Below are 41,077 nucleotides of genomic sequence, written 5' to 3'. Positions count from 1 at the left end.
TGCCGCCCCATTTGGGGCGGCACGTTTTGTTTGAGGCGGCACGTTTTTGTTTGGGCGGGCGTCTGCCGTGTGCGTTACTCAAAGTATTGGAACTTGTTCGTTGAAAAAGCGAATGTTACGACGAAGCCTTCGCCCGGCTCCGATGCCGCGGTGACGTCGATGCCCATCTTGGAGCACAGGCGCGCCACCAGGTAGAGGCCGATGCCCGTTGCACGCTTGGTGGTGCGGCCGTTGTCGCCGGTAAAACCCTTCTCGAACACACGCGGCAGGTCGGCCGCGCTCACGCCGCAGCCGTTGTCCGCAACGGTAAGCTCGATGCGCTCGCTTGCCAGGCCCTCGTCCAGCAACGCGCCCGAAAACACGATCTTCGCGCCGTCCTCGCACGCATATTTAATGCTGTTCTGAATGAGCTGGCCCAGAATAAACTCGAGCCACTTCTCGTCGGTAAAGACCTCGAAGTCGAGGTTCTCGCACACCGGGGCCACATGCGCCGCAATGAGCTCGCGCGCGTTGGCTTTAATCGCGCCCGTCACCAAGGTCTTAAGGTCCCAGCGGCGAATCAGGTAGTCGCGTTCCACGACTTCCGAGCGCGCGTAGTACAGCGCTTGATCGATATAGCGCTCCACGCGGGCAAGCTCGCGACCGAGGTCATCTACGCGCGACAGATCATCTTCGCTGCCGTCCAGGTTTTCCAAAATCAGATGGGCTGCCGCCAGAGGCAGCTTGGCCTCGTGGACCCAGCTCTCGATATAGTCGCGATAGTCATCGGTCTGGCGCCTGCCTTCGGCAACCTCGTCACAAGCGGCTTTGCCCACCCGGCGCAAGACCTCGTACTCGAGCTCGCCCTCGGCATAAGTCGGGCACTGCACCATCTCCTGCACCCATGCGGGGCTTTCCAGCTCCTCGGCCGCGCGCTCCAGCTGGTGCAAAAATCGACGACGGCGCGCGTACTCGATCACGATGCCGAGCATGCCAAAGATGAAGGACACGCCAACCGCCACGACCACGATGGAAACGGGTGCGCCGGCGACCGTCAGCACAAAGCAGCTCAGCAGCACGCCGCACGTCCACACGGCGACGGGAAGCAGCGCATCTTTAAAGAACTTGCCAAACGACATAGCCGGCCCCTAGACCGAATAGCCCTGGCCGCGATGCGTGGTCAAATACCCCTTGATGCCGATTTTTTCGAGCGTGGTACGCAGGCGGTTGATGTTGACGGTGAGCGTATTGTCGTCCACAAAGGCGTCGGAGTCCCACAGGTCCTGCATGATGGCCGAGCGCGAAACGATCTTGCCCGCGCGGCTCAGAAGCAGCGAGAGGATACGCAGCTCGTTTTTGGTGAGCTCGGTGCTGGTGCCCGTTTGCGTGTTGGTGACCATGGAGCGTGCGAGGTCAATCTCCAGTCCCTTGTGGACGAGCGTGCTGCGCTCGCCCGCCGCCGCGGTGCGACGCAGCAAGGCATTGATGCGCGCCACGAGCACACGGGCGCTATAGGGCTTGGGAACAAAGTCGTCCGCGCCGAGCGTCATGGCCATGACCTCGTCGATCTCGGTCGTGCGCGACGTGAGGACGATGATGGGGACCTCGGATTCGCGACGGACCTCATGGCAGATGTGCTGGCCGTCTTTGACAGGGAGCGTGAGGTCGAGCAGCACCAAGTCGGGCGCGGCGGCGAGAATATCGCGCGAGACATGCTCAAACGATTCGCAGGCCTCGATTTCAAACCCGGCGCGGGCAAGGATGTCGACAAGCTCACGACGAATGGGCTCGTCGTCCTCAACGACATAAATCAGCGCCATGTGTCCTCCCATTTCGCGTAACTTGCACCTTCCACACCATTATGCCCACGGCGTCGCAGCGATGCGACCCCGTGGGCACCTAATATGACAAAAGTGTTCGGTAGCCTTGAGAAAAAATAGGGGGCCTCGGTCCTAAACCGATCGACCCCATCACTTCGCCCTCGAGCCTCTACTCGAGCGTACGCATGTACGCAGAGATGGCATCCAGACCCTTCTGCAGGTCGTCGGTGTTATCGGAATATGCATAGCCGATGCGCATGCTCTTGGGCTCCTCGAAGCAATCGCCCGGGGTGACGAGCGCGCCGGACTTCTTAATCATGTCGATGCAGAACGTCCTGGAGTCGATGTCGTAATCGTAATACACGAGCGCGGTGGTACCCGCCTCGGGCTTGACAAACGACAGGTGCGGCTCGCTCTCGACCCACTTCTCCAGAACAGCAAGGTTCTGACGGACGATGCGACGGCTGCGCTCAAGGATCACGGAAGCGTTGCCCAGAATCAGCTCCGCCACCGTCTCGCTGAATATGCCGGCGGAAATCAGGTTGTAGTCGCGATGCGAGAGCAGCGCGCGACGAAGTTCCGGGCTCTTGGTGACCGCCCAGCCCAGACGCAGGCCGGCGAACGACCAGACCTTGGACATGGATGCGGTGACGACGGCCTTGTCGTACAGGTCGATCACGGACTCGCAGTACTCATCCGTCTGAGTAAGCAGACGGTAGACCTCGTCGCAGAGCACCCACGCGTCGTGTTTGCGCGCAACCTCGACAATCGCCTTGAGCGTATCGATGTCGAGCAGGGCGCCCGTGGGGTTGTCCGGGTTATTGATGCAGATGAGCTTGGTATCGTCGGTCACCAGGGCATCGAGCGCGTCGACGTCGACGTGGTAGCCGTTCTTGCGATCGAGCTGAAGGATATCGACCTTCGCACCGCACATCTCGGGAATCGAGTAAAGCTGCTGGTAGGTGGGCTTGACGGAGACTACATGATCGCCCGGTTCGACGAGCGTGGAAATAACCAGGGAGTTGGCACCGGTCGCGCCGTGCGTGGGCACGATATGCCCGGGCTCGACCGTCTTATAGAGACGCGCGACCCCCTCGAGGAAGCCGGGCTGCCCCTCGATGTCTCCGTAGGTGAATCGGCGCGAGCACAGGCTGTCGAGCCACGCCTTCTTGTCGGTGTTCGTAAGCTCGAACAGCTGGTCGAGCGTGAGGGAGTAGACGCACGTCTCCGCAACGTTGTGGGTGCACTTGGTCTCCCACTCGTTCATCCACTGCTCGACGGCGAAATCCTTAATCTGCATTGTCGTTTCCTTTCCTTGGCTTTCTTACAGTTCCACCACGGTGCCCAGCCCCGCCTCGACGGCGCGGCCGTAGGCAATTTTCGATGCCGAAAGGTCCTGAACGGCAATGCCCGACGTATCGAACACCGTCACCTGCTCGCCATCCGAACGCCCCGTGGCCGTGCCGGCGATGACTTCGCCGAGCTCCGCTTTGATGTTCTCGGGCGCGATGGCACCCTCGGCAACCGGAATCTCCAGCTCACCGGACGCGACCGATTGCTCGCGGTCGTCGACGTAAACAGCGGCGCGGGCGACAAGCGCCGAGGCGAGCTCCTGCTTGCCGGGCATGTCGGCACCGACGCAGGAGATATGCGTACCGGGGCGCACCCATGCATCGGGGATGATGGGCTTGGTCGCCGGCGTGATTGTCACGATGATGTCGGCCTCTGCCGCGGCATCTTGGCCGTCGGCCGTCGCCTCGATGGAATAGGTGGATGCCTCGCGAGCATGCTCGCAGGCGCCCAAGATATGGGCGACCTCGTCACGCATGCGCTCGACGCGGGCCTCGGGCGCGGCATCGGAAACCGGCTCCCACACCTTGACCTCGCTCACTTTGGGACAGGCGGCGAGCACGCCCGCCACCATATAGGTGCTCATATGGCCGGCACCCGCAACAAGCAGTTTGGACGCATCCTCCCGAGCCAGCCACTTGGCACCGAGCGCAGCGGCGGCACCGGTGCGAAGCCCAGTGACGGCGGAGGCATTAAGCAGCGCCAGTGGCTCGCCCGTCGCGTTGTCGCACAGCAGCGTGGTGCCAAAGATCTCGGGCAGCCCCTTTTTGGGATTCTGAGAGAACCAAGCAGTGAGTTTGAGGCCGAAGAGACCGCTTCCCGCCAACTCGCCCGAGCGGATATCCATATCGGCCACGCCGGGTTCGAACTGCTCATATACCATCGGCCACGCAACACCCTTGCCCGTTGCCTTCTGGCGATATGCATCCTCCACGGCAGCGATTGCATCCTCGATCGTCAGCACCTTGAAAACTTCCTCGGCCGAAAGCACCACCATCTGCCCCATCATCGCTCCTTTCAGCGAAAGCTTTACGTTGCTTCACTGTACGGTTTAGCAATGATGCCGCCAAGGATCATTTCTTGTTGGAATCTACAACGATTCTCAATCTGATTTTTCGTTCTATCAGCAGGTATTTGAATTATTTCTTGCATCAACGGCATACGGATGTGCGATTATCCTATTTATACCTGTACTAATTGTAGTGATTTACAAGGTGATGTTGATGCTATACACCATCTCGGACTTCTCACGGGAATATGAGGGGTCGGTTCGTCTAATCGCCGGCAGCGATGGCGTCTCGCGTGCCGTCTCCGGCGTCGGGATCCTCGATTATGAACTCATGCCCGGCCTCAAGAACAAGTACCAGCGCGTCAACTTCAGCTCAGACGAGATCGTCCTCAGCACCTTTCTCTATGCGAAGGACGACCCGTACCTCATCACTGAAGCCGTGAAATACCTCGTCGCCAAGGGAACGAGCGGTCTTATCATCAAAAACGTCCTGCACATCCCGATTCCCGACCAAGCCATCCGCTACGCCAACGCGCGGCACTACCCGGTCTTTCTCACGACCGACGACTCACTGTTCTTTGACGGCGTCATCTATGAGGTCAAACGGCATATCGAGCAGCTCGCGTCCATCGACTTCGCGCAGCGCGAGATCGATGCCCTAAGGACAGATGTATCGCCTGAGTCCATCTGCCGACGCATCCGAGGCCTCAACCCGTCATTTCTGGACGAAGCGGTCGCCCTGTTCGCATCGTTTGCAGAGCCCCTCGACCCGCGTACGTTTTTGCAAATCGAACGTCTCTGTGCAAAATCGACCCTCGCCGGATGCCACAACATGCTGGCACCCTATGACGGAGGTTTGTTATTCGTAGCGACAAGTGACTCGGAGCAGACGCTCGATGTGGAGCGAATCGTGCAGGCGCTCACGGAGCTCATCGAGACTAGCGGTATCGACGGCGGAGCGGAAGGGCTCGGCATCAGCGATATTCTGTTTGGAGACGAGGCTGTGGCGCAGGCGATCTCGCAGGCGATTTACGCACAGCGCCTATCTTGTCAACGAGCCGAGAGTCCCGTCCGCTATACGCAGCTCGGCATCCTGAGAACCGTGATGCCTTTTGCGGAAACCCCGGAGATGCGATCGTTCTCGGAGGCGATTCTCTCGCCGATACGCGAGCACGACAGTGAGCATGGCAGCGAACTGGAATCCACACTCGCCGCATTCATCGAGAACGACCGACGTATCGAGCAAACCGCCAAGCAGACTGGCCAGCACCCGAACACGATTCGATATCGCCTCGATAAGGTGACGGCTCTCACCGGACTGAGCTACAAATGCGCCCCGGAGATGGAGCAGCTGTCGCTCGCCTACGCCATCGAACGCGCTCGCTCGCTTCAGTAAGCCCACCCCACCTTGAGGTTAGGAGCGGCGGGCGCGGAGCTTTTCGTAGCCTTCGGCGAAGAAGGCGACCGTGGCGGCGTCGGCCTCGGCGGCGTCCGTCTCGGCGGCAGGGACCACGCCGTGTTCGTCGCTCACTAGGAACAGCGCGCCCTTAAGCTGAGCGGGAATATCTACGCGCGTGACCGGGATGCCCTTGGTCTGGGCCAGCTGTTCGATGAGCGTCGCCGTGCCGCACAGGCACTCGTCCGCCGGCGCCACAAAGGCAAGCTCGCCGTTGTTGACGGCGGCGAGCAGCTCGGGCGCCACGCCGGTCTCGTCGGCCTCGGAGCGGGCCTCGGCGGAGCGGGCACGCAGTACCTTGGCCGACGTATCGGCGAGCGGCTCGTACTCCCCCACCGTCATGGCGGCGTTGCCGTTGATGTCGATCACCAGCATGAGCACGCCGTCGCGTGCGGTGTAATCGCCCTCGGCAAGCGACCACTCAACGTGCTGTTTGGCCCAGCTGAGCATGTTATGGGTAAGCGGCTCGCCCCGCACCAGGCGCTCGGACAGCGCGCGGATGTGGCGGTTGAGCATGGGCACCTTTTTGTTGGACATGCGCCAACGGCAGACAAGCGCGGGCTTGTCGAGCGTAAACTTCTCGACCGCCTCCTGATTGGCGCAAAAGTCCTCGTACGCACGCTGATCCTCGGCATTGCCAAACAGCTCGGCATCATCCACAACGGCCATATCCAACCTTTCTCAAAAACATACACCGCACCGTTATACCCAAAAAAGCCGCCCGCACCAACCGGCACGGACGGCAATAGATAGCTTTAGTTCGGGGCGAGCCAATACCGCTGGTGGAGCATAAGCCAGCGAGCCGGACCCAAGTGCCTCAGGTCGCTGCGAAAGAGGAGCGACGCGTACTTCTGTACGCGAGCGACGGTTTGAGCGGCGAGATGAGGTGCTTGGGGCCGGCGCAGCGTCGAGCAGTTACGCGGTTTGGTAAAACCGCGTAACGATATTAGTGCCTAAAATGCCTGGCCCCCGTGAAGACCATCGCAATGCCATGCTCGTTGCAGGCCTGGACGCTCTCGTCGTCGCGCTTGGAGCCGCCGGGCTGAATGATGCAGGTCACGCCGTGCGCGGCAAGCACGTCGACGTTGTCGCGGAACGGGAAGAACGCATCGCTTGCACAGGCAAAGCCGCCCTTCTCCACGCCCTCGCGCTCGCAGAAGTCCTCGGCGCGCTCGCAGGCAAGCAGCGCAGAGTCAACGCGGTTGGGCTGACCCGGGCCCATGCCAATGCCGGCCTTACCCTTGGAGACCAGGATGGCGTTGGACTTGACGCCCTTGCAGACCTTCCAGGCAAACTCGAGCTCGGCCATCTCGGCGTCGGTGGGCTTGCGGTCGGTGGGGAACGTGAAGGTCGCGGGGTCCTCGGTCACGTGGTCGACTTCCTGCACCAGCATGCCGCCGTCGACGGAGCGCAGCTCCACCTGGGCACCGTGGTCCACGCCGCCGGTAGCCAGCACACGCAGGTTGGGGCGCTTGGCCATGCGCTCGAGCGCCTCGGCAGTGTAGCTCGGAGCAATGATAACCTCGACGAACTGCTTGTTCTGATCGGCAAAGTGCTCAACCAGCTCATAGGGAACCTCGCGGTTGCAGGCGATGATGCCGCCGAAGGCGCTCTTGGGATCGCAGGCGAAGGCGCGGTCGTAGGCGGCCGTGATGTCCTCGGCCACGGCGGAGCCGCAGGGGTTCTGATGCTTGAGGATCACGCAGGCCGGCTCGTCGAACTCGCGGACCAGGTTCCAAGCGGCGTCGGCATCCAGATAGTTGTTGTAGCTGAGCGGCTTGCCCTGGATCTGCTCGGAGCCCACGAGCGGGAACTGCGAGCTCGCGGTATTCTCGCAGCCCTCGGCAAAGCGATAGACCGTGGCCTTTTGCTGCGGGTTCTCGCCATAGCGCAGGTCGTCGACCTTCTCCAGCGAGATCTCGAGCTTGGCAGAGGTGTCCGCCACGTCGCTTGCCTGGGCGGCAAGCCAACGGGAGATAGCCGTGTCGTAGGCGGCGGTGGTCTGGTAGACCTTCACCTGCAGGCGACGACGGGTGGAAAGCGTGGTGCAGCCACCGGTCTCGCGCATCTCAGCCAGGACGGCATCATAGTCGGCCGGGTCGGAGATGACGGTAACGCTCGCGGCGTTCTTGGCGGCAGAGCGCAGCATGGAGGGACCGCCGATGTCGATGTGCTCGATGGCATCCGCGAAGGTGACCTCGGGGTTGGCGACGGTCTTCTCGAACTCGTACAGGTTGACGACGACCAGGTCGATCAGCTTAATGCCGTGCTGTGCCGCCTCCTGCATGTGCTGCTCGGAATCGCGGCGGGCCAGCAGCGCGCCGTGAACCTTGGGGTGCAGGGTCTTAACGCGGCCGTCCATCATCTCGGGATAGCCCGTGAACTCCTCGATGGGGGTTACGGGGACGCCCGCGTCCTCGATGGCACGAGCCGTGCCGCCCGTAGAGATGATCTCGACGCCAAAGTCATCGACCAGCGTCCGTGCGAAATCGACGACGCCCGTCTTATCGGTAACCGAGATCAACGCGCGTGCGATCTTCACATCAGATCCCATGCAGTCCTCCTGTCTGGTACGCCGCCGTGCTCTGTGAGCCGGTGATACGTCGATCTGCAGCGCTCGCGCAGCGGCATTGAAAATACTGATTCAATGTAGCGCATCGAGCGCATCGATGCACCCCGCAACGGGCGCATATGCAGAAAAAGTTTGCGAGCGGAGGGGATGGGCACGGCACCGGGCACGGTGAGTTCATGGAACACAGGGGCACCATAATTAGATGCCAATAGCGTGGTAGAACTGTGCTCGATATGCATCCGCAAAAGAAAGAGGCACCATGGTCTCGCGGGTTCTCTACCGACCGTTTGATACCGAAGACTTCGACGCCATCGCGCTGATTCTACAGCAGCTTTGGCATGACAATTCGGATAACGATGAGTACAACCGCCTCGAGGCCGCGTGCGACCTTGCCTACTGCCTTTCGTCTTCGACGTTTTCGCAAGTTGCCGTAATCGACGGTCAGGCGCGCGGCATTGCGCTCGCGCGTGCGGGACAGAGCTCCGGCGCCACCGTTAAGGAACATTGGCTGGATACCGAACGCGCACTGCTATCGCAAATGCGCGAGCTGGAGCCCGATGCCTGCGCCGAGTATCTCTCGTTTGTGCGCGCAACCATCCGAACCAACAACCGCCTGCTCGAAAGCAGCCCGTTGCCACACGACAACGAGGTCACGCTGCTTGCCGTAGATCGCGACGTCCATGGCCTGGGCGTTGGCTCGGTGTTGCTCGACGCCGCAGTCTCGTACCTATCCTCGCGCGGGGCGACGAGGGCGCACCTGTACACCGACTCCAACTGCTCGTGGAAGTTCTACGAGCTGCATGGCTTTAAGCGCACGGCCACGCACCGCGCCAACCGCGAAGAGCGCCGTCACGACATGCCGCGCGAAAGCTTCCTCTACGAACTCGACCTAACAGCCTAGGCCCAGCAGCCATACCTAGTCATTTAGGAACGTCCCCAGTGACTAGTCGTTGGGGACAGTCTTCGTAGGTAGCGCATAAAAAGGGATGGGCTTCCCCCGACGGCTGTCGAGAAAAGCCCATCCCATAATTTACGACCGTTAGAACGTTCCGCCGCCGCCTCCGCCGACGCCGCCACCGCCGCCACCGGAAAAGCCGCCGCCGCTGCCGCCGCTCGAGCTATCGGAACTCGAAGCCAGCTCACGGATGCTCTCGTGATACACGTCATCGAACGAATCGAGCGGAGACTCGTTGCCGTAATGATGGTAGTACCACCAGTAGCAGGGATAATTGTCATAGAAGCCGTCGGCCTCGCGCACCTCGGGCGGCACGGCCTCGGCAAGCTGACGCAGCACTTCCTTGGAAACACCCAGCGCCACGCCCATCACCAGCAGCTTGTTCCACAGCACCAGATCGCCGGGGACGGCTTCCTTTAGACGCGTGAAGTCCTCGAGCCAATGCTTAAGTGCCTTGCAGCGAGCCGCCACCTCGGCGCCCTCCGGCGTAAAGCGGCGGAACGTAAGGCCCACGCCGATACCCACCAGCACAATCGGCACCGAGATAACCGCGGCGGTAATGTTCGCCTGCGCGCCATCGGTAAAGAAGATGGATCCCACGGGAACAAAGGCAATCAGGATACCAAGAACCAGGCAAAACACCATTGCAACAATGCCGTCCGAGGCAACGTACTCGCTATCGGCCAGCTTGCCCTTAACGGTGTTCTGATAGTCCTCGAGCTTGTCGCCCACGGGTGTAGCGTGCTGCTTGACGTAGTGCTGCAGCTCGTCGAACGTGCGCGAGCGATCGCCGTTCTCGTCAGGCTTAGCACCGGCAAAGAAGACCTTGAGCACCATGTGGTCAATGCCCTTGGCCGACTTCCAGCCCGCATCACTCACCGTCACGCGATACGTCTGCTCTTCTTTTTCACGCCCCAACAGACCCTTCTTGGCCTTGGTCACGGTCGCCTGCTCCAGCTTGATCACACGGTCGTCAGTGAGCTTCATGAGCGTGGCGATATATGCCTGATCGGGCACCTCGTTCCAGCTCATGAGGGCCGAAAGCACGGCGGGATGGTCGGCCGAAGGCACATCGCGGAAATATTCGTCCTGGAAAAGCGGCTTGGGCTTGCGCTTGCGCAGCTTGAGCATAACGATTGTGCCGGTAAAGGCCACCGCCGCAACAACACTTAGCACGGCAAGTGCATTGGCAATCATGCGAGCGTGAGCGCGGCGGGCGTTAGCTTCGTCGGCCCATTCCTTCTCTTCGCTCAGGATCGTTGACATGCGCTCTTCGCCCGAAGCGGCAAGCTGCGGCACCCAGTCGCTAGGGAAGGCGATGCGTGCCTCGGCGAATTCGCCCTGATGCACGCAGGGAATGGTATAGGTGACCATGGGTTCGTCCGCATCGAGCGATACATCGCCCGTCAGCGGGCCGTGGCCCCATGCGCGGAAGTTATCGCCCTTGACGGCCGCCGTCCCGGCAGCGGCATTTGCGAAGTACACTTCCATCTCAACGTCATCGGAGTCCGCGGACCAGCCGTCGCCCACAAACTTCCAGTAGAGCTCGGCGGTATCGGCCCAGTTCATGACCGCACCGGTCATGGTGTAGCTCACGTAATAGATCGCGCTGTCGCCGCTCTCGTGGGGGCTGAACACCTTAATCCTTACGCCGTCACCGGTCTGCTCGACCGTGTAGACGCCAGAGTCGCCCTTGTTCGCGCTATCGACTTTGTTAAACGCGGTGTCCTCTTCCTCGACACTCAGCACGTCGACGCCCGCCGTGCCGCCCTGCTGGTTGGAGCCCGTATTGATCTCCCAAAACACGCCGTTGATGTCGTCGTCGAAATCAAACTGGCGTCCCTCGACAACGGTCAGCGATCCATCGGCCTCGACCGTGGCACTGATATAGGTCTGGGTCATGGAGTAGCCGTCGGCGTGCGCGGCGACAGGCAGCAGCAACAACGCAAGCGTGACGAGCACGCAGACGGAAGCGAATCGCGCAAACAGGTGGCGCTGCCGGCTGACTTTGGCGGCGAGGGTGTTCATAGGCACATCCTTTGTCTGTAAAACCAACAGCGCCATTGTCCCACGTTTGCGGGTACGCATGGCGAACATCTAGGCGACCGGAGCGCCAAACGGGATGAAAGTCACACCAGCACCCCGGCAGCTAGTCATTGGGGACGTTCTTAAATGACTAGTCATTAGGGACACCCTTGGCATAGCCCGCCCCGGCAATAGATACCACTTCACAGCTCCGTCACAGGTGTAGCGGCTTTGTGTGGGCGCGGCACGCGCTGATTGAGCCGCCAGCCGAGGGGCATAAAGCAGTTGAGCGAAAACGGTTTGCCCCTTTGCCGTTCGCTCGAGGATCATGTCCCCCTTTTCCGCGGAAACCCCGGCAGTTGCGAAGAGCTGCCGGGGTTTCTGTCGTTTGTGAGGCTAAGTCGGTACGCAGCGATCGAGACCTTGAGCCGCAAACCCACCGTGCGCAATGCGTACCGCCGCCAACTTGTGAGCGCAGCAACGCCTTCCCTGCCAAGCCCCGCGCTATACTCGTCCGCATGGATATCAACGCACGCAACATAGCAACACACGCCGCGGACGCACCAGCAACGGCAGCGCCCACCCCCGTCGTGGGCCGCTTTGCCCCGTCGCCCTCGGGCCGCATGCACTTGGGCAACGTGTTCAGCTGCCTGTGCTCGTGGCTTTCGGCCCGCAGCCAAGGCGGCAGCATCGTGCTGCGCATCGAGGACCTGGACGATCGCTGCAAGCGCCCGGAACTTGCCACTCAATTGATTGACGACCTGGCCTGGCTGGGACTGGAGTGGGACGAAGGCCCCTACTACCAGCACGATCGCCTGGATCTGTACGAGGACGCCCTGCGTCAGCTGCAAGACGCCGGCCTCACCTATCCCTGTTTTTGCACGCGTGCCGAACTCCACGCCGCGAGCGCGCCGCACGCGAGCGACGGCACGCCCATCTACCGCGCCGCCTGCCGAGACCTTTCTGCCGAGGAGGTTGCCCGCCGCAGCGCCCTGCGCGCTCCGGCCACGCGCCTGCGCGTACCCGCCGTCGACGACCTCGCAAACGATGTGATCGAATTCGTGGACCGCACGTATGGAGCCCAATGCGAAGCACTCGCCACCGAATGCGGCGACTTTTTGGTGCGCCGCAGCGACGGCGTTTTTGCCTACCAGCTAGCCGTGGTGGTCGACGACGCTGCCATGGGCGTCACCGAGGTCGTGCGCGGATGCGATCTGCTGGGCTCCACGCCGCGCCAAATCTACCTGCAGCATTTGCTGGAACTTCCCACGCCGCACTACGCGCACATTCCGCTGCTCATGTCGCCGGATGGCCGCCGCCTTTCCAAGCGCGACCGCGACCTGGACCTGGGCGAGCTCCGCACCCGCTTTGGCGCGCCCGAGGCACTACTGGGCTGGCTCGCCGGGCAAACAGGCATCGCGCCGGACGCCACACCGCGCTCTGCCGAGCAGCTGGTCGAGCACTTTAGCTGGGATGTTATCCGCACGCATCGGGAAAACATCACTGTAACGGTCGAGTAGCCAGCCACCCCGCCCCTACGCGACATCCCAGGGCTGGAGTTCGTCGCCCAGGCGGACAATACAGTCGTAGAGCACGGTGTGGCACTCGGCTGGGTTGGCGTCACGATGAAAATGCCCGTAGTACCAGCGCTTGTAGTCCAGGTGGTCCTCCAGCTCGTCGAAAAACGTGGTGAGTCGATCGACATCGGGATAATTCCAGCCAGGTGCCGGGTAAAGCGTGGGCGAAAGCATGCGCGTGGAGCAGGTATGGGTGATCGCATAGTCGACCTTCCAACCCACGCTGTCGAGCTTTGCCCGCGCCTCCTCAAAGTTGCGCTCGTCCGGCAGCTCCTGCGGCCACCAGCTGGAATACGGAATGCGGTATTCCTTATCCACGCTCGTGGCGCCGCCCATGGTAAAGATCGTTGAGCCGTCGAGCTCAAAAACCTCACCGCGCGTCAGGCGTCGGATGGGCGAGGTGTCCGACAGACGCTGCGTCAGGCCGCCGTGCCACAGCTCCATGGGGCGCTCCGACCAGTGATCGAAACGCTCGTGGTTGCCGTCGACAAACAGCACGGTATAGGGGCGCGACTCCAGCCAGGCGATGTCGGCACATTCCTCGGCAGAGAAATCCCACGGAAAGCCAAAGTCGCCCGCGATGATGAGATAGTCGTCACTTGTCAGACCATCCCCAAGATCCCAGTCGCGAAGCTTTTGCATGTCGACGCCGCCGTGAATATCGCCCGTCACATAGACCGTCATCGGATCACCACTTCCCTGTAAGTCGCTAGCCCACATTCTGCACGATCACTAAGTCAACCGTTCCAGCCCTTCCATCCTTTGGGACCTACCCCTCGCTCTTCCATCCAAACGGGTCAAACACCCAAAAGATCAGATCGAGCACGCCGCCGGTCATCGTGGCGCCGGCAAGAGCCATGCAAACATGCAGAAAGCTGGCACTTCGGAGCACGTCGAACGGCCCCAGAACAGCCAGCAGCGCGACCGCTGCGCCGGCTACGCACAGCGCGAGGCACGGCCCCGCGTCCTTTACGCACTTCTTTGCGAGATGCTTTGCGTTGTCACTCATCGGTATCGAACTCCTTAGAGGGTCGTTGTTCAGACGCATGCCGCCGCGGCAGAGCGGGGCGGCAGGGTAAGTGTCACATGCTGTGCGGACATCAATGGAGAAACCGCCTGCTCGACCAACCTTTGACGCCGTTTTGCACCGGCACCACATCCCCCGCTATCGAGGTCTAATACTTTTCCCACCGCTACCCAAAAACTCATCCAACGTTAATCTTGGCTCAAGAATCGCTTAATCTATAACCTGCACTATAGAGTTCGACCAAGGGCGGGGCGGCGCCGCGCAACGCAGGCCGCCGAACGCAACGCTCGCGCCCGGGCAGATCGCCCGGCGTCGCGCCCATCGAACGAAAGGACAGGTCATGGACGACCTCGAAAAAGTTGAAACCATCCGCACCAAGTGCAACGTGAGCTACACCGATGCCAAAGCCGCGCTCGACGCCGCCGACGGCAACGTTTTGGACGCCATCATTTGGCTCGAGTCGCAAGGCAAGACCCAGACCACGTCGGCGCACGCCGCCACCGAGTCCGCGCCAGTCGATGAGCCCTCAGCCGAGATGGTCGCCGCGCAGGCCGCCTACGAGAAGTCGAGCGAAAAGACCGACTTCTCCAAGAAGATGGACAGCGTATGGGAGTACCTCAAAAAGCTCTTCCGCCTGAGCCTGGACACCAAGTTTATCGCCACGCGCCGCGATGCGATCATCCTCAACATCCCCATCCTGATCCCCATCATCGCCCTGTTTGCCTGGGGCGCTACGATTTGGCTGATGCTGATTGGCCTGTTCTTTGGCATGCGCTACCGCATCGACAGCGACGGCGACGTGCCCGGCAGCATCAACAACCTTATGAATCACGCCGCCGATGCCGCGGACGACATCAAGCAAAATCTGAACGACGACAAGTAATCGCAGACGGGGGCACGCATGGCACGGATCCTGATCGTAGAGGACGAGGAGAAAATCGCCCGCTTTGTGACGCTCGAGCTGGAGCACGAGGGCTACCAGGTGGAACACGCCGCCGATGGCCGCACCGCCGTGGACCTGGCGCTGGAGCGCAACTACGATCTTATTCTGCTCGATGTGTTGTTGCCGCAGCTCAACGGCATGGAGGTCCTGCGGCGCGTCCGCAAGCACAAGGATGTGCCGGTGATAATGGTCACCGCGCGCGATGCCGTGATGGACAAGGTGGCCGGGCTCGATGCCGGCGCCGACGATTACCTGACCAAGCCGTTTGCGATTGAGGAGCTGTTCGCACGGATCCGCGTGGCGTTGAAGCGCTCGGAGGCCGTGCGGGCGGCTTCGGGCGTTGGCGGCATCGGGACGGGCGCGGCAGGCGGCACGGGTGTCGGCGCCACCGCGATACCCCCGGTCAGTGACTCGACCCAGGTTTCCGCCTCGCTCTCCCCCGCCACGCTCGCCGTGGGCTCGGTTGCGCTCGACCCCGACCGCCGCGAAGTCACGGTCGGCGGCTCGCCCATTGCGCTCACGGCCCGCGAGTTCGATGTCCTCGCCCTGCTTATGGCGCATGCCGAGACCGTGCTCACGCGCGAACGCATCGCGCACGAAGCGCTGGGCTACGAATACATGGGTGACACCAACAACGTCGACGTGCACATCGCGCATCTACGCGCCAAGATCGAGGACGCCGGCGGCGTCCGCATCATCCAGACCGTGCGCGGGGTGGGCTATGTCTGCCGCGCGTAACGCCGAGGCCAAGCGCGTCACCTCCATCGCCCGCGCCATCAACTGGAGCTATATGTGGCGCCGCCTGATGAGCTACGTTTGGCTCGACCTGCTGCTAGTAGTGATTGTGGCGGCGATCCTTGTCTATGGATACAACCAGACGCTGCCCAACGGCGCGTTTACCGCAGGATGGATCCCCAGCGCCACCGTTCGCGGCATGACGCTGACGCCCGCGCGCGGCTGGGACCTGACAACGCTCACCTATACCGTCGAGCTTGCGCGTACCACCAAGACTTTCCCCCTCGCGCAGGACCTCGTCACGCTATGGCCTCTCTACCTTGTCGTTGTGGGTTGGCAGGTCATCAGCGTGCTCAACATGCTCGGCGGCGCCCGCCGCGTGCGCCGCACCATGGCGCCGCTCAACGATCTGGCCCTGCGCGTGGACGAACTCGGCCGCATGCAACTCGCCGGCGGCAAAATGGAAACACTGGAGCAGGCCATCGAGCGCGCAAGCGTCGACTCGCCGAGCGTCACCACCGGCGACGCCGACCTGGCAAGCATCGAGGTCGCACTCAACCGCCTGCTGCGCCAGATGCAAGAGGCCAAGCTGCAGCAGATGCGCTTTGTCAACGACGCGAGCCACGAGCTGCGCACGCCCATCGCGGTGATTCAGGGCTACGTGAACATGCTCGACCGCTGGGGTAAGGACGACCCGGACGTGCTGGCGGAATCCATCGCGTCCCTTAAAGCCGAAAGCGAGCACATGCAAGAGCTTGTGGAGCAGCTGCTGTTTTTGGCACGCGGCGATGCCGGGCGCACGGTCCTGCGGCGTGCGCATACCAACTTGGCTGCACTGGTCAGCGAGGTATGCGAAGAATCGCAGATGATCGATACCGAGCACACGTATCGGCTGGCTTCTGACGCTGCGCTTGCCAGCGACCCGCGCTGCGACGCGCCCGTCGACGTGGCGCTCGTGAAGCAGGCTCTGCGCGTGATCGTGCAAAACGCCGCCAAGTACTCGGATGCGGGAACGACCGTCACATTTGGCATAACGCCAGATGCGGGCGCGGGCACGATCGACATAAGTGTTGAGGACGAGGGCATCGGCATGAACCAGGAATCCGCAGCTCACGCGTTCGAGCGGTTCTACCGTGCCGACAACGCGCGCGATGCCGGCGCACAGGGTTCGGGTCTGGGGCTTGCGATCGCCAAGTGGATCGTCGACAGCCACGGCGGCGTCATCGGTGTGACCTCGGTCGAAGGGGTCGGCAGCCGCTTTACGATTCGCCTGCCACGATAGGAAGCCCCTCGGCATAAATAAAGGGATAGGGCCACGCGACCCTATCCCTTTTTGCCAGCTATGGCAGCTTGTGCGCTACTCGCGGCACAGGTGCACGGCGAAACCGGCGAACTCGCGCTTAAAGTACACGAGCTTGGTACCACCGTCGGGCAGCAGCGCGCGCGACTCTTCGTTGACCTCGAGCCCGCGCTCGGCAAACCACTTCTCAGCTGCATCGATGTCGTTAACGGCAAAGCCGATGTGGCCCTTGGTGCCACGACCGTTCTGCTTCATGATCTCGACCAGCGAATCGTTGAAGTACGAAACCGGGGTCTCGATGACGGGCAGGCCCATCATCGTCGAGAACAGCTCCGCGATCTCCAGGGCGTCTGCCGGGTCGGTGGCGTTAATGCCCACATGGGCAACGCGCATGCCAAAGAGCTCGACCGGATTGGCGTTCTGCTCATTCATACAGTCAGCGCCTACTGAGCCATGACGTCGAGAACGGCCTTCTCGGCAGCGACGCGGTTCATGCCAGTCATGAAGGGCACGCCGCTCACGTACGGGCAGGTGAGGCCCTCGGGGGCAACGGTGGTGGCGATCAGCAGGTCGGCGCCCTCGTCGCAGTAATCCTTGGCCTCGGAGATGGCGCACTGCACGATCTCGTACTTGTCGGCATAACCGTTGGCGTCGAGCAGAGTAGCGACCTTCTGGGCAACGAGCGTGGAAGTAGCAGCGCCAGCACCGCAAGCCAAAACGATCTTCTTCATAGGTAATGTCTCCCTTCATGGTTTACTTTAGGTAAGTGTACCGCAGCGAGCGATGGCACTCGGCCTCGATGAGCTTTTATGCCAGTTTGCTTGCGCGCTGCGTATAATACATCTAGTACGTGTTGTCATACCGCTCGCTTTATGAGCGACTAAGGACCCTAATATGCCCGATTCCCGCACCCTCTGGACCGCCGTCGTTATCATCTGCATCGCCGTGTCGGTGTTCTTTAGCGTCAAAAAACGCACCACGTTTAAGCGCCTGCAGCAGCTTATGGCTGCCAAGCAGTGGGACGAGTTCGATCGTTTGCTCGACGGCAAACTCACCAGCATGCTGTACCCGCGCTACAACCGCGACTACCTGCGTCTGAACTCCTATCTGCTGCGCGAGGACCACGAGCGCGCCAGCGAGATGTTCGACCTACTGCTGGGACTCAACCTCCCCAAGATGCAGCGCGTCGACTTGGTGATTAAGGCCTTTAACTACTATGTTGGCCAGGAGGACCGCAAAAAGTCCAAAGAGCTGTTGCACGAGATCAAGGGCTTTGAGGGCGGTCAGGCCGAGGCAGTTGCGCACGAGTGTCAGCTGATGTACGACACGATGATCCTCAAGCGCCACAACGACATTCCCGAGCTGGAGCGCATGCTCGAGGATGTCGGCGACGACCCGGTCAAGCGCTGCCGCTTGGAGTACCTGCTAGCCCTGCAGTACCAGAACAAGGGCGACGAAGCCAAGTTCCAGGAGTTCCTGGGGAAGTCGGGCCAACACTCGATGGCCGTCAACGCGTAACGGACGGCTTGTGCTAGACTTCTAGTCTCACGGGGGCGTGGCGGAATTGGCATACGCAGGAGACTTAAAATCTCTCGCCGCAAGGATTGTGGGTTCGAGTCCCACCGCCCCTACCATATGACGAAATGGCAGCTCAGAGCATCTAATCACTCTGGGCTGCTTTTTGTTTCAGTTTCGTTCTCGGTACCATTGGTACCGAATCTGGTACCGAATCAGCTCAGGAATCACCTTCACGCCCCAAATCGAGTGAAAGGACTGGGCATGAGCAAGAGACACAACAAGAGGACCCCACTGACTGAGGACGAACGCAAGCTGTTGGCTAGCTACCGCGAGCTAAGCCCCGAGGACAGGCGGGACCTCGTTGGATGGGCCGAGCATCTGGCGCTCAACACGGTGCGGCTCAACGGCATCCGCGACGCCTACCGCAGGTGCAACTCACACCGCCGCGAACTCATAGCCGTGTACGCAAATGAGCAGATGGAGCTGAGCGGCATGGAGAGGCGGGGCGAACACGTCCCGTTCACGTCCAGTGAGGACTAGAATCGAGTCAACCGCTATCGCAACAGGAAAGGAAGGTCGATAGCCATGAAGGGCACGCTTTGGATTTACCTGCTCGGGATTGTCCTCGCCCCGGTCATTCTCCCGATTGTCGTCCTCAGGTTCCTGCTCGCAAAGTAGGCGGGCAGCGCCCGACCCCACCGGACAGGTGCCAGCGCCCCGGCATGGGCGCTACTAAGCCCCTCGGGGACGCGCGAAAACAAAAAGGCTTATCGGACGCATTGGGCACAGTGGCAGCGCGTTGAAGTGCCCAATGGCGACCAAATCCGTTACCGGATCGATTGCGAACAGGAGTTCAGCATGATGGATAAGATTAGACCGATTCTCTGGGTGCTGGTTTTCCCAGCTTGCTGGTACATCTTTGCACACCACGTAACGGTACTCACTATGTTGAACGACCCAGTTGGGCTTGTCAGCTCTTTGTTCATAGTTGTTGTAGCCGTCGACTTCTTCACGTTGCCATTCCAAAATAAAAGGACAACGGATAACACTTCGGAGACGAAGCCGAAGCAGACAACCGACCCTGCTCCGTATCGGATGCCCCGTAGCAAGGAGCTAAACGACCTGCTTCTCGTCTACAACGCCAAAAGGCCTAACGGCATGACGGTGACAGAGCTTAACAGCCTGTACGCGCTCACCGCACAATCCGGTGAGAAGGTAGACGAGACAATCAGTAAGATTCACAGAGAAGTGAAATACGAACGAGACCGCCGTAAGAACGTAACGCCCCAGCCCCTTGGGTCAAGCGCCGAAAAGGGCTACGCCCCTGCACACTCGAACGCAGAACTCAACCGTGCAGCGCTCGACACGACCCCCGAGAAGGTGAAGAAGGCCCAGCGCAAGGCCGGACTCCGCTGCCCCAAGTGCGACTCAACCGACGTAACGTTCCTGAACAACACGTCGAAGTCCACGAGCGCTGGAAAGGCGCTCATTGGCGCCGAACTGTTCCGCCTTGAGGGCATGGTGGTCGGTGCCGCGATGGGCAGGAAGGGAAAGCGCGAGTACCTTTGCAACCACTGCGGCAAGCGGTACTCGGTGAGGAACTAGAGGGCAGGGCGCAGGCTATAAACCGCGCCCGGAGAACGAAAACAAAAAGGCCGCAAGGGTTCGCTCCCCTGCGGCCTTCTCTATGTCGCGGCGTCGTATTCCCTGAACGCCCTGTACGCTATCTTCTTGCACTTGTCGTAGGCTATGCCGATCCTCGCGCTCAGGTCATGCCAGTCCTCGCCCTCTAGGTAGTGGGCAGTTATGACCTCGACCGCCCTCTCGCCGACTGTCGGGGCCATCTCGCGCATGTCGGCGTAGGCGCGGTCCAGTACCTCCTCCTGCCTCCCCATGCAGTAGAGCGCCCTCTCCCTCCTCGGGTCTCCCTCGGGGCGCATGAGGTCTATCTTTCGCCGCGTTTTCTGCCGCTCCATGTCGAGCGCCACGAACCAGTAGAGCCTGAACTGCGCCAGCGTCGGGCTAATCTCTCCCCGCCTCAGTATCGGAACCACCCCAAGAGCGAATCGGTCGGCTATTCGGAAATGCCCCTGAGAGCCGCGGGGACAGCCGATAAGGGCCGTCTGGCATCTGGCGTGAGTAACTTAGGCACCGTGTCCGTTCTAAAGCTTAAAAAGAGCATCTGAGAGCCTTAGACGGCATATCCGCAGGTCATCGCATATGCGTCAGTCACGGCAGGCGCGTCACGCTGGGCAGTTATATACTAACCCCCTCAGCGGCAGCGGTACTTAAAAATATGCTACGATTCAAGCAGCAATTTCTGTCCCGAGCAGCGGGGCGCTGTCGGCGCGGCCCTACCTCCCGCGCCGCGCCTTTCTAGAGGGTCGCGCCCCGCCCTTCCATCCAGTCCGCGAGCCGTTCGGAGAACATGCCAACGACCGAATCGAACCACGGCTCGCCGTCCTCGATAACGGTCCTCGTCACGCCCTCGGGGGCGTTGGCCTTCCATGCCCTCCTGCCGCTCTCGGTCGTCAGGTCGTAGACCCCCGAGTCTCCGGGTTCGTAGACGAGAGCGCCGTCCCCGGCGTAGGCCACGGTCCCCGCCTCAAGCGCCTCCCTGCCGTACTCCTCGACCGTGAGGGCGGCGTTGACGGCAAGCGTCATCTGGTCAGTCTTTCTCATTGCTTATTTTCCTCTTTGCACTTCAGGATCGAAGGTTCGGGGAAACAACGCTCGACCTCATATTCCTCGGGCGGTTTTCCGTATGTTTGTACTCCGCAGTTCGGACATTTAACGAGAATTTGGCCCATGCCATCGATGAACCCGACAGGCTCCTTTGCCACTTCCCCGCACTTCGGGCAAGGGACGTGGAACCAAGCAACGCCCGTCTCGAAAAGCGATTCGCTGCCGTTCGTTCCGTAGCCCGTAGTCCTCTTGCCATTAGCCAATGGCCTTGTAGGGCCATGGCTAATGGCTTGTGGCTCATGGCTAGTAGTTGGTAGCTTATAGCTATGTAAGGGCTGAACCCCATCTGGTACGGGGTTGGGTACGGGGCTGGGAACGGGGTCTGGTACGGGGTTGGGTACCCCCTCGCCATCAGCGGGAATGGTGCCGTTGCGACCGTCAACCCATGCCTCTAGGCTTGAGTCCTCTCCGGTATCGCTCTTTGCGAAGGACTGCCTTCTGGCATCGCTGAGCCTCTCGAAGTTCGCGTTGAAATACGCTTTCGGAATGTCATCGAGATAGTCCGGGGTGACGCCCGTGAACCAATAGTCAACCATTGCCGTGACGTATGCGCAGCGCCATTCCTCGTTCGCGATTTGAAGGGACGTATACCAGTCTTTGAGCTGAACCTTGTCGAACGCGCAAGGCCCTTTATCAGAGCGGACCCCGCGGGCCTCGCGCATCGCCTTCAGCGCCCTGCCCTTGCGCTCCACCTCGGCGCGATACCCGGCCCTCAGCTCACTATTCATGGGCATCAGCTGCCACAAGCCTCATGGGGTCTGCCGCCTTCCTCGCGAGCCTTCCGCGCCGCTTGAGTTCGGCATTCATGAGTTCGACCCTGTCGGCAAGCCAGTCAGAGCAGCGGACCTCAAGCTCACGTCCGCTGTCGGGCGCGGCAATGCGCAGGATGCAGTCCCCGTCAACGTCCTCAGCGGACAGGAGCGCCTGTTCGCGCTCCATGCCAAGCCCGAACGTCCCCATGCCGTAAATGTCGGCGTTGCATAGGGTCGCGCCGTTGAGACAGCCGACTTTCGCGGCCTCTAGCGGGTCGGCTCCCAGCGACAGCTCAACGACCGCCTTAGTGTTGTTTGCCATGAGGGCCACCTTAGTATCCGAGCATCTTTAGCGACTCGGGGACGTTGATACGCCACTGCTCGCGGATACGAACTGCCCTGAGCTGCCCATCGCGCACCATGCGATAGACAGTGCTGTAGCTCAACCGCAGATATGCGGCGAACTCCTCGATGGTCGCGGGGTCGTTGATGTTCTCCTCAGTGATGGGACGAATGGGTTTCCTCGTTTTCTGCTTAGCCATTGGGCCACCTTTCGGTCATGGGCGCTCAGCCCGTTTGTATGCGGTTGTGAAGCTTCACGTGAGGAAAGACTAACACCAGTGAGGAAACTAGCAGCACGTATCGTTTCCGCAGTTAAACGCCATAAAACGTATTTCACACCCAGCAAAACCGCCCTAAAAAAATAAGGCCGCGAGAAGCAATCGGCTCCTCACGACCTTCACATTTACTCTGTTGGCTTGAGAGCAATAACGCCCTTAGTTGTCCGTGCCCGTCAGCTCTAGGATGCTGCTCTTGGGCGCAACTTGACCGCCCGCAATCGCCTCCGTAAGAAGCGCGCTACGGCGCTTTGCATCGGGGTCAGCGCTCGCGTACGTGTTGAGCGTGATAGCGGCGTTTGCGTGCCCTAGGACGCTTGAGGCGGTCTTGACGTCCCCGCCTTCGGCAAGGTAGCGCGTTGCCCACGTATGGCGCAGGTCGTGGAACGTAGGTATGCGACTCTCTGTTCCCTTCACACCAACTGCCTTGGCAATAGCGCTCCAACCCTTACTCAAGGTATCAGGACTCAGGTATCCGTCCAAATCTCCGAGAACGTAGTCGCCAGCGCCGACAGTGCGCCCGAACTCATGGAACTCCGTCTGTTGAACCTCAAGCCATTTTCTAAGAATGTCAATGAGACTATCGGACAAGCATATATCCCTGACCCTATCCGTCTTGGCGTTCTTCTCATAAGTGCCGCCGATAGCTCGACCAATTGCGCCCCTAACCCATAGAGTTTTGTTCTCAAGGTCGACGTCTTTCCACTTGAGTCCGCAAATCTCGCCCTCTCGCATGCCAGTGAACAGTGCAATGCGAGCACCGACTGTTACGGGAGTCTGCTCTAGCGATGCAAGGATGCTGAGCGTATCGCGGAGTCCTTTGGCGGTCAGGGCGTTGATGCCCTCGTTCTTCTTGGACTTCTTGGGAGGCTTGACCCCGTTGCAGGGATTGACGACTATCACCTCGTTATAGACGGCTTGGGTCATAACCTGCTTGAGCAGCCCAAGGGCTTTCTTGACGGGCGAATAGGTTAGGCCGCTTGCGGTAAGGCCTGCGCTCCACTCCTCAACCTGCTTTTTCTTGAGGTCTTTAACCTTGACCTTTGCGAAGCCCTTCACATTGCCCTTGGGGTAGCCGTAACGGATGTACTTAGCCGTGGATCGATAGCCCTTCACGGTTGACGGTTCAATCGACTTTCCCTGTTCCCAAATATCGATGAAGGATTCAACATAATCCGGAACAAGCATGTTGGCAGCTTTGACGGCCTCTGGGGTTTCATCGCTTTCCAACTCTTGACGCTCAAGCTCCCTGAGCCAGTCCTCGGCCTCTCGGTTCGCCTCACGCTTGGTCTTGGCCTTGAGCGTCTTGGACTTCTTGTGCCTCTTGCCGTCCTCCTCATAGAAGTCAACAAACGCGCGAAATGCATCGCTGTCCTTGCGCTTCTGCACATATGCAGCCGTGTACGTCCTCATGAGAAGCCTCCACCTCGGTACCATTGGTACCTCACTCGGTACCGAATCTCATTGAAACAATGACAAACCATGACTATTATAGCCATAAGGTGATAGAGCGATAAGCGATGTACCTGCTATTTTAAAGGGATGTTGGCGAACGGTAGCAAACAGCTATATGAGCGGTAAAGAGACTTAAAATCTCTCGCCGCAAGGATTGTGGGTTCGAGTCCCACCGCCCCTACCATATGGAGCTTTCGAGCCCGTGTTCCTCAGGGATGCGGGCTCGCTTCTTTTAGATGCCGGTGGGACTCGAACCCGCGAGGGGGCGAGCGTTAAGCGGACGCGCAGCGTCCGAAGCCGGTGCGTATTTGCGCAGCAAATGCGCGGACGTCCCACCGCCCCTACCATATGGAGCTTTCGAGCCCGTGTCCCCAAGGGATGCGGGCTCGTTTCTTTTACACGCCGGCGGGGCTCTAAGTTGCGGTGGAATAGTTCCTGTTTTGGCAGTTTATCAGCCCATTTAGGAACTATTCCACCGCAACTTAGGTTGGTATTTACACATTTTCCGATGGAAAAACGTGGCTGTCTCGCACATTTTCCGATGGAAAAACGTGGTTGTCTCGCACATTTTCCGATGGAAACGACCAAATGGCCTTATACTAGCCGAGAGGGTTGGGAGGCAATATGCAGCGACAGCTTATGAGTGAACTTATCGCTTGGAAATCAAGGGCGAATCGCAAACCTCTCTTGCTTAGGGGAGCCCGCCAGACAGGAAAGACTTGGCTTCTTAACGAATTCGCAAGCCAGCAGTATCGAAATGTCATTCGTTTTGACTTTATGCTCGAGCCGAGCACACGCTCGCTGTTCGATGGGGACCTCGACCCCAAGCGCATCATCTCCCAGATAGAACTCCTACGTGGCCAAACCGTAACGCCGGCAGACACGCTCATCATCTTCGACGAGATCCAAGAGGCGCCACGCGGGATCACCTCACTCAAGTACTTCAACGAACTTGCACCCGAATACCACATCGTGGCAGCCGGTTCCTATATGGGCCTCGCGCTCCGACGCGAAAACGAGTCATTTCCCGTCGGCAAAATCGACCAGCTCACCATGCGTCCCATGGGGTTTGCCGAGTTCGTTCGTGCCGTCGACGGCAACCCGCTCGCCGATGCCATCCTTGCCGCAGACATGAACCTTCTGGCAAACGTTACCGAAAAGCTCGAGCGCTTGCTCAAGGAATACCTTGTTGTCGGCGGTATGCCCGAAGTTGTCTCCACTTTCGCCGAGACACGCGACTTCATCGAAGCCCGAAGGCTTCAACAGCAAATCATCGAGGCTTACGAATCCGATTTTGGCAAACATGCACCCGCCCGCATCGTCGAGCGCATGAGGTTGGTTTGGAAATCCCTTCCCGGCCAGCTTGCAAAGGAGAACAAGAAGTTTGTCTATGGCGCCCTTCGTCCCGGAGCGCGCGCACGCGATTTCGAGGAAAGCCTCCAGTGGCTCACGGACTACGGAATCGTTCATAAGGTGCCACGTGTTTCCGCTCTAAAGGCGCCGCTCTCGAGCTACGAAGACCTCTCGGGCTTCAAACTGTTCTGCATCGACACCGGCATCCTCGGAGCGCTCTCCGGTCTCTCTCCGGCCATCGTTCTTAACGGATCCGCTGTTTTTACCGAGTTCAAAGGTTCGCTGACCGAACAATACGTCGCGCAGGAGCTTTTGCTCCAGGACAAAACTCCCGCGTATTGGTCCTCTACCTCCGGCAATGCCGAAACCGACTTTGCCATCGACCATGCGGGAACCGTGCTTCCGCTTGAGGTCAAGGCGGCAGAGAACCTTAAAGCGAAGAGTCTGAAAATAGCCTGCGAAAAATTCAAACTCGAGCGTTGCGTGAGGAGCTCCCTGGCGGCATATAGAGACGAGGGCATGCTCATCAATATTCCGCTTTGGGAGATTGGGCAAATCGACAAGCTGGCATAGGCGCCATGGGGACGCCCCGCAAGGACTGTCCCCAGGTGCCGGCAGAAAAGGAACGTCCCCAGGTGCCGGCTGTTGAGTTGCGGTGGAATAGGGACTGTTTGGTGCCCGAAAGGGCGATTTTAGTCCGTATTTCACCGCAACTTATTTAGAGGGCGCTGAGGCTGGGGGTCCAGGAGATGGTGGGGGTCGCACCGTCGAGAGCCTCGTTGATGGTGGCGGCCATGCCGGCGAGTAAGCTGTTCTCGCTTACAGTGAGCGTCTTGTAGCCGCCGGCTCGCATAAGCTCGCGGATTACCACGGCACCAGCCAAGATCACGCCCGCGCGTTTGGACTGTACACCCGGTAGAGCGGCGATGCCGTCCGCATCCAACGCAGACATGCGCTCGATAGCGGCCGAAACCTGATCCAGCGAAAGCTCGCGCAGGTGCACAAAGCTCGAATCGTACGGTTCCAGCTCATGAACGAGCGCCACGAGTGTGGTGACGGTGCCACCCACTGCGACCAAGCGTTCGGCGCGCTCAAAATTGCTCGGCAGGCCCTCAAAATAGGCAGCGAACTGCTCGCCCGCCCACGCGGCAGCGGCAGTAAGCTCGCCGCGTGCGGGCGGCAGTGCCGAGAAAAATCGCTCCGTCACACGGCGACAACCGATGTCCAGCGAACGCGTGCCCTCCAGCGCAAAGACCCCACGCTCCGGCGCATAGACGCCCGTCGCGAGCTCCGTGGATCCGCCGCCCGAATCGGCAACAATGATGCGCTCGCCGGCAAAGTCGTGCGCCACGCCAAAAAACGTCAGGCGCGCCTCGACCTCGCCCGGAATCACCTGCGGTTCGAGCCCCAGCTCACGCAGACCGTCCAGCAGCAGTGCGGCATTGGATGCATCGCGCGCGGCGCTCGTGCATGTGGTGCAAATGCACGCGGCCCCAAAGGCACGCGCCTCGTCCACAAACATGCGACACGCAGCGAGCACACGCTCGACAGCCGCCTCGCAAAAGCGACCCGTCGCGTCCACACCCTCGCCCAGGTCGGTAATCTCGGTATGCTTGGACGATCCCACGATCGCCCCGCCCTCGACCTGGGCCAACACCAGTCGCGACGACACCGTTCCCAGATCGATCGCCGCCACCTTATATCGTTTGCAATCTGCCATTGCGGGTTCCCCTCCGGGCGCTACTCGCCGTTGGACACGACCGTCTGGCCCTCGACACCGTTAAACCCAAACAGCATGTCGAGCGCCTGGATATACCACGGGGCGTCCTTACCGACTTCTTCGATTTCCTTGGCAACTTCGCTGGCCTTCTTGGCGTTCGACGACTTCTTGCTCGAAGACGAATCCGAATCGTCGTCCAGGCCCTGCACTTCAATCCTCTTCTCGCCTGGCATCACCAGGCCCAAGTCCTCGGATGCCGCGTCCTTGATACCCTCCTCCGAGAGCAGCTTGTCGACGCTTTTTTGCAGCTCATCATTGTATTGCTGACGAATCTCGACCTGCTTGGCCAAGATATCGCTCGAACGCTTTGCCACGTACAGATCGCGCACGGGGAAATACAGGCTCACGAGCACCAGAGCAACGACGATGCCGATGAATAGCCCTCGCTGAGGACCATGGGTAAAGTCGTAGATCGCCTTGACCACCGCGTTGTCGTTGGCGTAGTGCATAAAGTCCGAGCCCGAAAAACGGTTCGAGGGCCTGCTCGACCTGTCGTGCGTCTGGGCCGAGGGACGCGACGCATGCGACGAACGTGCCGGGCGCACTGGTCCATCTGTCGAAGTATTCACTTGAGCATTGGGGCGCGAGGTACTTGTCGGGCGTTGCATGGAGCGGTCGGCGCCGGCGTAGGCGGACCCACCGAGCTGCACCGTGCGCGCACGGCGAGGCGACGGCTCACGCGAACCGGCGGAATAGTACCTGTTGTCGTAAATCTGATCCATGTGCGCCTTGTGCGGTTGAGGTTTGTTTGCGCTAAGTATTCTAGTTATAGCACGAGCGCGCGCACCGCCTTCGCCAGCCTTTGCTCGACATAAAAAAGGCGCTGAGCCGTATGGCCCAGCGCCCAATGGTGCTCAACCGCGCCCGGCTGGAGCAAGGCGAATCCGAGTCTTCCCCGCCCCCGCGACCTCCGCGTGCCTAGCGAATGTTGTAGAACGCGGCCTTGCCGGCGTAGCGCGCGCTGCCCTCGAGCTCGTCCTCGATGCGGATGAGCTGGTTGTACTTGGCGATACGGTCGCTGCGGCACGGGGCACCCGACTTGATCTGGCCGGCGTTGACGCCCACGACCAGGTCGGCGATCGTGGAGTCCTCGGTCTCGCCGGAACGGTGGCTCACGATGCAGGCGTAGCCGGCCTCCTTGGCGGTCTCGATGGCCTCGAGCGACTCGGTGAGCGTGCCGATCTGGTTGACCTTGACCAGGATCGCGTTGGCGGCGCCCAGCTCAATGCCCTTCTTGAGGCGCTCGGTGTTGGTGACGAACAGGTCGTCGCCCACCAGCTGCACCTTGTTGCCAATGCGGCGGGTAAGCTCGACCCAGCCGTCCCAGTCCTCCTCGGCCATGCCGTCCTCGATGGAGATGATGGGATAGGTGTCGACGAGCTTCTCCCAGTAATCAACCATCTGGGCGCTCGTGTACTCCACGCCCTCGCCCTTGAGCTCGTACATGCCGGTCTCGGCGTTGTAGAACTCGGTCGAGGCCGGGTCCATGGCGTACATGAAGTCGACGCCGGGCTTAAAGCCAGCCTTCTCGACGGCCTTGGTGATGTACTCGAACGGCTCGGCATTGGTCTTAAGGTTGGGGGCAAAGCCGCCCTCGTCGCCCACGCCGCCGCCCAGGCCGGCCTCGTGCAGCACGCCCTTGAGGGTGTGGTAGACCTCGGCGCACCAGCGCAGGCCCTCGGCAAAGCTCGGAGCACCCACCGGCATGATCATGAACTCCTGGAAGTCAACGTTGTTGTCGGCATGCACGCCGCCGTTGAGGATATTCATCATAGGTGTGGGCAGCAGGTGGGCGTTGACGCCGCCCAGGTACTGGTACAGCGACAGGCCCGCCGACTCGGCAGCGGCGCGGGCAACAGCCAGCGACACGCCCAGGATGGCGTTGGCACCGAGCTTGGTCTTGTTGGGAGTACCGTCCGCGGCAATCAGCGCGGCATCGACGGCGCGCTGGTCGAAGGCATCGAGGCCCACGACGGCGTTAGCGCACTCGTTGTTGACGTGCTCGACGGCCTGCGAAACGCCCTTGCCCAGGTAGCGGCCCTTGTCGCCATCGCGCAGCTCGCAGGCCTCAAAGGCGCCGGTCGAAGCACCCGAAGGCACCATTGCGCGGCCAAAGCTGCCGTCCTCGAGCACGACCTCGACCTCGACGGTGGGATTGCCGCGGCTGTCGAGCACCTCGCGACCGTAGACGTCCAAAATATCGCTCATGTTGTCTCCCTCTCACTTGGAAACGTAGTGGATGCAAGCGACCGGCTGACCGTGCACCATCGGTGCGTCTCCGTAAGTTAGCCATGTCGCACTTTTTGCATTATGCCCTAAGTTAGCCGAGGGATACACTTGATTTTCGAAAAATTTAGCGGGAACGATGAGGCATGTCAGCCCGTCGTTCCCGCAGTCTTACTCCTCCGCCTTTGCGGCATCCCACAGGTCGTTGAGGTCGTGGGTCGAAAGCTCGGCAAGATCCACGTGGGCGTCGGACGCCATCTGCTCCATCGCGGCCCAGCGACGGCGGAACTTTGCCGTGCTGGCGCGCAGGGCGCTCTCGGCGTCGATCCCCTCTTTGCGCGCGACGTTGACCAGGGCAAAGAGCAGATCGCCAAACTCCATTTCGCGCTCGGGCGAGCCAGGGGCCTCGGCCTCAAACTCGGCACGCTCCTCGGCAACCTCGTCCCACACGTCCTGGACCGTCTCCCACTCAAAGCCTACGGCGGCCGCCTTGCGTGACACCTTCTGCGCCTGCATCAACGCCGGCAGATGCGTGGGCACGCCATCGAGCAGACCCTCGGGCGCGGCCTCGCCCGCCGCCACGGCCTTGTCCTTGGCGGCTTTCTCGGCAAGCTTGACCTCGTCCCAAATCTTGAGCACCTCGTCGGAGCTCTCGGCATCCGCATCGCCAAACACGTGCGGGTGGCGGCGAATGAGCTTGGCGTCGATATCGCGCGCCACGTCGGCCAGCGTAAACTCGCCGGCGTCGGCAGCAATCTGCGCATGCAGCACGACCTGCATGAGCACGTCACCCAGTTCCTCGCGCAGGTGAACCGCGTCGTCCGCCTCGATGCAGTCGAGCGCCTCGTAGGCCTCCTCGATCATGTTCTTGCCGATGCTGCGGTGCGTCTGCTCGCGGTCCCACGGGCAGCCATCGGGCTGACGCAGACGCCAGATGGTCTGCACCAGATGCTGCAGCTCGGCCGACGCGTCTATCAGCGTGGGCAGATCGCGCGAGCCCTCGGCATTTTGCTGAGCCATATGCTGCGCCATGGTTAGTCCTCCTCCAGGATCACGTGGCGGAACGCGCCGCCCTCGTAGATGCCGTAGCTGTGCGAGCCGTCCTTGGGGATGCTCACGCTGCCGGGGTTGAAGAGCCACAGGCCCGGGTGCGCGGCGCTTTCCTCGTTGACCTTGATGTGCGTGTGGCCGTAGACGAGCGCGGAGCCCTCGGGCAGCGCGGGCGCGTGGTCGACGCTGTTGTGCATGCCGGCGCCAAAGACATAGCCGTGCGTCAGGAACAGCTCGCGGCCGGTCTCGTCAAACAGCGTGGCGTAGTCGGCCATGACGGGGAAGTCGAGGACCATCTGGTCGACCTCAGCGTCGCAGTTGCCGCGCACCGCGATGATGCGGTCGGCTAGGGCGTTGAGCAGCGGAATCACGCGCTTGGGAGCATAGTCGCGCGGCAGGTCGTTGCGCGGACCGTGATAAAGCAGGTCGCCCAGCAGGACGATGCGGTCGGGCTGCTCGGACTCAATGGCGGCGCAGAGGCGCTCGGTCCAGTATGCCGAGCCGTGGATGTCGGAAGCGATGAGGTATTTCATGGGGAGATCCTTTCGAATGGGGTTGATGGGGGCTGAATACGGGATCCGGCGGATGCGGAGCCCATCTACCGTGTTACTCGAATCGCAGTGCCGCGCTCTGAGCCGCCTGCATCACGCGTTGGAGCGGCACGCCATGTTCGCGGGCAAGACGGGCGCAATCCTCGTACTCGGGAGCCGCGCGCTCGCTGCCGTCGGGCAGGGTCGCCACCTTAACGGATACCTCGCCCCATGGCGTCGTTACGCGCTCAAAGCGGCGTGGCAGGCAAACGCGTTCCATCACCTGGCGACGAATGGCGTTGGTCGTGGTCTCCAAAAAGATAATCGTCTGCAAGCGCTCGATATCATCGTGCGAGCAGATTACCTGCAGCTGCCAGCCGGGGCGGCCCTTTTTGCAGTAAAGCGGCAACCAATGCACCTCGCGGGCGCCGGCCTTGCGCAGGCAATCGGCAGCGTAGGCAAGCACCTCGGGCGACGCATCATCGATGTCGCACTCCAGTTTGACGATAGTTTCGGGCGCATCAGTCTCGCGAGACAGCGGGGATGTGCTATCGCATTGCATACGGTCTGGATCCTTTCCGCGCGGGCTCGTTTTGTTCACCCAAACGCTAGCACATCGCAGGCTGCGCGAGTGTGACGGCGCGTGATGAGCGCGATTTTCCTTGTCGACAAGAAACCGACACTCCACCGCCCCGGCCAAACATGTACATCAGCCTCCAAACATGTCATTATTTGCAGCTTTTGGAGGCTGATGTACATGTATTGGAGCAAGCGAGGCCGCGCCGCGCAGCCTTTCCAATCGATTTCGAGCTCCGGCGCGCGGCGTGTTGAGAGCTGCAACATTACAATGGAGCGGATTCGCCAAATGCAAAGGAGTCGCCATGTCTGCCTGCCCGCTGGTCGATTGCCATACCCACACCTCGTTCTCGGACGGCCATGCCTCGTTTGAAGACAACGTTCGCGCCGCTGCTGCGGCCGGCTGCCGCGTCATGGTCTCGGCCGACCATCTCACACTGCCCGCCAGCATGGATGCCAACTGCGAAGTGCAGGTTACTGAGGGCGACCTGCCGGCACATCGTCTGGCTTTTGAGGATGCCCGCAAGCTTGCCGCGCAAATCGCGCCGGAGCTCGAGCTTATCTATGGCTTTGAATGCGATTGGTACGAGGGCTGCGAGCCTTTGGTTGAGCGCTGGTCCCAGGACGCCGTCGTACGCCTGGGCAGCGTGCATTGGATTGGCAACCCAGGCGATATCATGGCCGGTGCCGCGGGTACGGCGGGAACGGAAAACGTCGCTCGCCCCGATACACCCGATTCCCTTTGCGGCTGGATCGATGATGACACCAACCTGCATGTTTGGGAAAACCTGGGGGTACACGGCGTGTGGGAGCGCTACGTCGACGACTGGTGCCGCGCTTGCGAAAGCTCACTCAACTTTGACGTAATGGCCCATCCCGACCTGGTCATGCGCTTTTCGAAGGAAGGCTTTGCGCCCGACTTAGACCCCGCACCGTTTTGGCAGCAGATGGCCGAGTGCGCGCACGATACAGGCCGCCGCGTTGAGGTCTCGACCGCCGCACCGCGCAAGGGCCTCGAAGACTACTATCCCGCGACCGGATTGCTGCGCCGCTTTGCCCACGCCGAGGTGCCGATCACTTTTGGCTCGGACGCACACCGCGCCTGCGACATTTGCTGGAACATCCGTGAGGCCCAGGCACACGCCTACGACTGTGGCTACCGAGCCTTCGACGTCCCCCACCCCACCGGCGAATGGGAATCCACACCCCTCGCCTAGCCATCCCTTCATAAGTTGCGGTGGAATAGGGATTGTTTTGCCTGATGAAGCGCTTAAACAGTCCCTATTTCACCGCAACTTCCATGACCCCGTTACACCAACAAAGACTGTCCCAAACGACTAGTCGTTTAAGAACGTCCCCAATGACTAGTGGCGGCGGGCGTTGAGTTCGCCGGCCAACTCGTCGAGGGTGATGCCGTAGCGCTCAAGCGTCACGAGCAAGTGGTAGACCAGGTCGCCGGCCTCGTAGCGGATGTGATCGTGATCGTTATCCTTGCAGGCCATGATCACCTCGCTCGCCTCCTCGGCAAGCTTCTTGAGCAGCTCGTCCTCGACATCGGTCAGCAGGCGAGCGGTATAGCTCTCCTGCGGCGATGCGTCGCGACGGCCGTGAATCACCCCGGCGAGCCCCGTCAGCGTCTCACCGATATTTCCATCCTGAACATTCGCGGTGCGCACACCCATGGTTCAATCCTTTCTGGTTGGCCAAGCGCCTGGTCGAGCGCCCGCCCTACGCGAGTTTTCTAAAGAAGCAGGTACGGTTGCCGGTATGGCAGGCCGGACCCGGCGAGTCGACCTTGACCAGCAGCGTATCGCTATCGCAGTCGGCCCAGAGCTCCTTGACCTCCTGCATATTGCCGCTCGTCGCGCCCTTGTTCCAGAGCTCCTGGCGGCTGCGGCTCCAAAACCACGTGGTCCCGGTCTTGAGCGTCAGCCCCACCGATTCCTCGTTCATCCAAGCAACCATAAGCACCTCACCGGTGTCATACTGCTGAACCACACAAGGAATCAGCCCACGGTCGTCGTATTTGAGCTCTGCCGCGGTTGTCACTTGCTCCATTTAGAAGTCCAATCTCACAGGTATTCCCTGGCTGGCCATGTATTCTTTGACTTCGCGAATACTGAAGGTCCCAAAGTGAAAGACACTTGCTGCCAGCACGGCGTCGGCCTCGCCCTCGATCACGCCCTCGGCAAAATGCTCGAGCGTGCCCACGCCGCCGCTTGCGATCACCGGGATCGGCACCGCGCGCGCCACGGCGCGGGTGAGTGCCAGGTCGAAGCCAGCCTTGGTGCCGTCGCGATCCATGCTGGTGAGCAAGATCTCACCGGCGCCGCGACGAGCCGCTTCCTCGGCCCACGCCACCGCATCGATACCCGTGGCGTTACGGCCGCCCGCGGTAAAGACCTCCCACTTGTCGGCTCCCGGCTCACCGGGCAAACCAACACGCTTGGCATCGATCGCCACGACCACGGCCTGGCTGCCAAATGCAGCGGCAGCTTGGCTGACCAGCGACGGATCGCGCACGGCAGCAGAGTTGAGCGACACCTTATCGGCACCGGCAGCCACCATGGTTCGCATGCCCGCCAGGTCACGAAAACCGCCGCCCACGGTATAGGGAATGGCCAACTCCTCGGCCGCATGCGCCGCCATCTCAATGGTCGTCGCACGGTTGTCGCTCGTCGCAGTGATGTCCAGGAACACGACTTCGTCCGCGCCCTCGCGGTCGTAGGCGCGCGCCAGCTCCACCGGATCGCCCGCATCGCGCAGGCTCACAAAGTTGACGCCCTTGACCACGCGGCCGTCCTTAACGTCCAGACAGGGAATCACACGCTTGGTAAGCATGGGCTACTCCTCCCCTCGGGCGGCGGCCAGCGCCTGTGCCAGCGTAAAGTTGCCCTCGTAGAGCGCGCGACCGGTGATCGCACCCTCAATAGCATCCTCACCCACCGCGGCAAGCGCGCAGATATCGTCGAGTGTCGAGATGCCACCCGAAGCCATGACGGGAAAACCCGCAACCTCGGCCACATGGCGATACGCCGCCACGTCGATGCCCGTCTGCATGCCATCGCGCGCGATGTCGGTGTACACCAAATGCTTAAAGCCCAGCTCGGAAAGCTGCGCCACGGCATCGTCGAGCGCCATGCCCGCGCCGTCACGCCAGCCGTTCACCTTGACCTGGCCGTCACGGGCGGCGATGTCTGCCACCAGCAGCTCGCCAAAGCCTTTGGCCGCCACCTCGGCAAAACCCGGCTCGGTCACCAGCACGGTCCCCAGCGCAATACGGCGCGCGCCATAGCCGGCCAGCTCGTCGATGCGTGCGAGCGAGCGGACGCCGCCGCCCACGTCCACGGACAGACCGTCGATGCCGCAGATAGCCTTGATCGCCGTCGAGTTGGCAGCGCATGCGTCCTCATCCTCGCCAAAGGCAGCGGACAGATCGACGACGTGCACCCAGCTTGCGCCCTGCTCGGCAAACGAGCGGGCAACGGCCACGGGGTCGTCGGAATATACCTTGCAGCGGCTGCGATCGCCGCGCTCCAAGCGCACGACCTTGCCGCCGATCAGATCGATTGCGGGGAACAGGATCATCGGCCGGCCTCCTCGACGATGTTGACGAAGTTCTTAAGGATGCGCTGTCCCAGCGCGGAGGATTTCTCGGGATGGAACTGGCAGCCCCACACGTTGCCGTGGCGCACGATGCACGGGAAGCTCCGCGTGTAGTGCGTGCGCGCCAGAACATCGGCGGCATCGACATCGTCGGCCACCGCATAGCTGTGGGTGAAGTACATGTTGGCGCCCTCGGCAAAACCGGCGAGCAACGGATCGGCCGCGCCGGCGGGCGTCATGTGCACCTGGTCCCAGCCCACGTGCGGCACCTTCAGGCGACTCGATTCCAAGCGCGTGCACGAGCCGCGCATAATGCCCAGGCCATCGACCCAGGGACCGCCGGCCTGCTCGGAGGCATCGTCGTCCGCGCCCTCGTCCGCCGGCACGCCCTCGTCGCCGCGTTCAAAAAACAGCTGAAGGCCCAGGCAGATGCCGAGCAGAGGAGTTCCGGGGGCAACGGCGTCAAGCACGGCCGCCTCCTCGCCGCTCTGGCGCATAAAGACAATCGCGTCATAGAACGCACCCACGCCCGGGATGACCAGGCCGTCGGCGTTGCGGATCTGCTCCGGATCGTCCGATGTGCAGGCAGCGGCACCGGCGCGCGCAAGCCCGCGCACGACGCTCGACAAGTTGCCCTTGTGGTAGTCGACCACCACGATCTTCGGTTCGCCCACGCGACCCTCCTTTTTCCATCATCCAATACCACCACAAAGGGGACAGGCACCTTTGTGGTGGTTTCTGCCTATATGGCGGTTACAGTGAGCCCTTGGTGCTGGGGATTCCTTGGACGCGGGGATCAAGCTCGCAGGCGTGGCGCATCGTGCGTCCCACGGCCTTAAAGGCTGCCTCGATAATGTGATGCGAGTTGCCGCCCGCCAGCTCGCGCACATGCAGCGTGAGCTTAGCATCGCGCGCAAAGGCATAGAAGAACTCGACGGCCAGCTCGGTATCAAAGCTGCCCACGCGCTCGGTCGGCACGGGCAGATCGCAATAGGCCTGCCCGCGACCCGAGATATCAACGGCGGCCATCACGAGCGTCTCGTCCATGGCAATCGCCGCATCGGCAAAGCGCGTAATGCCCGCCTTGTCACCCAGTGCCTGGCAAAACGCCTCGCCCAGCACAATGCCCGTGTCCTCGACGGTGTGGTGCGCGTCGACCTCCACGTCGCCCACCGCATGTACTGTCAAATCGAACAGGCCATGGCGGCCAAAGGCGTTGAGCATGTGGTCGAAAAACGGCACGCCGGTCGAGATATCGCACACGCCGGATCCGTCCAGATCGAGCCTAACGACAATGTCGGTCTCGCCCGTCTTGCGGGTCACCTCGACATAACGGCCCATCTACATCTCCTCCTTCACCAGCACGGCAAACGCTGCCAGCACCTCGTCGTTTTCCTGCGGGGTACCCACGGTAATGCGCAGACAGTCCGCAAGCCCCGGCGCGTAGCTAAAGTCACGCACCAAAATCGAATACTCATCGCGCAGACGCTCGCGCACGCGCGTGGCGTGCGGCGTGCGCACGAGCACAAAGTTCGCCGCGCTCGGCCACGCCTCCACGGGCAGGCCCTCGGCAGCCATTGCGCGCAGGGCGCACAGCTCGCGCACGCGCTCAGATGCAATCCGTGCCACCACGGGCGCGTACGCATCGCGGGCACGCACGCAGGCAAGCGCCGCGGCCTGGCTTAGCACGTTGACTGAATAGATCTGGCGAATCGCCGCGAACACGTCAATAACCTCGGGTGACGCAATCACATAGCCCAGACGCGTGCCGGCGGCGCCGAACGCCTTGGACAGCGTATGCAGAATCACCAGGTTGGAATGCTCGGCGATAAGCCCTTGCGCCGTGGTGGCCGCGCCAAACGAATCGTCAGCAAACTCCACGTAGGCCTCGTCGACCATCACCATGCCGGGACACGCATCGCACAGAGCCGCGATAAAGTCGAGCGGCGCCACGTCGCCCGTGGGATTGTTGGGCGAGGTCACAATCGCCAGGTTGCACTCGGGCGCTGCCGCAAGCACGGCAGCCTGATCGAGCTCAAAGGTCACCGGATCGCGCCACACGTCGCGCACCTCGGTCTGGCAGAGCGACGCAAAGAACGCATACTCGCTAAAGCATGGCGGGCAGTTGAGCAGGGTCCGCCCCGCGCCGCCAAACGCCAGCAGGTAGTTATAGAGCAGCTCGTCGCCGCCGTTGCCCACGCAGATGTTCTCGCGTGCCACGCCATGCCAAGCGGCAAGCTCGTCGCGCAGGTCGTTGGACATGGGGTCGGGATAGCGGTTGAGCGGCGTGGCGGCGAGTGCCGCGTCGATCGCCTCGCGCACGCCAGCCGGCACGGGATAGGTGTTCTCGTTGGCCGAAAGGTTGATGCGCGTGGGCGTAAAGTTGGGATCATAGGGCTCAATGCCGGCCAAGTAGGGCTGGACGAGTTCCTTCATGCGAGGCGTCAGCTCGGCCATATTAGGCCTCCCCGCCGGTCGCGTTAGCGCCATCCGCGCCCGCAGCCGCCAAGTCCACACCCTCGGCGACCGTCGCCGCGACGTCGCCCGGCCAGGCAACCTTGGTCAGGTCGGCCGCCGCCAGCGACTCGGCGCTCACGGAATCCTCGCCCTGTTCCAGCACGCGACGACGCAGGGCGGCAGAAAGCGCGTGCGCCCACAGGCCCTCGGCCTCGGCCAAACGCTGCGTAGCGGGAGCGTCGGAGAGCAGGCCCTCGGGCGTATAGCAGATAACGCTTGAGCGCTTAACGAACTCCTCCACCGAAAGCGGGTTGGAGAACATGGCCGTGCCGCCGGTCGGCAGCGTGTGATTGGGGCCGGCAACGTAATCGCCGAGCGGCTCGGAGCTCCAAGCGCCCACAAAGATGGCGCCGGCGTTGCGAATGCCGCCAAGCAGGCCCATTGCATCCTTGCAGTGCAGCTCCAGGTGCTCGGGCGCCACGGTGTTCACGGCCTCGACGGCGGCAGCCATATCGGCGGCCACCACGATGGTGCCCTCGTTGTCGAGCGAGGCGCGCGTGATCTCGGCACGCGGCGACTGCGCCACCAGAATGTCGACACCCGCCTCGACCTCGCGCGCAAACTGCTCGTCGCAGGTCACCAGATAGCAGGCGGCCAGCGGATCGTGCTCGGCCTGGGCCATCAGGTCGGCCGCGACCACCATGGGTTTGGCCGTGGCATCGGCCAGCACGCAAACCTCGGAGGGGCCGGCGACCATGTCGATGCCCACGTCGCCCGAGACAATCTGCTTGGCCGCGGCGACAAAGGCGTTGCCCGGGCCGGTGATTTTGTCGACGCGCGGAATGGTCTCGGTACCGTATGCCAGCGCGGCCACGGCCTGGGCGCCGCCCACCATATAGATTTCGTCCACGCCGCCGAGCTTGGCCGCGGCGAGCGTATAGGGGCTGATCAGGCCGTCCTTTTGCGGCGGCGTCACCATGACCACGCGCTTGACGCCGGCCACCTTGGCAGGAATGGCGTTCATGAGCACGGTGGAGGGATACTGCGCGCGACCGCCCGGCACGTAGATGCCGGCCGCGGCGAGCGGAGTCACCTTAACGCCGAGCATCGTGCCGTCTGGACGCGTGGTAAACCAGCCCTGCTCGACCTCGCGCTGGTGAAACTCGCGAATCTGGCGCGCAGCCTTCTCGAGCGCGGCGACAAAGGCCGGGTCGAGGCCTTCGAGCGCAGCATCGATCTGCTCTTGCGGCAGACGAAAGCCTTGCAGCTCGACACCGTCAAAACGCTGGCAGTAATCGCGCACCGCAGCATCGCCGTTGGCACGCACGTTGGCCACGATATCGCGGGCGGCGTCGACGATGTTTTGCGGCAGCACACCCTTGCGGTTGAGCTGGTTGGTAACGAGGCGCTCACCGGGAGCAAGCTTGATGGTCTTCATATCGGTATCCCCTATCGGTCGAGGTTGCGTTTGGAAAACGAGATGCCGGGCAGCGGCACCAATCGGCCCGCAGTCCGGATATGGGGGCGCCCGTGCGCGCTCGCGCTATTGTGCCGAGCCCGCGACGGGCTCAAAATGCTTGTCCTTCACGGCAGCCGCCAGGCGATCGGCCAGGTTGCGAACGCGCGGATCCAGGCGCGCGGCCCCCGGGTTGACGAAGAAGCGGGCCGTGCAGTCCATAATGCGGCCGGTGATGACCAGGTCGTTGTCGTGCAGCGTGGCGCCCGTGGCGGTGATATCCACGATGCGATCGGTCATACCGACGATGGGTCCCAGCTCGATGTTGCCGTGCAGCGAAACAATGTCGGCGTTCACGCCGCGCTCGGCATACCAGGCACTCGCGATGCGCGGGTACTTGGTTGCCACGCGAAGCGAACCGCGGCGGGCATAGTTGCGCTCGGCCTGACCGGCGCGCCAAGCGGGCTCAGCCTCAATAAAGGTGCACAGGCCGTAACCCAAATCGACCAGCTGCAGCAGGTTGAGGTCGGCCTCGATAAGCGAATCCCAGCCGCAGATGCCGCAATCGGCCCCACCGCAGCCCACAAAAGCGGGCGCATCGCTGGGGCGCACGATGACAAACTCGATATCGCCGACCGCGCCCTCGCCGGCACGCGTATCGCGGCCGCGCACGATCAGGTGACGGCCGGGGTCGCGCAGCTCGGAGACGTCCAGGCCCGCGGCCTCGAGCACGTCGAGCGTGTCGGCCTTAAGCGAGCCCTTGGGAACGGCGATGCGCAGCGGACCCTCGGCACCACGGCCCGCGGCGTGGTCGCCGTCGGAAGCGGCGTCCTCAGCCGAAGTGTGCGCGGCCTCCAGACGCTCGAGCGAAAAGGCAAATCCCGCCGCCGGTACCTCGATGCCATCGCCAAACGCGCCGGTAAAGATGGAGTCGTAGCGACCGCCCGAACCCACCGGATCGGGCAGGCCACCGGCATAGGCCTTAAAGACCAGGCCCGTGTAGTAATAAAAAGAGTTCATGATGGAGAAGTCGAAGGACAGCACCTGGGCGTCCTCGGGAGCCAGGCCCTCGACCAGGGCACGCAGCTCGCGCGTCAGCGGCGCGACGATACCGGCAGCTTCCAGCAGCGCATCCACACGGTCGAGTATCTCGGCACCGCCGTGCAAGCGCGGCAGCTCGCTAATGGCGGCCTTGACGGCCTCGGGCTCGGCGCTTGCCGCCACGCGGGCATCGAGGCCCACAAAGTCGTTGGCGTGCACGCAGCGCAGGGCCTCGGCAGCCAGCTCGCGATCCTCGCACGCCGCGAGCAGCTCCTTAAAAGGACGCACGCTACCTGCGATAATGCGCGCATCGGGCAACGCCAGCTTGCGCACGGCCTCGGCTACCAGCGAGACAATCTCGACATCGCCCGCGGCGTCGCCCGCACCGATGAGCTCAAAGCCCAGCTGCGTAAACTGACGCGAGCCGCCGGCATTGCGCTGGCACTCGCGAACCACCGGCGCCTCGTAGCGCAGGCGCAGGGGCAGGTCGGCCGCGCGCATGCGGGTCGAAACCAAGCGCACGATCGGCAACGTGTTGTCGGGACGGACCACCAGCAAACGCCCATCATCGTCAAAGAGCTTAAACGGCGTGTCCGCAATGCGGCCGCCTTCCTCGAGCGAACCCTTGTCCTCGAGCAGCGGCGTCTCGACCGGCAGGTAATGATGCTCCCTAAAGCAGCCCTTCACCGTACATGCGATCTCCTCGCGTGCCTGAGCCTCCTCGGGCAATATGTCCCGGAATCCCCACGGTGTGGCCGTCATCTGGTGAGCCTCCTCATGCTGTGCTTCGCATAGAACAGAAGACCGGCATAGCTCCGCCGGTCTTCTGGGTACTTTAGCATACTAGAGTGCTTGCGGGGAAAATCGTCTCCCTCGGCTCACAGCGTATTCATTTAGAAACATAGGGGCAAGCTCTCAGCTTAATCTGGCGATTCCCCCAGCCCAACCGGAAAGCGCGTCCCACTCCGAGCCGCAAGCCCGGGATGAACTTTCCGCCGAAGACACCCTGCGCCGACAGCAACGCAAAAAGGGCGCCCGCGCAAATGCGGACGCCCTTGTGTAGGGTCGAGATATCAACCAGCCAAGATATCGGACCTGCGACCAGCTCTTAGTAGTCGAACTGGTGGTAGTAGCGGCGGTACTTGAGGTTGTGCTTGGTGACCAGCT

General features: G+C 61.7%; 43 protein-coding genes and 2 tRNA genes. 13 read left to right on the top strand and 32 right to left on the bottom strand.

Annotated elements, in window-relative coordinates:
• Positions 1-74: 74 nt before the first annotated feature.
• The 4 genes from DW870_RS03000 to DW870_RS02985 form a co-directional block, all read right to left on the bottom strand.
• On the bottom strand, positions 75-1,118 hold the full coding sequence (locus tag DW870_RS03000; protein WP_117847885.1) for a sensor histidine kinase: 1,044 nt from the start codon (positions 1,116-1,118) through the stop codon (positions 75-77).
• Between the two features lie 9 nt (positions 1,119-1,127).
• Complete coding sequence (locus tag DW870_RS02995) at positions 1,128-1,799, bottom strand: response regulator transcription factor (RefSeq protein ID WP_117847883.1); 672 nt, start codon at positions 1,797-1,799, stop codon at positions 1,128-1,130.
• A 169-nt stretch (positions 1,800-1,968) separates the two neighbouring features.
• Positions 1,969-3,099 carry an aminotransferase gene (locus DW870_RS02990; RefSeq protein WP_117847881.1) on the bottom strand — a complete coding sequence of 377 codons (1,131 nt, stop codon included), beginning with the start codon at positions 3,097-3,099 and terminating at the stop codon, positions 1,969-1,971.
• Positions 3,100-3,123: 24 nt separating this feature from the next.
• Positions 3,124-4,155, bottom strand: coding sequence for an ornithine cyclodeaminase family protein (locus DW870_RS02985; protein ID WP_117876850.1), 1,032 nt, complete (start codon positions 4,153-4,155; stop codon positions 3,124-3,126).
• 217 nt (positions 4,156-4,372) lie between these two features.
• Between DW870_RS02985 and DW870_RS02980 the strand changes: the two genes are divergently transcribed.
• Positions 4,373-5,554 (top strand): PucR family transcriptional regulator, encoded by a 1,182-nt coding sequence (locus tag DW870_RS02980; protein ID WP_117847878.1) that lies wholly within the window; start codon positions 4,373-4,375, stop codon positions 5,552-5,554.
• 18 nt (positions 5,555-5,572) lie between these two features.
• Here the strand turns inward: DW870_RS02980 and DW870_RS02975 are convergent, their stop codons facing one another.
• Together DW870_RS02975 and purH are read right to left on the bottom strand one after the other, a co-directional pair.
• Positions 5,573-6,283 (bottom strand): hypothetical protein, encoded by a 711-nt coding sequence (locus DW870_RS02975; RefSeq protein WP_199412364.1) that lies wholly within the window; start codon positions 6,281-6,283, stop codon positions 5,573-5,575.
• Positions 6,284-6,560: 277 nt separating this feature from the next.
• A complete protein-coding gene (purH, locus tag DW870_RS02970; protein WP_117847877.1) occupies positions 6,561-8,168 on the bottom strand; it encodes a bifunctional phosphoribosylaminoimidazolecarboxamide formyltransferase/IMP cyclohydrolase in 1,608 nt (535 codons plus the stop codon).
• A gap of 277 nt (positions 8,169-8,445) precedes the next feature.
• Between purH and DW870_RS02965 the strand changes: the two genes are divergently transcribed.
• Entirely contained in the window at positions 8,446-9,087 is a 642-nt protein-coding gene (locus tag DW870_RS02965; RefSeq protein ID WP_117847875.1) for a GNAT family N-acetyltransferase, read from the top strand.
• A 138-nt stretch (positions 9,088-9,225) separates the two neighbouring features.
• Here the strand turns inward: DW870_RS02965 and DW870_RS09305 are convergent, their stop codons facing one another.
• Positions 9,226-11,169, bottom strand: coding sequence for a DUF2207 domain-containing protein (locus tag DW870_RS09305; protein WP_158556975.1), 1,944 nt, complete (start codon positions 11,167-11,169; stop codon positions 9,226-9,228).
• A 515-nt stretch (positions 11,170-11,684) separates the two neighbouring features.
• On the opposite strand from DW870_RS09305, the gene gluQRS reads away from it, so the two are divergent.
• Positions 11,685-12,686, top strand: coding sequence for a tRNA glutamyl-Q(34) synthetase GluQRS (gluQRS, locus tag DW870_RS02955; protein ID WP_117847874.1), 1,002 nt, complete (start codon positions 11,685-11,687; stop codon positions 12,684-12,686).
• Positions 12,687-12,701: 15 nt separating this feature from the next.
• Here gluQRS and DW870_RS02950 read toward each other — a convergent pair whose 3' ends face one another.
• Positions 12,702-13,427: a metallophosphoesterase gene (locus DW870_RS02950; protein ID WP_117847872.1), complete on the bottom strand. Its 726-nt coding sequence runs from the start codon at positions 13,425-13,427 to the stop codon at positions 12,702-12,704.
• Between the two features lie 85 nt (positions 13,428-13,512).
• A complete protein-coding gene (locus DW870_RS02945; protein WP_117847870.1) occupies positions 13,513-13,752 on the bottom strand; it encodes a hypothetical protein in 240 nt (79 codons plus the stop codon).
• 358 nt (positions 13,753-14,110) lie between these two features.
• Here DW870_RS02945 and DW870_RS02940 point away from each other — a divergent pair, with 358 nt between their 5' ends.
• The 3 genes from DW870_RS02940 to DW870_RS02930 are packed head-to-tail and all read left to right on the top strand — an operon-like array spanning position 14,111 to position 16,730.
• On the top strand, positions 14,111-14,653 hold the full coding sequence (locus DW870_RS02940) for a DUF4342 domain-containing protein (protein WP_117847868.1): 543 nt from the start codon (positions 14,111-14,113) through the stop codon (positions 14,651-14,653).
• Positions 14,654-14,671: 18 nt separating this feature from the next.
• Positions 14,672-15,451: a response regulator transcription factor gene (locus tag DW870_RS02935; RefSeq protein WP_117847866.1), complete on the top strand. Its 780-nt coding sequence runs from the start codon at positions 14,672-14,674 to the stop codon at positions 15,449-15,451.
• Positions 15,435-16,730 (top strand): cell wall metabolism sensor histidine kinase WalK, encoded by a 1,296-nt coding sequence (locus DW870_RS02930; RefSeq protein ID WP_117847865.1) that lies wholly within the window; start codon positions 15,435-15,437, stop codon positions 16,728-16,730. The genes DW870_RS02935 and DW870_RS02930 overlap by 17 nt, the downstream gene beginning before the upstream one ends.
• A 75-nt stretch (positions 16,731-16,805) precedes the next feature.
• On the opposite strand, the gene DW870_RS02925 is transcribed toward DW870_RS02930, so the two are convergent.
• Both DW870_RS02925 and DW870_RS02920 read right to left on the bottom strand, forming a co-directional pair.
• Positions 16,806-17,180, bottom strand: coding sequence for a VOC family protein (locus tag DW870_RS02925; RefSeq protein ID WP_006235904.1), 375 nt, complete (start codon positions 17,178-17,180; stop codon positions 16,806-16,808).
• 11 nt (positions 17,181-17,191) lie between these two features.
• Entirely contained in the window at positions 17,192-17,479 is a 288-nt protein-coding gene (locus DW870_RS02920) for a PTS sugar transporter subunit IIB (RefSeq protein WP_006235903.1), read from the bottom strand.
• 163 nt (positions 17,480-17,642) lie between these two features.
• On the opposite strand from DW870_RS02920, the gene DW870_RS02915 reads away from it, so the two are divergent.
• The 4 genes from DW870_RS02915 (at position 17,643) to DW870_RS02900 (ending at position 19,871) form a co-directional block, all read left to right on the top strand.
• Positions 17,643-18,266, top strand: a complete 624-nt coding sequence (locus tag DW870_RS02915) for a hypothetical protein (protein ID WP_117876848.1) — start codon at positions 17,643-17,645, stop codon at positions 18,264-18,266.
• Between the two features lie 31 nt (positions 18,267-18,297).
• Positions 18,298-18,382, top strand: a tRNA-Leu gene (locus DW870_RS02910).
• Positions 18,383-18,527: 145 nt separating this feature from the next.
• Positions 18,528-18,806: a hypothetical protein gene (locus DW870_RS02905; protein WP_117847861.1), complete on the top strand. Its 279-nt coding sequence runs from the start codon at positions 18,528-18,530 to the stop codon at positions 18,804-18,806.
• Positions 18,807-19,124: 318 nt separating this feature from the next.
• Positions 19,125-19,871 carry a hypothetical protein gene (locus DW870_RS02900; RefSeq protein WP_117847860.1) on the top strand — a complete coding sequence of 249 codons (747 nt, stop codon included), beginning with the start codon at positions 19,125-19,127 and terminating at the stop codon, positions 19,869-19,871.
• An 80-nt stretch (positions 19,872-19,951) separates the two neighbouring features.
• On the opposite strand, the gene DW870_RS02895 is transcribed toward DW870_RS02900, so the two are convergent.
• The 6 genes from DW870_RS02895 to DW870_RS02870 form a co-directional block, all read right to left on the bottom strand.
• Entirely contained in the window at positions 19,952-20,242 is a 291-nt protein-coding gene (locus DW870_RS02895; protein ID WP_147332609.1) for a hypothetical protein, read from the bottom strand.
• A 400-nt stretch (positions 20,243-20,642) separates the two neighbouring features.
• Positions 20,643-20,948: a hypothetical protein gene (locus DW870_RS02890; RefSeq protein WP_117847857.1), complete on the bottom strand. Its 306-nt coding sequence runs from the start codon at positions 20,946-20,948 to the stop codon at positions 20,643-20,645.
• A complete protein-coding gene (locus tag DW870_RS02885; protein ID WP_147332608.1) occupies positions 20,945-21,739 on the bottom strand; it encodes a hypothetical protein in 795 nt (264 codons plus the stop codon). The genes DW870_RS02890 and DW870_RS02885 overlap by 4 nt, the downstream gene beginning before the upstream one ends.
• Positions 21,732-22,085: a hypothetical protein gene (locus DW870_RS02880; RefSeq protein WP_117847853.1), complete on the bottom strand. Its 354-nt coding sequence runs from the start codon at positions 22,083-22,085 to the stop codon at positions 21,732-21,734. Before DW870_RS02880 ends, DW870_RS02885 begins: the two co-directional genes overlap by 8 nt.
• Positions 22,086-22,095: 10 nt before the next feature.
• A complete protein-coding gene (locus tag DW870_RS02875; RefSeq protein ID WP_117847852.1) occupies positions 22,096-22,305 on the bottom strand; it encodes a helix-turn-helix domain-containing protein in 210 nt (69 codons plus the stop codon).
• A 234-nt stretch (positions 22,306-22,539) separates the two neighbouring features.
• Positions 22,540-23,793: a site-specific integrase gene (locus tag DW870_RS02870; RefSeq protein ID WP_158556974.1), complete on the bottom strand. Its 1,254-nt coding sequence runs from the start codon at positions 23,791-23,793 to the stop codon at positions 22,540-22,542.
• Between the two features lie 125 nt (positions 23,794-23,918).
• Between DW870_RS02870 and DW870_RS02865 the strand changes: the two genes are divergently transcribed.
• Together DW870_RS02865 and DW870_RS02860 are read left to right on the top strand one after the other, a co-directional pair.
• Positions 23,919-24,019: transfer RNA gene (locus DW870_RS02865), tRNA-OTHER, on the top strand.
• A gap of 440 nt (positions 24,020-24,459) precedes the next feature.
• Positions 24,460-25,761, top strand: a complete 1,302-nt coding sequence (locus DW870_RS02860; protein WP_117847849.1) for an ATP-binding protein — start codon at positions 24,460-24,462, stop codon at positions 25,759-25,761.
• Between the two features lie 145 nt (positions 25,762-25,906).
• On the opposite strand, the gene DW870_RS02855 is transcribed toward DW870_RS02860, so the two are convergent.
• From DW870_RS02855 to larC, 6 genes are all read right to left on the bottom strand, one after another.
• Positions 25,907-26,908 carry a hypothetical protein gene (locus tag DW870_RS02855; RefSeq protein WP_117847847.1) on the bottom strand — a complete coding sequence of 334 codons (1,002 nt, stop codon included), beginning with the start codon at positions 26,906-26,908 and terminating at the stop codon, positions 25,907-25,909.
• A gap of 20 nt (positions 26,909-26,928) precedes the next feature.
• Positions 26,929-27,690 carry a hypothetical protein gene (locus tag DW870_RS09465; RefSeq protein WP_233506155.1) on the bottom strand — a complete coding sequence of 254 codons (762 nt, stop codon included), beginning with the start codon at positions 27,688-27,690 and terminating at the stop codon, positions 26,929-26,931.
• A gap of 196 nt (positions 27,691-27,886) precedes the next feature.
• Positions 27,887-29,176 carry a phosphopyruvate hydratase gene (gene eno / locus DW870_RS02845; RefSeq protein WP_117564903.1) on the bottom strand — a complete coding sequence of 430 codons (1,290 nt, stop codon included), beginning with the start codon at positions 29,174-29,176 and terminating at the stop codon, positions 27,887-27,889.
• Positions 29,177-29,365: 189 nt separating this feature from the next.
• Positions 29,366-30,226 (bottom strand): nucleoside triphosphate pyrophosphohydrolase, encoded by an 861-nt coding sequence (gene mazG, locus DW870_RS02840; protein WP_117769944.1) that lies wholly within the window; start codon positions 30,224-30,226, stop codon positions 29,366-29,368.
• 2 nt (positions 30,227-30,228) lie between these two features.
• Complete coding sequence (gene yfcE, locus DW870_RS02835) at positions 30,229-30,777, bottom strand: phosphodiesterase (protein WP_117769945.1); 549 nt, start codon at positions 30,775-30,777, stop codon at positions 30,229-30,231.
• Positions 30,778-30,850: 73 nt separating this feature from the next.
• Positions 30,851-31,336, bottom strand: a complete 486-nt coding sequence (gene larC / locus DW870_RS02830; protein WP_117769946.1) for a nickel insertion protein — start codon at positions 31,334-31,336, stop codon at positions 30,851-30,853.
• Between the two features lie 319 nt (positions 31,337-31,655).
• Between larC and DW870_RS02825 the strand changes: the two genes are divergently transcribed.
• Positions 31,656-32,567 (top strand): PHP domain-containing protein, encoded by a 912-nt coding sequence (locus DW870_RS02825; RefSeq protein WP_117769947.1) that lies wholly within the window; start codon positions 31,656-31,658, stop codon positions 32,565-32,567.
• A gap of 147 nt (positions 32,568-32,714) precedes the next feature.
• On the opposite strand, the gene hisE is transcribed toward DW870_RS02825, so the two are convergent.
• The 9 genes from hisE to hisG form a co-directional block, all read right to left on the bottom strand.
• Positions 32,715-33,032 carry a phosphoribosyl-ATP diphosphatase gene (gene hisE / locus DW870_RS02820; protein ID WP_117876846.1) on the bottom strand — a complete coding sequence of 106 codons (318 nt, stop codon included), beginning with the start codon at positions 33,030-33,032 and terminating at the stop codon, positions 32,715-32,717.
• 46 nt (positions 33,033-33,078) lie between these two features.
• Entirely contained in the window at positions 33,079-33,408 is a 330-nt protein-coding gene (gene hisI / locus DW870_RS02815; RefSeq protein ID WP_055252388.1) for a phosphoribosyl-AMP cyclohydrolase, read from the bottom strand.
• Positions 33,409-34,191 carry an imidazole glycerol phosphate synthase subunit HisF gene (gene hisF, locus DW870_RS02810; protein WP_055252389.1) on the bottom strand — a complete coding sequence of 261 codons (783 nt, stop codon included), beginning with the start codon at positions 34,189-34,191 and terminating at the stop codon, positions 33,409-33,411.
• Positions 34,192-34,194: 3 nt separating this feature from the next.
• Complete coding sequence (locus DW870_RS02805; protein WP_117876844.1) at positions 34,195-34,938, bottom strand: HisA/HisF-related TIM barrel protein; 744 nt, start codon at positions 34,936-34,938, stop codon at positions 34,195-34,197.
• Complete coding sequence (locus DW870_RS02800; protein WP_117876842.1) at positions 34,935-35,630, bottom strand: imidazole glycerol phosphate synthase subunit HisH; 696 nt, start codon at positions 35,628-35,630, stop codon at positions 34,935-34,937. The genes DW870_RS02805 and DW870_RS02800 overlap by 4 nt, the downstream gene beginning before the upstream one ends.
• A 79-nt stretch (positions 35,631-35,709) precedes the next feature.
• Positions 35,710-36,297, bottom strand: a complete 588-nt coding sequence (gene hisB, locus DW870_RS02795) for an imidazoleglycerol-phosphate dehydratase HisB (protein WP_117807782.1) — start codon at positions 36,295-36,297, stop codon at positions 35,710-35,712.
• Positions 36,298-37,413: a histidinol-phosphate transaminase gene (gene hisC / locus DW870_RS02790; RefSeq protein ID WP_199573582.1), complete on the bottom strand. Its 1,116-nt coding sequence runs from the start codon at positions 37,411-37,413 to the stop codon at positions 36,298-36,300.
• Between the two features lies 1 nt (position 37,414).
• Positions 37,415-38,851, bottom strand: coding sequence for a histidinol dehydrogenase (gene hisD / locus DW870_RS02785; RefSeq protein ID WP_117876840.1), 1,437 nt, complete (start codon positions 38,849-38,851; stop codon positions 37,415-37,417).
• 105 nt (positions 38,852-38,956) lie between these two features.
• Positions 38,957-40,672 (bottom strand): ATP phosphoribosyltransferase, encoded by a 1,716-nt coding sequence (gene hisG, locus DW870_RS02780; RefSeq protein ID WP_117843649.1) that lies wholly within the window; start codon positions 40,670-40,672, stop codon positions 38,957-38,959.
• Between the last annotated feature and the right edge of the window lie 405 nt (positions 40,673-41,077).

It is taken from the genome of Collinsella sp. AM38-1BH (genome assembly GCF_003467545.1).
Classification (GTDB): Bacteria; Actinomycetota; Coriobacteriia; order Coriobacteriales; family Coriobacteriaceae; genus Collinsella.
The sequence above is the reverse complement of the archived record's forward strand: the minus strand, read 5'-3'. Positions and strand labels throughout refer to the sequence as shown.

Bases quoted from the DNA above. Each gene is read 5' to 3' on its own strand.
- DW870_RS03000 (WP_117847885.1), bottom strand. From the start codon at position 1,118: ATGTCGTTTGGCAAGTTCTTTAAAGATGCGCTGCTTCCCGTCGCCGTG.
- DW870_RS02995 (WP_117847883.1), bottom strand. From the start codon at position 1,799: ATGGCGCTGATTTATGTCGTTGAGGACGACGAGCCCATTCGTCGTGAG.
- DW870_RS02990 (WP_117847881.1), bottom strand. From the start codon at position 3,099: ATGCAGATTAAGGATTTCGCCGTCGAGCAGTGGATGAACGAGTGGGAG.
- DW870_RS02985 (WP_117876850.1), bottom strand. From the start codon at position 4,155: ATGGGGCAGATGGTGGTGCTTTCGGCCGAGGAAGTTTTCAAGGTGCTG.
- DW870_RS02980 (WP_117847878.1), top strand. From the start codon at position 4,373: ATGCTATACACCATCTCGGACTTCTCACGGGAATATGAGGGGTCGGTT.
- DW870_RS02975 (WP_199412364.1), bottom strand. From the start codon at position 6,283: ATGGCCGTTGTGGATGATGCCGAGCTGTTTGGCAATGCCGAGGATCAG.
- purH (WP_117847877.1), bottom strand. From the start codon at position 8,168: ATGGGATCTGATGTGAAGATCGCACGCGCGTTGATCTCGGTTACCGAT.
- DW870_RS02965 (WP_117847875.1), top strand. From the start codon at position 8,446: ATGGTCTCGCGGGTTCTCTACCGACCGTTTGATACCGAAGACTTCGAC.
- DW870_RS09305 (WP_158556975.1), bottom strand. From the start codon at position 11,169: ATGAACACCCTCGCCGCCAAAGTCAGCCGGCAGCGCCACCTGTTTGCG.
- gluQRS (WP_117847874.1), top strand. From the start codon at position 11,685: ATGGATATCAACGCACGCAACATAGCAACACACGCCGCGGACGCACCA.
- DW870_RS02950 (WP_117847872.1), bottom strand. From the start codon at position 13,427: ATGACGGTCTATGTGACGGGCGATATTCACGGCGGCGTCGACATGCAA.
- DW870_RS02945 (WP_117847870.1), bottom strand. From the start codon at position 13,752: ATGAGTGACAACGCAAAGCATCTCGCAAAGAAGTGCGTAAAGGACGCG.
- DW870_RS02940 (WP_117847868.1), top strand. From the start codon at position 14,111: ATGGACGACCTCGAAAAAGTTGAAACCATCCGCACCAAGTGCAACGTG.
- DW870_RS02935 (WP_117847866.1), top strand. From the start codon at position 14,672: ATGGCACGGATCCTGATCGTAGAGGACGAGGAGAAAATCGCCCGCTTT.
- DW870_RS02930 (WP_117847865.1), top strand. From the start codon at position 15,435: ATGTCTGCCGCGCGTAACGCCGAGGCCAAGCGCGTCACCTCCATCGCC.
- DW870_RS02925 (WP_006235904.1), bottom strand. From the start codon at position 17,180: ATGAATGAGCAGAACGCCAATCCGGTCGAGCTCTTTGGCATGCGCGTT.
- DW870_RS02920 (WP_006235903.1), bottom strand. From the start codon at position 17,479: ATGAAGAAGATCGTTTTGGCTTGCGGTGCTGGCGCTGCTACTTCCACG.
- DW870_RS02915 (WP_117876848.1), top strand. From the start codon at position 17,643: ATGCCCGATTCCCGCACCCTCTGGACCGCCGTCGTTATCATCTGCATC.
- DW870_RS02905 (WP_117847861.1), top strand. From the start codon at position 18,528: ATGAGCAAGAGACACAACAAGAGGACCCCACTGACTGAGGACGAACGC.
- DW870_RS02900 (WP_117847860.1), top strand. From the start codon at position 19,125: ATGATGGATAAGATTAGACCGATTCTCTGGGTGCTGGTTTTCCCAGCT.
- DW870_RS02895 (WP_147332609.1), bottom strand. From the start codon at position 20,242: ATGGAGCGGCAGAAAACGCGGCGAAAGATAGACCTCATGCGCCCCGAG.
- DW870_RS02890 (WP_117847857.1), bottom strand. From the start codon at position 20,948: ATGAGAAAGACTGACCAGATGACGCTTGCCGTCAACGCCGCCCTCACG.
- DW870_RS02885 (WP_147332608.1), bottom strand. From the start codon at position 21,739: ATGAATAGTGAGCTGAGGGCCGGGTATCGCGCCGAGGTGGAGCGCAAG.
- DW870_RS02880 (WP_117847853.1), bottom strand. From the start codon at position 22,085: ATGGCAAACAACACTAAGGCGGTCGTTGAGCTGTCGCTGGGAGCCGAC.
- DW870_RS02875 (WP_117847852.1), bottom strand. From the start codon at position 22,305: ATGGCTAAGCAGAAAACGAGGAAACCCATTCGTCCCATCACTGAGGAG.
- DW870_RS02870 (WP_158556974.1), bottom strand. From the start codon at position 23,793: ATGAGGACGTACACGGCTGCATATGTGCAGAAGCGCAAGGACAGCGAT.
- DW870_RS02860 (WP_117847849.1), top strand. From the start codon at position 24,460: ATGCAGCGACAGCTTATGAGTGAACTTATCGCTTGGAAATCAAGGGCG.
- DW870_RS02855 (WP_117847847.1), bottom strand. From the start codon at position 26,908: ATGGCAGATTGCAAACGATATAAGGTGGCGGCGATCGATCTGGGAACG.
- DW870_RS09465 (WP_233506155.1), bottom strand. From the start codon at position 27,690: ATGGATCAGATTTACGACAACAGGTACTATTCCGCCGGTTCGCGTGAG.
- eno (WP_117564903.1), bottom strand. From the start codon at position 29,176: ATGAGCGATATTTTGGACGTCTACGGTCGCGAGGTGCTCGACAGCCGC.
- mazG (WP_117769944.1), bottom strand. From the start codon at position 30,226: ATGGCGCAGCATATGGCTCAGCAAAATGCCGAGGGCTCGCGCGATCTG.
- yfcE (WP_117769945.1), bottom strand. From the start codon at position 30,777: ATGAAATACCTCATCGCTTCCGACATCCACGGCTCGGCATACTGGACC.
- larC (WP_117769946.1), bottom strand. From the start codon at position 31,336: ATGCAATGCGATAGCACATCCCCGCTGTCTCGCGAGACTGATGCGCCC.
- DW870_RS02825 (WP_117769947.1), top strand. From the start codon at position 31,656: ATGTCTGCCTGCCCGCTGGTCGATTGCCATACCCACACCTCGTTCTCG.
- hisE (WP_117876846.1), bottom strand. From the start codon at position 33,032: ATGGGTGTGCGCACCGCGAATGTTCAGGATGGAAATATCGGTGAGACG.
- hisI (WP_055252388.1), bottom strand. From the start codon at position 33,408: ATGGAGCAAGTGACAACCGCGGCAGAGCTCAAATACGACGACCGTGGG.
- hisF (WP_055252389.1), bottom strand. From the start codon at position 34,191: ATGCTTACCAAGCGTGTGATTCCCTGTCTGGACGTTAAGGACGGCCGC.
- DW870_RS02805 (WP_117876844.1), bottom strand. From the start codon at position 34,938: ATGATCCTGTTCCCCGCAATCGATCTGATCGGCGGCAAGGTCGTGCGC.
- hisB (WP_117807782.1), bottom strand. From the start codon at position 36,297: ATGGGCCGTTATGTCGAGGTGACCCGCAAGACGGGCGAGACCGACATT.
- hisC (WP_199573582.1), bottom strand. From the start codon at position 37,413: ATGGCCGAGCTGACGCCTCGCATGAAGGAACTCGTCCAGCCCTACTTG.
- hisD (WP_117876840.1), bottom strand. From the start codon at position 38,851: ATGAAGACCATCAAGCTTGCTCCCGGTGAGCGCCTCGTTACCAACCAG.
- hisG (WP_117843649.1), bottom strand. From the start codon at position 40,672: ATGACGGCCACACCGTGGGGATTCCGGGACATATTGCCCGAGGAGGCT.